Origin of the sequence: Pyrococcus yayanosii CH1, from assembly GCF_000215995.1 — an archaeon.
Classification (GTDB): Archaea; Methanobacteriota_B; Thermococci; order Thermococcales; family Thermococcaceae; genus Pyrococcus; species Pyrococcus yayanosii.
In genome coordinates this window covers 322,903-375,658 of the sequence record NC_015680.1, presented here as the reverse complement: position 1 = coordinate 375,658, position 52,756 = coordinate 322,903, and the positions used below count along the sequence as shown (strand labels likewise).

Sequence of the window (52,756 nt, the reverse complement as noted above, 5' to 3'; positions counted from 1 at the left end):
CGCCATCTTTCATCCACCCGAAAATGGAAGGAAAGAATAAAAGGCTTAGCCTTCAACCACAGACGCTGGAAACTCGAAGAAGTCGTATTTGGGCTGATACCTGAACTTCTCGGGGCATTCGGTGTATTTATCCCCGTCCTTCATGAAGCCGTACTTGATAATCCACTTGAAGACGTCTCCCTGCTGGTTCTTGAGAACCGGAACGGCCGGATAGAACAGGGGCCTTCCAAACTCGTCCTTCCCGTACTCGGCTATGGCCTTCTGACCCTCATCGCTGGTGAGCCACTGAGCTAAAAGCATCGCTCCCTCAAAGTCCTTGCCAGGTATCTTCTTCGGGTTTATAATGATTATGGCGTAGACGTTTATGAGCTCCTCCCCCTTGTCAACGAGGACATCCAGGTTTATCTTGCCTTCCTTCTGGTACTTGAGGTAGGTTCCTATGTCCGAGATGGTGTATGCCTTCCTCTCGCTCGTGTAGAGGAGCGTGTTGCCCATTCCTGAGCCCGTCGTTCCAAACCAGCTCTCGTTCTTCAGCTCATTGAAATCGAATCCAGCGTTCTTCCACAGGGCTATCTCCTTCGTGTTTGTTCCCGAGCCGTCGTCTCTTGAGACCCAGACGATTTTGTCGGGATGGGCCCTACCGTACTCGACGATCTTCTTGAGCGCCTCGGAAACGCTTAAACCTCTAATTCCAGCGGGGTCGTCCTTCGGGCCAACTATCACGAAGAAGTTGTACGCGAAGACCTTTCTGTTCACGCCGTAGCCCTCCTCCATGAATGCCTGTTCCTTTGGAAGTGCATGCACGAGTATGGCATCGCTGGCACCGCTTTTAGCATCGAGAATAGCCCCACCGGTTCCCTTGGGGATGAAGCGGAGCTCTATGTTGTACTTCTCCTTGAAAATTGGTGCAATCACATTCTCAAGGATTCCGGTATCGTAGAGGCTGGTGGTGGTTGAGATTGTCAGCACTTTGGGCTTCTCCGTCGCAGTTTGAGTCCCGTTGGTGCTCCCTATGCATCCGTAGGAAAGCCCGGCTAGGAGCAGGACAAGCAAAACAAGTGTGTTTGCCCCCTTATTCACAGCGATCACCGTTATCTGGATGAAGACAAAACTTATAAACGTTTTTTGCTGATTTTAAGTGATTTTGTTTAACAAAAATGCCCAGAGGCTCAATGATTATCAACTAAGAAAGCTGAACGAAAAGCTTTTATCGCCCTAGTCCAGCTCCCTTAAAAGTTTTTCCGGGAAGCTTTATTAATTCTCGGGGAGACCGGCCTCTGGTGGTGGGTGTGAGATTCAAGGAGCTCGACGAGAAGCTCAAGAAGGTTTACGCCAAAGTCAGGGGCCTTGACGATTACTATTGGAGCATCCAAGATGGAGAAGTCCGAGGCATCCACAAGAGGAGCGGGATGAGGGTCAGGATAAGGATAGCGGAGGGAAGAGAGCATGCCGACAAGATGAGCAGGGAGAAGGAGGTAGGCGTGATAGACCTCATAGTGATCCCGGGCAAGGGAACCTTCTATCTCAACAACGGGACGTTCATAATGTCCCTAAAGTTCTTAAGACCGACCCTTCAGGATGTTTCGGATCACATAGTCTGGAGCGGCTTCAAGGTAGTCGAGAAGGACGGGGCTCTCGTCCAGGAGGACTTCTACGAGTACCTCGGAGGCAGGCTCATAGAGCATCTGAAGAGAAACATGATAGGCGGTAGGGACTACGTCTTCTGGCAGTTTTACAGGTGTCCCTACTGCAACAAGTACGTGGATATAGAGAGCCTGCCGAGGCACATGAAAGCCCATGGAGAGGACGTAAAGGAGTGGAGCGAGGAGAAGTACGAGGTCCTCGAGATAAACTTTGCCGATGGTAAGGTTTACAACAAGTTTGGGAAGGAAGTTCCGATGGAGGAGTTCAGCGAGGAGGCGGTAGATTTCATAAAGGAAAGCTTCGAGGAGGAGTGATATGAGGGGCTTCTTCTTCCTGAACACGAAGGTCGTTCTCGGGAGGGAAAGCCTGTCGTATTTAGAGAAGGCCCTCAGAGGCAAGGAGAGGGTTCTCTTCTTATCGAGCAGGTCCATGAGAACCCACGGCTTCCTAAAGGAGGCGATGGACTACGCCGAAGAGGCGGGGGCCCTCGTCGAGGCAATAACGTCCGTTCCAGCCGAACCCACGATAGATGCAGTCGAGGAGCTACTTCCAAAGGTCAGGGAGTTTTCCCCCGACGCCCTCGTCGCGATAGGCGGGGGGAGCGTGATAGATGTCGCCAAAGCCGTGAAAGTGTTTTACGACGTTCCAGACGTGGAATTCGATAAAGTCGCCTTCTTCAGCCGGTTCCAGAGGCCTGAACCTCTCCCCAAGCTCAGGACACCGCTGATTGCCGTGCCCTCAACGAGCGGCGCTGGAAGCGAAGTCTCCGCGGCCACCGTGATCAAAAAGGACGGGATAAAGTACACCATCGTGAGCCCCGAGATAACGCCGGACGTCGCGATACTCGATCCAAGGCTCCCCGAGAAGATGCCTCCAGAAGTTGCCAAGAACTCGGGCCTCGACGTCCTTGTCCACGCTATTGAAGCCTACGTCTCCAAGGCGGCCACACCCTTCAGCGATGCCATGGCCATCAAGGCCGCATTGACGGTCTTTGAAAGCCTTGAGAGGAGCGTAAAAAGGGATACCGAGGCAAGGGAAGCCATGCACTACGCGGCCACGATGGCGGGCATCGCCTTCCTCAACGGGCGTCTTGGCCTTGTTCACGCCATGAGCCACAAGGCCGCATGGATGGGGCCCCACGGCCTTCTGAACGCTATATTGCTTCCTTACGTCATGGAGTTCAACATGGCGAGGGCGAGAGAGCTCTACGAGAGGCTCGCGAGGGAGCTGGGTCTTAGGGATGCGGGGGAGCTCCTGGAGAGGGTGCGTGAGCTGAACGAGGCCCTCAGCGTTCCAATGCTCAGCGAACTCGCTGAGGAAGATGTCTTTATGGAGAGGCTCGATGAGATGTCAAGAAAGGCCTATGAGGACCCGCTCGTTTCCTTCAACCCAGTTGAACCAAAGGTGGATGAGATTAGGGAGATATACCTCCGGGCCTTCCGTGGGGAGTGAAGCGATGGAACTTGACAGGGGGCTCGCGAAGCTTGGCGATGCTATTGTGAACTTCCTCTTTTCCCTCGCACTTACGGAATTCCTTGGGAGACCAACGGGAGACAGAGTCCCCAACGCCTCTCTCGCCATTGCCCTCGACCTAGCGGGTCTCTCCAAGGACCTCAAGAGGATGGACAAGCATGGAAAAGGGGACTATGCGGAGGCCCTCATCGCCAAGGCCTGGCTTAACGGCCTACTCAATGTGGAGGAGGCAGTAAGGATAATCCGGGAGAACCTGACCGAGGATGTGACCGACTTCTCGAAGAAAAAGGAGGCAATAGGAAGGGCCCTTGCCCCCCTCCTCAAACTCATTGCCGAAAGAATTACCTTCGCTCAAGCTTGAACCTTGGCTCCTCTATCCACTCCGACTTGCACCGGGGACAGCGAGACGGTACGTTTATTTCGGGCTTGAATAAGAAGCCACACTTTCTGCACTGGGCTGGCCTTACAAGGAGGGTCATTCTTTCCCTCTTAGCTATCCTCGATATAGCCTTCAGCTCCTCTATGATGGCCTTCCGAGCACCCTTGCCCTTTATCTCAAGAATCCTAGCCAGCTCACTTACGCTGTAGTCCCTCTCGAGCAGTAGCTCGATTATCCTTTCCCTTCTCGTCATTATAGGGCTCCCATTGAAATTTGGGATCAAAAATTTAAAAGGCTTTCACTTGAGCAGGAGGGACAGTTTCCTTAGGACATCCTGAGGAGTTTCGCCGAAAATTATTGCCATGGGCTCCTTACCCCAGTCCCCGAGGTGGTATATCAGATCCGGTCTCCTTCCAGCCCTCCTTATGGCAGTCTCGATGCCCCAGGGAATCGTGGCTCCTTCTCTAGCCTTGACCTCGGGAGGCTCCTCTCGCCTGTCGTAGAAGGACACGACAAGCCCAACCTTCTCCGCCTTCTCGACGAGGCCCTCGCTGTATCTTAAGTTCAGGGCGCTCCTGACCTCCGGATGGAAGTCCATAAATCTCAGGACGGCCCTTGCTAGGTGGTCGCTTGCCCCGAACTCAACGGGACCCACTGCCTTAACGGAGCGACCATAACGGACTATCCTGCCCTTCACGCCAGCCACGTCCTTTTTATCGCGGGCATAGGGCTTGGGTAAGGCGTAAACGAAGTTCGCGCCAACCTCCGGAATCAGGGCGACGGGGTTCATCCGCTCGAACTCCCTTACAGCCTTTTTGAGAGCCTCATAGACCCTCCACTTCTCGGCCGGAATCTCTAGCCAGGCGATAGGGTTAACAGGGCAGTGACCGTGTCCTATTCTATGGCCGGTTACTATGCCGAGGGTTATGAACTCCTTGGCGAGGGATATTGCCTCCTCGAGGGACAAGCCTTTGGCGAGGTTGGCCGTTATGGCGGCTGAAAAGGAGCAACCAGTTCCATGGGTGCATCCCTCGACTCTCGGTGCCCTGTACTCTCTGAAATGCCCCTGGTAGTAGAGCACATCAACAGCATCACCGCCTTCAATATGTCCCCCCTTGATTATCACGCCTTCAGCTCCAGTTTCCTCTGCTATGGCTCTCGCGGCCCTCCTAGCGTCCTCCAGGGTTCTGATAGTCATCCCACTCAGCTTCTCGGCCTCAAACCTGTTGGGTGTCACAAGGGTTGCTCGGGGGAAGAGTTCATCCACAAGCACCCCTATGGCGCCCTCCGTTAAGAGCGTTACACCTGTCTTCGATACCATCACGGGATCAACGACCAGTGGAAAGTCGTACCTCTTTAGGGTTCTCGCGACGGCCCTCACTATTTCCGCGTTACTCAGCATGCCGGTCTTGGCCGCGTCAACGCCTATGTCCTCGGCGACGGCCTCTATCTGCTTCACCACGACTTCAGGTGGAACCTCATGGACGGCGATTATGGAATTGGTATTCTGGGCCGTAACCGCTGTAACGGCGACAAGCCCGTGGACGCCGAAGGCAGAGAACGTCTTAAGGTCTGCCTCTACACCGGCACCTCCCCCGCTGTCGCTACCCGCTATCGTGAGTGCCGTCTTAACGTAAGGCCTCAAATCTCTCACCCTAGCGAGCATCTCCCGAGGGCCTTTTATACCCTTTCCCAGAAAATGCCCAAGGGTGCACACGATGAAGGTTAGGGTGAGGTATTTCGCTAGGTTTAGGGACTTGGCGGGCGTCGGAGAAGAAGATGTGGAGCTACCGGAGGGTGCCACCGTGAGGGACCTAATCGAGCTTATAAAAGATAGGCACCCGAGGTTCAAGGACGAGGTCTTCGGAGAGGGGCACGATGAGGATGCGGATGTGAACATCTCGGTGAACGGGAGGTACGTTGACTGGGATCAGGAACTCCACGATGGGGATGTCGTTGGGATATTCCCACCAGTCAGCGGCGGCTAGCACCTGCAGACTTTGACGTAAACCTCTCTATTCCTCGGTCCATCGAGCTCCACGAAGAGTATCCTCTGCCAGGTACCAAGGAGGAGCCTGCCCTCCTCCACGGGGACGGCAACGCTCGGACCAAGGAGAATACCTCTGAGGTGAGAATGGGCATTGTCGTCTATGCGGTCGTGCCTGTAGCCGGCACCTCTCGGGACTAGCCTCGATAGAAGCTCCTCCAGATCCCCAAGGAGACCCGGCTCGTTCTCGTTTATTATTACGGCTGTCGTCGTGTGCTTGGTGAATACGAGAGCGATGCCACTCCCAACGCCGCTCCTCTTAACGATGTCAGCCACTTTTCCCGTTATATCGATGATCTCGACCTCCCTCGAAGTTCTGAAAGATATCTTTTCCACCATCTCCATCACCCCAGATATTCCCTAAGGACTTCGTGGGCCTTCTGCAGATGCCTTTCGACCGGCGGCTTTTTACTCAAGGCGTATCGGGCGAGGACTATCTCCTCAAAGGCCTCAAGTATATTCGAATTGCAATCGGCCAGGAGCATCTCCTTAAGAAGTCTATAGAGCTCGTCGAGGGAATCCTCCAAGGGAGCATCTCCATCCATCAGCAGGTGCTCGAGGAGGCCAACGGCAAACTCAAGCCTCTCTCTCTTTCCTCCACTCCTTAGTCGGCTCAGCAATTCCATCCTTCTCACGCTCCTCGACGACTCTCACCAGTATCTCGGAGGCCAGCCTTGCGGCCAGATTCCTGTCCCTTATCTGAAGGACGACGTCAACGGCCTCGCTTATCCTTCCGACCTTTATGAGGTAGTGGGCGAGCCATCCGAGGGCAAGAGAGCGCAACCTCTCGTCCGTTATTTTGGAGATAACCTTAACGGCATCAGGCAATGCGCCCACCTTCAAATAGTAGGCGGTTGCCTTCGTAAGGATGTCCTGGGGTGGTTCTTTCTGAACTAAGGCATCCACCACGGGCTTGTACTCCCCGAGCGGCTCATCTAGAATGATATTCATGAGGTGCTTAAGGGCTGGGAGCATGTCCTCCGGGAGGGCGCTTACGTAGTCAATTAGAAGGGTCATATCCCTCTTGAAAAGCATTTCAAGTATCTCTTTCAACCTTTCTTCCCACTTGGGGCTGCCCCTGAGGAGTTGGATGGAGTATTCGGGATAGCCGTAGGCGGCGAAGATGAATGCCATGTCATCCCTTATGTCCTCTCCCAGCCTCTTGGCGATGTTGAGGGAGAGGATTATGAGCTTCTCGGCGTATTCTTTTCCAACCCTAGAGCGCCTCAGGTGAACGAGTATCTCCCGGAGAGCCTGCTTTAGCCAGTGCCTATTCCCTATTGTCTCAACGAGGTGTATGGCCTTTTCGTACTCGCCTACGGAGAGGAAAGCCTTTATAGTTTCCACTATGGCCATGGAACGGTAAGGCTCGTCAGTTACATGCTCCAGTATAAGCTGTATTTTCCTACGCCGATAGAGCCTATTCATCTTATCCCCCGACAGCTCCCTAAGGGCGCGTTTGAGAACCGCTAGGAGGGTCTCGTTCCGCGCCTTCTTATCCTCGATTTCAAGTGTGTAGAAGAGGGCTTCCTCCACCTCACCCAGGGCAAGGAGGTATTTGACAGCCTCTATCCTTAATGAATCCCTCAGGGGCTTGGGAAGAACCTTAGAGCTTTCCATGACCTCCCGAAACGCCTTCTTTGCCGATTTGAAGCCCGCGAGGCTCGTAGAGTACGCGAGGGCTAGGAGGGAACGCAGGAGGATGTAAGGATCGTCTATCCTTGCAAGCTCAGAAAGAGCGAGCCTAAAAGCCTTCTCGTACCGCGGGTCCTTAGACTTCGCGAGACTAACGCCTATCCTGCCGTAGGTGACGATTCTCAGATAGGGGTCAGGAATCGAGGAAACGGAGGCAAGGACTTCTTCGACGACCATTCACACCACCTGAATTTGAGCACCTTCTATTTAGCGTATCTGGATGGAAATTTAGATTTCGGGCCTAATTAAGATTTCGGCCTTTCCTCTAACCCTTTGAGTACCTTTTGAAGCCTTAAGATGCTTCCTCCGATGTTATCCTTGTCGAACTCAAGCCAAACAGCTTCCATATTCCCAAACCGATGCCTCAGCTCCGCGAATAGGCCCCCCTCCCCATTCACGAGCTTCAGACCTGCCCTCTCGATGATGTCCCCATATGTGACCAGCCTCTCCCCCTTCGAGAGGTAAAAGAAGTGCCTCACCTCTTCGATGGGGTATTCCTCCGGGTCGCTTGACGTACTCGTGAAGACACCGCAGGTGGGTGAGCCCTTAACGCCTACGAACACAACAGTCTCCGGTTTTTCCTCCGTCAAAACTCTCCCTATGAAGTCCGCAATGACTTCAACTTTCTCCCTTATCCCCAGGGCCTCGAGAACCTCCCTGCTCATAGGGGGCCTCGGCCATCCAAGGAGCTCGAACTCGGGACAGGGATATGCCAGAACGTGCCAGTCATCGCCAAATTCGGCTAGCAGCCTTCTTATTTCGGTGGCCGTCCTTAGCTCCTTCTCCTTTGGACCCCTGTAAACGTAGAAGGGGCTTAGTAGGCAGGGGGCGATTATGAGGAGCCTCATGGAAGCCGGTTGGGGAGGATGGTTATTAGCTTTTCGCTAACTCAAGTTCGAAGCCAAAGAAAGCGAAAGGTAGAAGAAAGGGGGAATCACTCCTTCTTCTTGAGCTTCTCGCAGTTCTTGACCCACTCCTCTAGGATGTCCTTGAGCTTGGGCTGGCCAATCTCTTCGAGCTCGTACTTGACCCTCACCGCTGGCTTGTTGAGGTTCATGAACCTGCGAAGGTCAACGGGCGTTCCCATGATGACGACGTCTGCATCTGCCCTGTTGATGGTCTCCTCGAGCTCCTTAATCTGCTTCTTGCCGTAGCCCATGGCGGGCAGGATGTTGCTGAGGTGCGGATACTTCTTGTAGGTCTCGATGATGGAGCCAACAGCGTAGGGCCTCGGGTCGATTATCTCCTTGGCACCGAACTTCTTGGCAGCGATGTAGCCGGCACCGTAGCTCATGCCGCCGTGGGTGAGGGTTGGGCCATCCTCAACCACCAAAACGCGCTTGCCCTTGATGAGCTCGGGGTTGTCAACGAATATCGGCGAGGCAGCCTCGATGACGATGGCGTTCGGGTTAATCTTCTCGATGTTCTCTCTGACCTTCTGGATGTCGTCCCTGTTAGCTGTGTCGACCTTGTTTATGATTATGACGTCCGCTGAGCGGAAGTTGGTCTCGCCCGGGTGGTACTTGAGCTCGTGGCCGGGCCTGTGTGGGTCTGTAACCACTATCCAGAGGTCGGGCTCGAAGAACGGGAAGTCGTTGTTTCCGCCGTCCCAGAGGATTATGTCAGCCTCCTTCTCAGCCTCGCGGAGAATCTTCTCGTAGTCGACTCCAGCGTAAACCACCATGCCCCTCTCGAGGTAGGGCTCGTATTCTTCCCTTTCCTCTATGGTGCACTCGTGCTTGTCGAGGTCCTCGAAGGTTGCAAATCTCTGAACGACCTGCTTTCTCAAATCACCGTAGGGCATCGGGTGCCTGACGGCGACGACCTTGAACCCCATCTCCTGGAGGAGTTGAGCAACTTTCCTGCTGGTCTGGCTCTTTCCACAGCCTGTTCTGACTGCCGTAACCGCTACAACAGGCTTCTTGCTCTTGAGCATGGTTGATTTGGGCCCTAAAAGCCAGAAGTCCGCTCCAGCTGAGTGAGCTCTACTTGCCAAGTGCATAACGTGCTCGTGGGAAACGTCGGAGTAAGCGAAGACGACTATGTCAACGTCCTTCTCCTTGATTATCTTCTCTAGGTCGTCCTCGGGCAGAATCGGGATTCCGTTCGGGTAGAGCTCGCCGGCGAGCTCCGCTGGATAAACCCTGCCCTCAATGTCAGGAATCTGGGTGGCCGTGAAAGCCACGACTTCGTAGTCGGGGTTGTTCCTGAAGAACACATTGAAGTTGTGGAAGTCCCTTCCAGCAGCCCCCAAAATCACGACCCTCTTCCTCTTCTTCTCGGCCATACTAACCACCTCGAAATATTTACTTCCGGCAAATTCCACTTCTCCCCAGCTCTTATAACCCTTATCGTTGCCTATGCCAAAGCTCTCACGTTTTGTTTTCAGCATCTAAAGGCCGCAACCGAAGTTCGTTCAGGAAGAAGCGTGGATTAAATTGCCGAGACAAACTTTTTATTATAGCGTTTCGATTGGCGTTTGAGTAGTCATGAGGCAGGACAGGATAGACGCTATGAGGTACGAAATAGTCGAGGGGCATATCGAAAGGACGCTAATCCGGTTAGCTTGGCCCCTCATAATCAACAACATGGTTCAGGTCTTATACAATCTCACGGACACCTTCTGGCTGGGTAAGCTTGGCAAAGAGCAGCTTTCGGCTCCGGGGACAGCTTGGCCTCTCGTATGGTTCATTATGAGCCTAGGAATGGGGTTTGCCACTGCGGGATTCGCCTTCGTGAGCCAGTACATAGGAGCCCAGGAGTACGAAAAGGCCAACAAGGCCGCTGGAGCCCTTTATTCTCTCATGCTTATATTTTCCATCGCCGTGGCGGTTATCGGCGTTCTTATAACTCCTTTCGCCATGAAGTTTATGAACGTGACCTCCGAGGTCTACCCTTACGCAGTTAACTACACGCGCGTGATATTCCTCGGTATTCCATTCTCCTTCACGTTATTCGCCTTCAATTTTCTCCTGAGAGCCGTTGGAGACACGAAAACGCCGGTAAAGATTAACATATTCACGGTCTTCCTTAACATAATCCTCGACCCGATATTTATATTCGGCTGGTTTGGCTTCCCAAAGCTTGGAGTCGTTGGCGCTGCCGTGGCCACAATGCTCTCTAACACCGTAGGCTCGCTTATAGGCGGCTACCTGCTCTTTACGGGAAAGGTCGGGATCCACATTACCTCCGAAACGCTCATGCCCGACATTGAGCTCTACTTTAAGATGTTCCGCGTTGGTCTTCCGGCGAGCGTAGGGGGTTCCACGGATGCCTTCGGCTTCGTCGTGCTCACGAGGATAATCTACACCTACGGGACGGTCGCCTTTGCCACGTACAGCATCACGAATAGGCTCACGAACTTCATGTTCGCCTTTGCCAATGGAATAAGCCAGGCTATGGGAACGATGATCGGCCAGAACGTCGGTGCAGAGAGGTACGAGAGAGCCAAGAAGATAGCGGAGAGAGCTATGCTCATCAACTTAATAATCCTCGGACTTGGCACGGCAATCATCGTCATCTTCCGCGCCCAGATATTCTCGTTCTTCATAAAGGATGAGGCCATACTCGCGGAGAGCGTCAAGGTTGTCCGTTACTTCTCAGCCTCCCTACCTTTCTTCGGGATATTCAGTGCCGTCACGAACGTCTTCCAGAGCTCTGGGCATACGAAGAAGAGTATGATACTTGGCATGCTCAGGCTGTGGGGCTTGAGAATACCCCTCAGCTACAGCCTTGGAAAGGTTATGGGAGACAGCACAGGCGTGTGGATTGGAATGGGACTGAGCAACGTCATCTCAGCCCTTATCGGTTTCGCGTGGTTCTTGAGGGGCAGTTGGATGAGGAGGATAGTGGAATGAAGAGTGATAAAATCCGGAGGATGCGCGAGGAGATAGTGAGCGGCCCCATAGAGAGAACGCTATTAAAGTTGGCCTATCCTCTAATAGCCAGCAACCTCGTCCAGGTTCTATACAACATGGCGGACACCTTCTGGCTTGGAAAACTGGGAAGAGAAGCCCTAGCAGCCCCTGGGACGACGTGGCCCGTGATAGGGACACTGATGCATTTTGGCACGGGCTTCGCTATGGCAGGTTTCGCCTTTGTTGGCCAGTACGTCGGGGCCGAGAAATACGAGAGGGCAAACCGGGCCGCCGGTGCCCTCTACTCCCTCATGCTAATCTTTTCGATGATGACGGCAATAATAAGCCTCCTGGTACTCCCTTACGCCCTCAGCTTTATGCGGGTTACTCCTAACGTCCTTCCCTACGCCAAGACGTACGCGACGATAATATTCATCGGCGTTCCTTTTTCCTTCACCTTTATGGCCTTCAATGCCCTCATGAGGGCAACGGGAGATACCAAGACGCCCGTGAAGATAAGCATGTTCACGGTCTTCCTTAACATAATCCTCGACCCGATATTCATATTCTCCCTCGGAATGGGAGTTGCGGGAGCGGCCCTTGCCACCGTCTTCTCCAACGCCGTTGGGGCCGTCATAGGGGCCTACCTAATGATGACAGGCAGGGTAGGTCTCAGGATAACGAGGGAGAACATGAGACCTGATTGGTCATTTTACGGGAGGATATTCAGGGTGGGCCTTCCCTCCAGCATAGGGGACTCCGCAAACTCATTCGGTTTCGTCGTGCTCACAAGGATAATCTACGGTTTTGGTGATGTCACGTACGCGGCTTATGTCATAACGACACGCCTCGTGAACTTCATAACAAGCATAGCAAGGGGCATAAGCATGGCAATGGGTGCCATGGTGGCCCAGAACGTCGGTGCAGAGAGGTACGAGAGGGCCAAGAAGATAGCAGAGAGGACTATGCTCATCAACTTCGGAATCGCCAGCTTTGCCGTTTTGACGATCGGCTTCTTCAGGGTGCCAATATTCAAGGTCTTTCTCGACGATCCGGCCGTGATAGCGGAGAGCGAGATTGTCCTAAAGTACTTCCTTATCTCGGTCCCCTTCTTCAACGGCATCTTCGTCGTTGTGAGGCGGGTCTTCAGTTCTGCGGGGCACACAAAGAAAAGTATGTTGCTTGGCATACTCCGACTCTGGGGCCTCAGGATTCCTCTGAGCTACGCATTCGGCTACATACCGGCGGTAACAATACTCGGTTTTACAATGCCCCTAGGCGAGCTTTTCGGGATGACGAGCAGAGGTGTCTTCTTTGGAATGGGTATGAGCAACTTCCTCGCGGCTCTAGTCGGATTGGCATGGTTCCTGCGTGGGAGCTGGATGAAGAGGATAATAGAGGAGGATTAAGTGGAATGAAGTCTCGAGAATTGGTGTGGTGGACCGGGCGGGATTTGAACCCGCGGCCTCCGCCTTGCGAGGGCGGCGCTCTCCCAGGCTGAGCTACCGGCCCACCCGTCATGTTATAGGGGTCTGCCCGGTTTTAAAAGCTTTTGGTCCGGAAGGCTTATTTAGATAACCTGCCAAGTAAAAAGGGTGATACACCCGTGATGGGAGTAGTGCTAGCAGGCCTTGGTATATTGGCAATAATAGTGTTCTTGGTTGCCCTCTTCATAGCGGGGCTCTTTATGTACCTGGGAGCCAAGCTGGCGGGAATAGAAAAGGCCAGTATAGGCAAGGGCATGTTGGCGGTCCTCGCCGGTAGCATCCTAGGGGTAATCGTTGGCTTTATATTCGGCATGATTCCGATTCTTGGAATGATACTAGGACCTCTCATGGCGTTTATAGCATACGTGTGGGTCGTGAAGGCCATCTTTAGCACCGGGTGGCTGAAGGCATTCATAGCAACCATACTAGCAATCGTGATAGAAATTGTGACATTCTTCTTGCTAGGGGCTCTCTTAGGAGCCGGCTTATGGGCATTAGCTTTTTAAAGAGGTTTCTTTTTCCAAATTTTTGGTGATTTGGATGGGTGCTCTAAAGGCATTTGGTGACGCTGTGAATTTTACCCTTAGAAATCCCAGGCTCGCGCTAATTCCCCTTTTGATAGCCCTAATCCTCGCACCTATGTCTGCCTACATTCAGAGGGATATCGAACCCTTTTCCCCGATGGAGCGCGGGAAGGAGATTGAGGGGATAATAATTGAGGAACACGGTGCCACCGGAGAGATGGGCTTAGAAAATCTTTGGCCTCTTCTCTTCCTTCTCCTCCTCTCCCTTCTCCTCAACTCCGCCGCCCAGTATTCGGTAATCTACGGAGCACTGAGGGCAGGGGAGGGTAAAGATGTCCCTCTCTCGGAGCTCTTCGTGAAGGGCTTGGAGCACATCGTTCAAGTGTTCGGAATAAACGTCCTAACGACCATCATTGTTGCCGCGGCGGCTATAGCTGCTGGCCTCCCCTTCCTGATGCTTGTGATTGGGGGTGCGTTCGTCAACTCCAACTCCCTCATGCTTGCCGGTGTCATCCTCCTGCTAATAGTGGAGGTTATTATCTTGCCCTTCCTCGTCGGAGCCAGCTCTATGACGGTCCCAGCCTACGTGGTCAAGGGCTCGTTCGGTAGCTTCATAGATGGCTTTGCTGTGGCCTGGAAGAACAAGCTTTCCTCGATGGGCTTTGGCGCCCTCCTTCTCATATTCATAATGGCCATTGTAATAGCCCCAGCTGCCATCGTCGCAATAATTCTTCTGGCCTCCCAGGGGCTTACCGCAAGGATCGTCGCCGCCCTTATTCAGGCACCGTTTCAGGCGGTTGCCCAGACCTTTGCCTCGGTGGCCGGTCTCTTCCTTTACCTGGAGCTGAAGGAGGAACTGGAAAGGGCTGACAACCTTTAAAACCCCCTTCCCCTCTAACCCCCCAACATGTATGAGCTCACTGAGGACCTGAAGCTCAGGAGGATAACAAAGTACGAGCTTGACGGGGTGGAAGAGAGAGAGGACCTGCTCGTAATACCACCGTCCTCCAAGGCAGGCCCCTGCGGCAATGCCTGCGTCTTCTGCTACCTCCTCCAGAACCCACCAGCAATGATATACCGCGTTGCAAGACACGACACGCTCAACGATCCCCACCTCGAGGCTCGGATAAGGTATGCGAGGGAGCACTACGACCTCTGGATTAGAGTTACTGACACGGCCGGCAACGTTCGCTTCGACGAGAGGAGGATAGAAAGCCTATACTCGGCTGGTCTTGACGAGATTCAGATATCCGTGCACACAACGAAAAAAGATGTTAGGATAAAGCTCATGAGGAACCGGCACGCCGGAAAGCTCATAGACCTACTCTCTACAGCTACGAAGCATTTCAGGGTTATAGCTGACATAATCCTGACGCCCGGCTACAACGTGGACGATATAGGAGAGATAATCGAGGATCTCGACGCTATGGGCGTTCACGAGGTTCGCCTATTTCCCGTCGGTGTAACGAAGTTCAATAGGGATGTCAGGCCACTAATGAGAGATGAGCTTCTCTACGTTAAGGAAACAGCCCTACAGAAGGATAAGGAGCTTGACATAGAGGTTGTCCTCCCACCAATATTCCTCGCACTTCTTGGAGAGTTCACAACCGGCCTTGAGCCCTTCGACGTTGAGCCCGAGTTCCCCACCTATGTTCTCACTGGAGAGCTGGCCTACCCTGAAATGAAGCGCCTCTTCCCGAAGCTTAGCGTCATCCCGGTTAAGAATGAGTTCTTCGGGGGCAACATAGGAACTGCGGGACTTTTGACTGGTGCGGACGTACTGAGAACCGTGAGAGAGCTTCCAGATGTTGATCTCGGCCTCCTACTCCTTCCTGAGCTGATGTTTTACGGTGAGATGACGCTCGACGGCTGGAGGAGGGACCAGCTGTTCACGAAGATACTCACGGAGAAGGGCTACATCGTGGAAACTGCGCTGGAGCCTCAAGATATTCCAAAAATACTTGAAAAACTGTGAATTCAGATAACTTTAGCCATCAGGGTTCTTTCTCCGCATCAACGCCACAGTACGGACAGAAATCGAGATACAGTGGCTTCATAGCACCGCAGTTTTCGCATTTTTCTTTCAGCCTTGTCCCGCAGTTGGGGCAGTAGAGATAGTCGTCCTTAACGGGGAATCCACAGCGGTAGCACCTGTTCTGCCATATCCTGCGCCTGTAAACCCTCTCAGGCCTGAAGTACTCCTTTCTAAGGTAGTAGAGTGCCACGGCTGAAGCCCCTGCTCCAAAGAGGCTCAGTCCTATCACCTGAACCGTGCTCCAGATCACTGAGAGGATCAGGTAGACGAGCAACAGCGAAGAGTATGCTATCAAAGATGTTGTATAAATGTTCCTACGCTTTCTGAAGAGCAGGAAAGAAGCTATGAAAATCGGCAGGGCGAAAAGAAGCTTCAGCGCCAGGACTTTGAGCCTATAAAGCTGATACTCTCGATTGTACTCCTCCCAGGCTCTTGCACTCAGCTCGTTTATACGCGCGTTGAGCTCCGCCAGCTGTTGGCTGACTTCCTCATAAGCGCTTTTAGCTGCCAGATACTTTGCGTATGCCCTTTCATAGTTTTCTTTTGCCTGAAGGTATTCCCGCTTTAGCACCTCAGTAGCGTTGCCGCTTTCTATGGCAAGGCGATATTCCTCGCGCTTGAATAGGTAGACCCTTTCCGCCTCAGTTAGATTATCCTTGAACTTTTGATACGTCCTCAATAGTTCCCGCTCAAGAACCATTAATCTGCTCTGGTTATCGCGGAGTTCATCTACACCGTATTTGGCCTCATAGTAGGAGTAGCTCGGTCTTGCAGGAATGCCATCAAGCTCACGGAGAAAGTTGATGCTCGCCAGAAGGAGGAACACAACAAATAGCGTTGCAAAGAGTTTTTCGGCTCGGGAATACTCACTTTCCATTTTGATTCATCAATTACAAATCTGCCATAAGATTATATAAGGGTTTGGAACGCCGAACCGCACGAATTCAAAGTTGAAGAAGGGGAATCAGGCCTTTTCTTCCTTTATGAGGACGGCGTTGACGACGCCATCCTGACCGGGCCTGGAGGTGACCCTTGCCTTCCCTATCTCGGTCTCGATTATGGCCCCTTTGGTGATTATATTCCTCCTCGCGAACTGCCTATTGGCAGGGTTCTCTATGACCCTCAGTATTTTAACCTTCCTACCCCTGCCGTTCTCATCGAAGACGTTAGCGTATGCAGCCGCGGTAAGGCGAACCTTCCTGTTTCCGCCGTAGGTCCTGATGATCTTCCTCTGGTCCTTCTCAGCGACCCTCGTGTTAGCGGGCTCCCTACCGAGCTCCCTCTTCCTCTTCTTCCTTGCAAGGATGATCCTACCACCAGAGGGCTTCTTGAGCGACCTTCCCTGCCAAATCGCCATTCTTCTCACCTCAATATTCTCTCAACCTACCCTCGGTTCAGGTGAGTGGCTTATAAGTTTTTTCATCGGGAGGGATTTAAAGGTTCTCGCCGAGATCCGGGAGGTGGGCCCCAATGGTCAAAAGGGATGAGGTAGTGACGTTCCTCGATGAGTACCTGAACATTGCTATCTACCCTGACAAGTCTAGGAACGGCCTTCAGGTCGAGGGGAAGGAAGAAATTGACACGATTGCCTTCGCTGTCGATGCTTGCCTTGACACGATAATGAAGGCAAGGACCTTCAAGGCGGACATGCTCATCGTCCACCACGGGCTCGTCTGGGGCGGGATAGACTACGTCCGCGGGCTTATCGCAAGGAGACTTAAAGCCCTCTTAAAGGCAGACATCAATCTCTATGTAGCTCATGTGCCACTCGACGCCCACTCAGAGGTCGGCAACAACGCCCAGCTTCTCAAGCTCCTCGGCCTTGAGCCGAAGGAGGCCTTCGGGGAATATAAGGGGATTAAAATAGGCTTCATCGGGGAGTTCAAGGACCCGAAGCCTCTGCCATTAATAGCCCAGATACTCGCCGAGAAGCTACCCGTCGATTACGTCAGAAGCTACGAGTTTGGTCTCCAAGAGATAAAAAGGGTCGGGGCCATAAGTGGGGCAGGTGGCTTCGCTCTTGAAGAGGCTGCAGAGAAGGTTGACCTCTTCATAACGGGCGAGTTCACCCACGCGGATTACAGGACGGCCGAGGACCTGCGTCTAAGCGTCATAGCCGCTGGCCACTACGCCACAGAGACCTTGGGCGTGAAAGCACTTATGCCCATCCTCAGGGAGCGCTTCGGTGTTAGAACGATCTTTATAGACAGCCCTACGGGCCTCTGAAAATGTGAAGAAGCTCATCCCAGTCCACGTTCAGCTCCAGTCCCTCGATTCCCGCAATCGTCCCGAAAAGCGTCAGGAAGAACACCACGACTATGAAACTTACCAGGAAGCCAAACTCGGCCGTCAGGGCCGTGACGAAGGCCTCCCTAAATCCCAGCCTCCAGAGCAAGAGGGCGATAAGGAGGAAGATCAGGCCTAAGAAGATGTCCAGGTAGAGGGTTATGAAAGTTCCCAAGATTGTCGCGGGAATTAGAAAACGAAGAGAGGGCCTGCGGTAAGTGAATACCTCCACAGAGGTCTTCAGGAACGTGTAGTAGAGGAGGAACGCCAGCGCTAAGAGGAACAGGTCAGCGGGCACCGGGCCCGTGGACGCTTGGACCGAGGGGTTCATCTTTGTCCCTCTCCCTACCCCTTATCTCGTCGAACTTGTAATCGGTGCGAAGGCCGAGGAGAATTTCAACCTCTGGCGGAGTGAGCACGGGCTTCCTCCAATTCTCAACGTCATCTATGGGGACTCTAGGACAGGCAACCACGACGTAGGCATCAAAGGAAAAGCCTTCCAGTTTCGAGTAACTTATCTCATCCATCGCGATTAGCATCGCTTCGCGGCCGTGCTCTCTGAGGAGCCTGACTATTCTACTCGCCTCCGCCAGCCGGAGCTGTCCTTTCTTCGTGCTCACCACCACGCCAAAGCGCCTCGCATCCATGGCCTTGGCTATCTGGGCCCAGCGCTTCCTTATGAACCTCTCCGCCATCTCGTCCATCCAGAGGGCGTCGCCGCTGTAAGGATTCACGGCAAGCACCCTTTTTCCGGTTGCGAGAGCCACTCCAAGCGGATGGAATGTTCCGGCTCCGATGAAGAGGATACCGTCCCCATCCAACCTCGCGGCCGAAAAGTTGCAGCCAAGAACTTGGCCAGGCCAACTCACCCGCGAGTCTCCCCGGCCGATGACAACCTTAAAGCCAGCCTTTTCCAAGAACGCCCTTGCCCTCCGAAGCTGGTGAATGTGCTGAGCCGTCGTTACAAGAATTATCCTGCGGCCGAGCTTCTTAATCTCTCTGAGGTTTCTCTCAAGGGCCAAAACGACGTCAACGCGGGCGAAGGCGGGGATGAATATCGTGGGAACCTCAAGGGAGAGCCGCATATAGGAATGGCCGAGATGTATGAGGGCATCGCAGCCGAGCCTCTTGGCCTCTGCGTCGGCTGGGTCGCAGGCTCCGTAGTTCACCTCACCGTGGAGGATGGCCTCTATGCCCTCTCTTTCCAAGAACTCGGCGAGCTCCTCAGCCTCTCTCCTCAGGCCCTCGGGTGACTGGATTAAAACGCGCCTCGCTCCAAGCCTCCTTAGATCGCTGAGTACCTCCTCGAAGGGAACCTCATGCAACATGCCCTTAGTTGCCGGTTCTGTTATTTAGCCTTTTTGCGACCTCAACGATTTCCTCAAAGGCCTCCCAGCTTGAATCAACGGCCCTCGGATGAACGCCGACGCGGAGACAGGGAAAAGCTTGGAGGTCGCTTCTGAAGAGAGCCACGAGAACGGGCTTCAAGAAGGAGGGTGTGTACCAGGTGTACTCCCTGTATGGGCAGAATTCCCCTCCCATGTACCGCTCGGTGAGGGGTGTTAGATTGAAAGCTCCGAGGGCCTCCAGGCAGCTGGAGGTATAATCATAGTCGTAGGGGGCGAAATAGTCGGAGGTTAAGTTAACGGCTCGCAGGACTTTGAGACCCTTTTCAACGGCCTCCAGGTCGCACTCGCCAGGCCTGTGCTCGTATCCGTGAAGAACAACCCTGTACTTTCCAAGCTTCGTCGCAAAGTCCCGATGTCGCCTCAGGTCAGCAACGCCACCATGATTAGGGATTACGAAAACTAACACGTCCAAGCCGTCGAGCTCGTTGAGTATCCTCTCCACCTCAGCTTTGTAGAGAGGGCTAACATCATGGGCCTCAAAATAGATCTTAACGGAGTGCGGTTCTCCAAGGGAGCTGCCGACGAAGAGGATTAAAACAAGGGGGAGGAGCCGGTTTAAGGCCATCCTCCCCATCCAGAAGCGCATTCAGCCGATAACCTCCGCAAAGGCGAAGCGCCTCTTCACGGAGTTTATGACTATCTCAACTTCCTCCCCAACCTTCGTGTTGGGCACGAACACCACGAAGCCCTTTATTCTGGCTATGCCATCTCCGCCTTTTCCTATGCTTTCAATCCTCACTCTGTAGCGTTCTCCAACCTTAACGGGGGCCTCAAACCTTTCCCTATCTCCAAATCTTCCACCATACATTTCCAACACATCCACAGACTTTCGACGCCCCGAGAAGGGCGTCTGGGAGACTTGGGGGAAGAGGTTATAAAGATTTTGGTGTTTGGAAAGTTGGAAAAAGCTCAGCCCCCTGAGACAACGGGAATTATCTCCACGAAGTCGCCGTCCCTTACGGGAGCATCCTCAAGGGCGACTTTGCCATTCACCTTAGCGATAGCGCTCTCAGTGTTAAAGCCCACTGCTTTAAGAACGTCCCTGACGAGCATTCCCTCCCTCCACTCGATCTCCCTCTCAATGCCCCTACCGATGACCTTAACGCGAATCATAGCATCACCCCCGATGAGGAGCTGAGCCCGGCACTGAGGATGATGAGGGCCACCACTCCCGAGGGGTCAACCGAAGAACGCCCCCATTCCCTCCATCTGCTCGTCGCTGAAGCTCCTAACCTTGAACTCTGGCATCTTCTCCTTCAGGGCTTCGTATTCTTGGGAGCTTATCTCCTTGACCTCACCGTCCTTCACGTGGAAGTAGAGGACTCCGCCGTCCCTGTAGGCAATGAGGAACTCGGATGCCTCGATCTCCGATGTCCTGACCAGTATGAGGTTACCGCCCGTGTAGGGCCTCTTGCACTTAAAGGGGACGCTCGCGGAGTTCAACATAGCGTCTCCAAGGGCCATATTAGCCTTGACGCCGTTTATCTCGGTCCAGAAGGGCTTCCCCTCGAAGTCCCCCTCCACAACGATGAGGAACCTCTCGCCGTCGAGCTCGATTACTGGTGCCCCCTTCTTCCTCAGTATGGTGAAGAGCTCCTTTATTGTTTCGGCGTTCCTCAGGCTCGCCACGAGGCCTTCGACTTTCATGCAATCACCGGATTCCCATGGAAGGGGACGTTAATAAAGTTGGCGGAGGAAGTCCTCGAAGATGGCCGCCCTGACAGCCGCCGCCGAAAACCGCTCAAAGAGCTCCTTCCTCACTAATTCGACAGTGTAGGCGTCCACCTCAAACTCAACGCCCTCGTATTTTACGGCCCAGAGGACTAAGCCTTCAGGTGGGGCCGGCGGGAGCTTCCTGCTTTCCTCAAACTCGCCACGGAGCATGGCCTCAACATCCCCCAATTCTAGTTTACCCTCGCCACAGAGCCTTACGGCGGTAACAATCCTTCTAACCATCTCCCAGAGGAAACTCTCCCCTTCAATTTCTACAACCACGATTGGACCCCGCTCCTCCACGGATGCCCGGAGTATTCTTCGGACAGGGTCCCTTCCGTCAAGCCTCGCAAAGGCAGAGAAGTCGTGCTCTCCAACAAAGAGGGCGGCACATTCCCTCATCGCCCCCACGTTGAGCCCCCACCCGACGAGATAGTACCTGTAAACCTTGGACTTTGCCCAGAAGCGGGGGTGAAAGTCCTTGGGAACCTTCGCCACGCCCAGCACCCAGACATCCTCCAGCCGAGCGTTGAGAACCCTTGGTTTTACTAGATGGGCCGCATCATCTGGCACAGTGAACGCCACGACGTTGCCAAAGGCACTCACACCCTTGTCCGTCCGAGAGGCCCCCTTGAAGTCCACGGGCTCGAGGCCCACCTCTTCCAGAACCCTCAGAAGCTCGCCCTCCACAGTCCTCAGGCTAGGCTGCCTCTGAAAGCCGTGAAACTGCGTCCCGTCGTAGGCTATCCTTAGGGCAACCTTCATGCTCGTACCTCGACCTAACCCTTAATAAGGAGCTCGGCCCTACATCCATTGGGTAGCGGATATGGTTATGGGAGGAACCGTGAGCAAGGTTGTTAGGTTCGACGACGAGGAGGAGTTCCTCGAAGAGATGAAGGCCACTATGGAGGTCCTCGACGAACTCAGCATGAAGTACGGGGGTGCGAGGGTTATAGAGGGCCTCATCCTCTGGGACTCGATAGCCGTTAGAGATGATGAGGACGTCAAGGTGTTCCGCATAGGGCAGTTCCAGTTCGTGAGAGGCGCGCTGAAGCTCGATATCGAGCCCCTCATGAAGCTTGAGAGGTTTATGGACGAAATGGAGAGCAAGCGGGACGAGCTGAGCGTGGAGGATATTCGATACTTCGTCGATATAATGAACGAGGCCCTGGGGGAGGAGCGGGTTTACTACGACGCCTACGACCTCGGTCTCGACAGGAACGAGGCATATATGATAATCAACCTGAGGGCTCTTCAGTACCTCGATCATGTCGTGGATGTCGAGGATAGGGAGGCCTTCGAGTGGGCCCTCAACACGCTAATGAAGTATCTGTGAGGTGGGTCTCATGGACGTGAAGAAGCTCCTCATCGAGGGCTATGGCTACGCCCCTGACCTCATCTATGAGGTAAGAAATGACCGCGTTTACGCGTACAAAGGATGTAAATTTGGAGAGAAGGGCCATCAGGGAGTTTACTTCGGGAAGATTGAGAAGGACGGGATAAGGCTGACGATAGAGGGCGCATTCCTCGTGGGTCCTAAGGCGACAAAAAACGTGATAGAGCTAGACGATAAGAGGGCTCTCGCATGGCTTAAAGGTGAAGATGTCCCCGTGAACGTCAAAGGACGAGCCTGGGTAATATTGAAGTGGAAGGACTACTGGCTCGGCGGCGGGAGGCTCGTGGACGGCGTCGTGAAGAACTACGTGCCGAAGGAAAGGAGGTTGGTGGATAAGTGAGTAAATTTCACATCTCAAGCACGTGCTTCTCGAGGACGTAGCAGTGGAAGGTCCCCTCTAAAACCTTCTCCCCCTCCCTCCTGAAGACTTCCACCCAGACAATCTTCTTCCGACCAAGGTCCTCAACAACCTTGGCTTCTGCCACGAGCTCGTCCCCTACCTTCACCGGCCTCGTGAACCTAACCTCCGCCTTTCCAAGCACCACCGTGGGTTCATTAACGGCGAGCATGGCGGCGTAATCGGCGAGGCCGAATGTGAAACCTCCGTGAACGAGGCCCTTCTCATCAACTTTCATATCCTCTCTCGTCTTCAGCCTGACCCTTGCATAGCCCGGCTTAAGTTCAAGGGGCTCCCCAACGAACTCCCTCGACGTGAGCAGGTGTGTCCTCTGCTCCATACCATCACCATAGAAAGTTGGGGGGCAACCTTATTATCCCTTCGCCTCAACCCCTTTAGGGATGCAAATGTTCAGGGGGCTCGCTATAATATTCGGGTTTCTATTCCTCGGCCAGCTCCTCGAGGAAACTTTCAACCTCATGGCGCCGGGCAGCGTCATCGGGATGCTCTTCCTCCTCCTCGCCCTGCTAACCGGCCTCGTGAAGCTCGAGCACGTTGAAAGAGAAGCCGAGTTCCTCGTGAGGAACATGAGCATCATGTTCATACCCCCGGGCGTCGGGATAATCGCTTACGCAGGCCTGCTGAAGGGCAACATCGTTCCCGTATCCCTAGCACTCGTCGGAAGCTTTCTCCTGACGCTGTCCCTGACGGGGAAGCTTGTGGAGCTCGTGCGGGGTGGTGGCAATGCCTGAGACCTTCGGCATCTTCGCAACCCTGCTTTTATACTGGTTATTCTCGGGGCTATACGCGAGGAAGAGGAGCCCCCTTCTGAACCCTGTCCTACTCTCAATAGCGGCCATAGCAACCTTCCTCTGGATCTCTGGCATCCCTTACGAGGACTACATGGCATCGGCAAGGTTCCTTAGCTTCCTGCTCGGACCGGCCGTCGTAAGCCTAGCGGTGCCGGTTTACAAGCAGAGGCGCATCATAGCTGAATACGGAAAGGAAATAGCCGTTGGCATCGCCTTTGGCTGCCTGACGGCATTCTTCAGCGTTTACCTGATTGCGAAGGGGCTGGGGGCCGGTGAAGATATTCTAAGGAGCTTAGCTCCAAAAAGCGTCACGACCGCGATAGCCGTCGGAGTTAGCGAGAAGATAGGAGGCATCCCAGCACTGACCGCCGTCTTCGTTATTCTCACCGGGATTATGGGCAACGCCTTCGGCGTCGAGCTTATGAAATTCCTCCGCATCCGGGACAGGGTCGCGAGGGGTCTCGCGATGGGGGTTACCTCACACGGCCTTGGAACGGCCAGGATAATCCTCGATGACGAACTCTCGGGAGCTGTGAGCGGGCTGGCGATGGCCCTTAACGGTGTCCTAACGGCGGTTATTCTTCCCTACCTCCTGAGGTTACTCAACCTTTAAATATCTGCCCCATATATTAAGGCTGGGTGTGGGCCGGTGGTCCCGCTGAAAAGGATAGATAAGATAAGGTGGGAGATACCGAAGTTCGACAGGAGAATGCGTGTTCCGGGGAGGGTTTATGCTGACGAGGTTCTGCTCCAGAAGATGAAGCAGGATAGGACACTTGAGCAGGCCGCCAACGTTGCAATGCTTCCGGGCATCTACAAGTACTCCATAGTCATGCCCGACGGCCACCAGGGCTACGGCTTCCCAATAGGTGGCGTTGCGGCCTTTGACGTAAACGAGGGTGTTATAAGCCCCGGAGGAATCGGCTACGACATAAACTGCGGCGTCAGGCTCATAAGAACCAACCTTACCGAGAAGGATGTCAGGCCAAGGATTAAGGAGCTCGTCGACACGCTTTTCAAGAACGTTCCGAGCGGTCTCGGCAGCCAGGGCCGCGTCAGGCTACACTGGACCCAGCTTGACGATGTTCTTGCCGATGGAGCCAAGTGGGCAGTCGACAACGGTTACGGATGGGAGAGGGACCTGGAAAGGCTTGAGGAAGGCGGCAGAATGGAAGGAGCAGATCCGAACGCAGTGAGCCAGAGGGCAAAGCAGAGAGGTGCTCCTCAGCTCGGTTCTCTCGGCTCTGGAAACCACTTCCTCGAGGTTCAGGTCGTTGATAAGGTTTTCGACCCCGAAATAGCCAAGGCCTATGGACTCTTCGAGGGACAGGTCGTTGTCATGGTTCACACAGGATCAAGAGGTTTGGGCCACCAGGTGGCGAGCGACTACCTCAGAATAATGGAGAGGGCCGTGAGGAAATACGGTCTTCCCTGGCCCGACCGCGAGCTTGTGAGCGTTCCCTTCCAGAGCGAAGAAGGTCAGAAGTACTTCAGCGCCATGAAGGCTGCTGCCAACTTCGCCTGGGCCAACAGGCAGATGATAACACACTGGGTCAGGGAGAGCTTCCAGGAGGTCTTCAGGCAGGATCCCGAGGACATGGGAATGGAGATCGTTTACGACGTGGCCCACAACATAGGTAAGGTCGAGGAGCACGTCGTTAATGGGAAGAAAGTCAGGGTCATCGTCCACAGGAAGGGAGCCACGAGAGCCTTCCCGCCCGGCCATGAGGCCGTGCCGAAGGTATACCGCCACGTCGGCCAGCCCGTCCTCATCCCGGGAAGCATGGGAACGGCCAGCTACGTCCTAGCGGGAACGGAGGGTGCCATGGAGGAGACCTTCGGTTCCACCTGCCACGGTGCCGGGAGGGTGCTGAGCAGGAAGGCTGCCACGAGGCAGTACCGCGGCGACAGGATAAGGCAGGAGCTTCTCCAGAGGGGAATCTACGTCAGAGCTGCTAGTATGCGTGTGGTCGCCGAAGAAGCCCCGGGAGCCTACAAGAACGTGGACAACGTCGTCAAAGTTGTCAGCGAGGCCGGAATAGCGAAGCTCGTCGCCAGGATGAGGCCCATAGGCGTCGCGAAGGGATGACTTCAACTTTGCTTCTATTTCATTTTACCTTCATTTCTAGGCGGTCGCTAACCGTTATAAGGGAGGAGCAGAATTAAACTCGGTGATTCCCATGCTGAAGTATAGGCCCGAGGAGCTTACGAAGCTGCCGAGGAGCGTGGAGTACAAGGCGGGCACGGTCTACATCATCGATCAGACGAAACTACCGGCGGAGTTTAAAATTATTGCCCTAAGGACCGTTGAGGAAGTTGCTGAGGCCATAAAGACTATGAAGGTGCGCGGTGCTCCTGCCATCGGAGCGACGGCCGCCTTCGGCCTGGCCCTCTATGCAGAGACCTCGAAGGCAAAGACCAAGGAAGATTTCTTCGCCGGTTTCTACAAGGCCTACGAGACCCTCAAGAACACGAGACCCACCGCTGTGAACCTCTTTTGGGCCCTCAACAGGGTTAAGGAGCTCGCTGAGGAGCACCGGGAGGATTCACTCGACGAGATCAAACGCCTGATTGTCGAGGAGGCTCAGAGGATTGCCGATGAGGATGTAGAGGCGAACCTCAGGATGGGTCACTACGGTGCGGAAGTTCTGCCCGAGGGCAACGTTCTAACGCACTGCAACGCCGGTAGCTTGGCAACCGTCCACCTCGGCACGGTGGGGGCTGTCCTTAGGGTGATGCACAAGGAGGGGACGCTAAAACTCCTCTGGGTGGACGAAACGAGGCCGGTACTACAAGGAGCGAGGCTTTCGGCCTGGGAGTACAGCTATGACGGAATACCGCTCAAGCTCATAGCTGACAACGCAGCCGCCTTCGTAATGCAGCAGGGGAAGGTCGACGCGATAATCGTTGGAGCAGACAGGATAGTGGCCAACGGAGACTTCGCCAACAAGATAGGAACCTACATGCTAGCAGTTCTCGCGAGGGAGCACGGAATACCCTTCTTCACGGTGGCACCTCTCTCGACGATTGATATGAGCCTGAAGAGTGGTAAAGATATTCCGATAGAGGAGCGCTCACCCGAGGAGGTCCTAAGGTGCGGGGGCTGTAGGGTGGCACCAGATGTAGACGTCTACAACCCTGCCTTCGATGTAACCCCGCACAAATACCTCACGGGAATAATAACGGACAGGGGTGTAGTTTGGCCACCATTCAAAAGGAACCTCAAAAAGTTATTTGGGGAAATTTATTGACTAATTTCAATTATTTCCCAAATATTTTCCCTCTCTAGGGACAAATTTTTAAGGCGGGCTTCTCTACCCACTAGGGGGAGAGATATGGAAAAGGAGGAAGCAAACGAAGTATTGGAAGTGTTCAAAATAACCCCCGAGCCCGGCACGGTCGTCTCGATAATCCATGATACGTATTCCGCGGGGTGGCAAATATTCTTTGGTATCATAGCCGAACTTCTCGAGAAGGGCTATTTCCCCGTGATATCCAACTACAACCTTCCCCTCCCAAACCTTTTCAAACGTGCATCTGCCGTGGGCCTCAACATGCGGCGGGAGCTGGAGAACGACAAAATGGCCATAATCGACGTTTTCGGCTCCAAATACGGCCTAACTTACGACTTCAAGAATACTTACTACCTCCAGGGAGTTGACCCAGACACCCTAAACCCGAAGATCTCCATGATTTACGATATGCTAAGACCAAAGATGAAGGGAAAGGAACTCATAAGGGCCGTGTACACCCTTGGCGGTGCCGCGATGATGCTTGGGGAAGAAGAAGTGCTGAAACTCCTTAGCATTACCGTGGCCCAGAGGATAATACAATTCCCCAATTCAATTCTCCTTATGCTCATGAACAGAGACGTGCTTTCGAAGAGGTTCATAGCTTGGGTTTCAGAGATGAGCGACTACGTCATAGTGACAAGGTCGGAGTTGACAAGCGAGGGCATAATGGAAAGGCTCTACGTCGTCAAGAGCCCCAGCGAGGGATTTATGCCCTCTGCATACAGACTGCACATAGCCGAGGAGAAGACAAAGGAAAGAATAAGGGTGGAGAGGCTCAGCCCCTGAACTTAGGGCGCATGCTGAGGAGAAGGGGTAAGGGCCTTGGCTTGTATGGGAATCCCTCTGTCTGGCTCTTTATCTCCCTTATCAGCTCTTCTATCCGGGTCTCGTACTGCTTGCCGTCGCTTCTCCTCCTGACCGTTATCGTGCCGTTCTCCTTCTCCCTTTGACCCACAACAACTATGTAGGGTATCCACTCCTTCTCGGCCTTTCTTATCTTCTTGTTGAGCCTGTCGTCCTCGTCGTCAACGTCCACCCTTATCTTGGCACCCTCGAGCTTCCCGGCAATGTAAAGGGCGTAGTCAAGGTACTCCCCGCTGACGGGGATGACGCGGACCTGTATCGGACTGAGCCAGAGCGGGAACATAGGCTTCTTACCCTGAGCCATAAGGCGAGCCTGCTTCTCCAATATAGCATACATCACGCGCTCGATTGCACCGCTCGGCGAGCAGTGGAGGATTAGCGGGTGCTTCTCCTCACCATTCTCGCCATAATAGGTTATGCCGAACCTCTCGGCGTTCTCAACGTCAATCTGGACCGTGGAAAGGGCGGCGGCCTTGTCGAGGTTGTCGACGAAGTTGAACTCGAACTTGAGGATGAAGTAGAAGAACCTCTGCTTCCACATCTCGACGAGGACAGGCTTGCCGATTATCTTGACGAGCTCTACTATGAAGTTCCTGTTCTCCTTCCAGAAGTCCTCTGTGAAGCGTATGGCCACTTCATAGTCCTCCGGTGTAAGCCCAACGCCTTCAAGGACCTCCATGCTGAGCTTGAACTGCTTCTTGAACTCCTCCTTCGCTTGCTCTATGTCTTTAGCTAAGGTGTGCATATCGGGCATCGTAAAAGCCCTGAGCCTTCTAAGACCTGAAAGCTCTCCCCTCTTCTCTCTCCTAAAGGAGTAGCGGGTGAGCTCGTACATCCTGAGTGGTAGGTTCCGATAGCTTATGATTGCATCCTTCTTTATAAGGAACTGACCGAAGCAGGCCGCGAAGCGGAGGAAATACTTCTTGTCGCCACTGAGAACTATATACTGCCTTGCCGGGAAGCGGTTGAGGTATTTCTCTAAGGCTGGATGCTCAAAGTCGTACATAATCGGGGTCTCGACTTCCATAGCCCCGTACTCTATTACCTTCTCCGTGACGTACTGCTCCAGCAGGGACTTAATGAGCCTTCCCTTTGGGTAGTAACGGAGGTTTCCGGGGTCGCTTCCGGGTTCATAGTCCACAAGCTCCTGCTCAAGCATCAGCCTTACGTGCGGCGGCTCCCTTTCCGCAATCCTGTTCTTGGCTATCTCGTAGTTCACGAACTTCCTAAGGTTCTCGTGGCCGGTGAAGTCGAACTTGTCCACCTCTATGAGCTCCCCTTCTGGCGTGAGGATGTACCAGTAGCTGACGAGCTCCGTCTCCTCCTTCTTCAAAGCCTCAGGAACCTCTTCTTCTACAATCCCCTCTGGCACTATCGTCCTGCTGAGCTCGGCGAGGGGGTGACCCTTACAGGAGAGCTTGAAGGCCTTGTAATAGCCAAAGGGAGCCCTGCCCACGTTGTAGCCCGCGTTCCTGAGACCTTCCTCAACCTTTTTAAGAACCTCTAGGGCCACCGAAGGTTTCGCCAGCTCGCTACTGAGGTGGGCAAATGGGTAAACGAAGACGTTCTTGGTTTTGACCTGCTCCGCAACTTCGACTATCTCCTTAACGGCCCTAGCAACAACTTCTTCAGGATTCTTCTCGTCCACCTTCTCAACGCTTATGAAGGCTACGAGAACCTCTTCCATCCGACCCTTTTTCATTTCTTCGGGTATCGGCTCGGGCTCCTTTAGGGCCTTGTCCTTTACCTCGTACTCTATGTAGTCGCTGTGGATGAGGAGAACCCTCATGTTACCACCCCTCCAACTTTGACCGCGACCGCTTATAAGTGGTGCGGTTCCCATAAGATTTTTAAACGCCCCTCCCGAAGTGCTCTTAGCCTCCGCCTCGATTTCTTGAAAACGATGGGGGTGAGGGAATGAAGGCACCAATTTGCGAGGTCTGTCTTAAAACGGACGGGATTCTTTGTCCTGCTGACGAGAAGAAGCTCCAGGATGGTGTCATAACTGAACTGGACGTTAAAATCTCGCGCATGCTTTATAAGCTCCTCGGGGATGCTGACGTTGAGTTCAGGAAAGCCGTTGAAGCCGGTGACCTCGTGGTGCTCATAGTGGGCGAAGGCGATGTCCCCGTCGTCATAGGCAAAGGTGGAAAGAACATAAAGCTTCTCATGAGGGAACTTGGCAAGAGGGTCCGCGTTATCGAGGGCAGAGAAATTAAGGGCACCGACGACGTCAAAAAGCTTGCCACCGACCTGCTCTATCCAGCCGGCGTCTTTGGAGTGAATATAGTCTACAAGCCCGGAGGCGGCCAGTACTACAAGGTCCTCGTGCTCGGAAGGGACAAGAACAAGCTCCCTGAGAAGGCAGAGGTCCTGGAGAACATACTCACGCAGATAACCGGCATGGAGACCAAGATAGCTTTTCTTTGAACCTTTAAATTTAAAAGCATCTAGGCTCTTCTTTTCGGGGGGTTAATCATGTTGAGGACCCACTATTCAAACGAGATTACTGAAGAGCTCAACGGTCAGAGGGTTAAGGTCGCCGGCTGGGTTCACGAGATCAAGGACCTTGGTGGGATAAAGTTCCTCTGGATACGGGACAGGGAGGGCATAGTCCAAGTCACGGCCCCGAAGAAGAAGGTGAGCGAAGAAGTCTTCAAGCTCATCCCGAGGCTCGGGAGCGAGGATGTTGTGGCTGTCAAAGGCATCGTCAACTTCACGCCGAAGGCAAAGCTGGGCTTTGAGATACTCCCCGAGGAGATAATAGTTTTGAACAAGGCTGAGAAGCCCCTTCCACTTGACCCCACGGGCAAAGTCAAGGCCGAGCTCGACACGAGGCTAGACAACCGCTTCATGGACGTGAGAAGGCCCGAGGTCATGGCGATATTCAAGATACGCTCCAGTGTATTCAAAGCTGTGAGGGACTTCTTCCAGAAGGAGGGCTTCATTGAGATACACACGCCCAAGATAATCGCCACGGCCACGGAGGGAGGAACGGAGCTGTTCCCCATGAAGTACTTCGAGAGGGACGCCTTTCTGGCTCAATCTCCCCAGCTCTACAAGCAGATGATGATGGCAACCGGCCTCGACCGCGTTTACGAGATAGCGCCCATATTCAGGGCCGAGGAGCACAACACAACGAGGCACCTGAACGAGGCCTGGAGCATAGATGCAGAGGTTGCCTTCATCGAGAGTGAGGAGGATGTTATGGAGCTCCTCGAGGGGCTTGTGGCCTATACAATCGACTACGTGAGGGAGAACAACGAGAGGGAGCTGAAGACCCTTGGCTTCGAGCTTGAGGCTCCGAAGAGACCCTTCCCGCGTCTCACCTATGACAGGGCCCTTGAAATACTGATGGACCTCGGCAAGGAGATACCGTGGGGAGAGGACATAGACACCGAGGGCGAGAAGCTCCTAGGGAAGTACATGATTGAGACAGAAGAAGCTCCGCTCTACTTTATATGCAGATATCCGACCGAGGCCAAGCCCTTCTATATAATGAAGTACGAGGACAGGCCCGAGATCTGTAAGGCCTTTGATCTTGAGTACAGAGGAGTTGAGATAGCATCGGGAGGACAGAGAGAACACAGGGCTGACAAACTCGTCGAGCAGATAAAGGAGAAGGAGCTCAACCCGGAGAGCTTTGAGTTCTACCTCAGGGCCTTCCGCTACGGTATGCCACCCCATGGAGGCTTCGGGCTCGGTGCCGAGAGGCTCATAATGAGGATGCTGAATATAGGGAATATAAGGGAGGTAATCCTCTTCCCGAGGGACAGGAGGAGGCTCGTGCCATAGTCAGGAGATCTCGGTGGCGAGCCTCGACATCGCCCACGTCTTGACGTCTTCGTCAAGGATTTCTTTTATTATTCGCAGGGCCTCTTCTATCCTTCCCCTCTTTGCGAGGACGAGGGCCACTTCGGCCTTCACCTTCGAGGCCGCCGAGATGTCCTTTATCAGGGAGGCAACCTCCAGGGCATCCTCAAACTTCTCGACTTCCAGAAGGTCGAAGGCGAGGCTCATCAGGAATTTAGCCACCGAATCGCCATTAAGGGAGAAAATCGCCTCCTCGGCCTTCTTGAGGGCATCTCGGTAATCAAGGCCTCTCTTCGCCATCTCAACGGCTATCTTGGCGAGACTCTTCGCCCTCATAGAGCGGTCAGGAATCGTGGAGGCAACCTGAATCGCCGTCTCAAAATTGCCCCTCTCGATTAGCTTCAGCACCATCTCGTAGAGGCCCCGGGATTGGTACCACTCCTGCAACGGTCACACCCTAACAATTTCGGCATATAAGGATTTAAGGATTAGGGTAAAAATCCGGTGGGGAGTTGAGATGGGGTTGTTGGACAGATTGTTTGGGAGGAAGATTGAACGTATCCAGATAGCCTCACGGGAACCCATCGGGAGCTTTCGCGTTGAGGACGTCTTCAGGGTCATGGGGAGGCATGTCCTTGTCGGTGAGGTCCTCGGGGGAGTCATATATCCCGGCTACAAGGTGAAGGGTGAAGGTGTGGCCGAAATATATAAAATTCAGATGGAGAGGAGGGAGGTAGAATTCGCAATTTCAGGCGACAGGGTTGCCCTAATCTTGGAGGGAAGCCTAAAGGCAAGAAAGGGAGATGTACTTGAGGTGTACCGGGCATGATAATTCTGGACAACCACTTTCACGTCGATCCGTTCAAGGGGCTCTTCCTCGAGGCGGTTAAGCAGTTTCATCGCGCTGGAGGCACTCACTTGGTAGTCGTGTATAAAACGGCCCACGACTACGGCTTTCCCGGCCTTAAGGCAGAGGACTTCATCAAGGCAATGGATTTCCACGTTGAACTCGTGGAGAGGATAAACAAGGAGACACCTGTTAAGGCCTACGCCGTCGTCGGTGTGCATCCGGCCGAGTTCGTATACTTGGCAGAGCAGAAGGGCCTCGAATATGCCAAGGGTGAAGTCATGAAAGCCCTCGAATACGCCCAAAAGCTGTGCCTTGAAGGAAAGGCTATAGCGATAGGCGAGATTGGCAGACCGCACTTTGATGTTCCTTCTGAAGTGTGGGAGGCTAGCATCGAGCTCATGAAGTATGGAATGACCCTCGCGAAAGAAGCTGATTGCGCCGTGCAATTGCATACCGAGAGCTTCGATGAGGCGAAGTTCAGGGAGCTTGGCGAAATCGTGAGGGAGGTTGGCATAAAGCCCTACCGCGTTGTTAAACACTTCTCGCCACCGCTGGTTAGAGTGGCCGAGGAGGTAGGTGTCTTCCCGAGCATCATAGCGAGCCGGAAGAACATCGAGGAGGCCATAAGGCAGGGAAACCGCTTCATGATGGAGACAGATTACATAGACGACAAGCGCCGTCCTGGAGCAGTTCTCGGTCCGAAGACAGTTCCCCGGAAAACGAAGGCGTTCTTGCAGAGTGGCCTCTTCAGGGAAGAGGACGTTTACAAGATTCACGTGGAAAATCCGGAGAAGGTGTACGGAGTTGAAATGACCGAGTAGCCCCCGGAAAGGGGAAATATTAGTCGGAGCATCACCGCTTCTTCTTCCCGAACTTTAGCCTCGCCGTCAAGAGCTTCTCCGTCCTGAAGAACCTTGCCGTCACGTAGAGCATTGCCGCCGAGACAAAGGCTAAGTAGGCAACGCTGACGTAGAGATGGCCGTAGTCCCCCAGGAGCATGGCCCTTGAGGCAAGCACTGGGTGGCTGAAGGGAATCGCCAGCAGGGCGTATTTGATTATTGCGGGAAGTGCTTCGACATCGGTAACCATGAATATGAACGTTGGAAAGAGCAGGGGCATCATGACTGCGCTCACGAGCGTCCCGGCGCTCCTGATGTCCTCGGCGAATATCCCGAGTAGCATCGCAAGGGAGAGGGCGAAGGTTATTGCAAGGAATATTGTCAGGGCGAAGAGGGCCATGCCAAGGGGTGTTACGTGTAGGCCCAGCTCCTCCAAGCTGATATTGGACTGGGAGAAGGTTCCAAGGTAACGCTTCATGCCAATCATATAGGCTATCGCCGCAATGAGACCCATGACACCCGTTCCCATCATCTTGCCCGCCACTATGGCCGTTCTCGACACCGGCAGGGTCAAGAGTGTCTCAAGGGTCTTATTCTCCTTCTCGCTCGCCATTGTTCCAGCGGCCATTTGGGACACGAGCGTGAGCATTATGAATATTACAAGCGGTATCGAGAAAGCCTGCGAGGCAAGCACGTTTGCCACGACGGAGGGAGGCATATCTATTATTTTACCCCTCAGCACGGAGTATCCCCTAACCTCTATGGGATGGAGAACCGCCTCTGGGTTTCCAAAGTTCTTAAGCTTCAGCTTGGACAGCTCCTCCCCAAGGACGTTAACTACGGCGTTTATCCTTCCTTCACTCACGCTCTCCCTCATCCCGAGACTCATCCCTCCGAATATGCCGTAGACCTCGACGACGGCCTTCTCGTTGGCCTCAATGCTCTCTGAGAAGTTGGCGGGAATGATCACGAGAACGTTCTGGTCCCCATTTATAGCTTCCTGTAGAGCCTCGTCAACGCTCGACGCGTTTATCTGAACGACCGTCACGTTCGGAGCGGCAATGAGGGCTTTTATCAGCAGAGCTCCATAAGGCCCCTCGTCGAAGTTAGCTATGACGACCTTCGTTTCCTCCTGAGCCTGCTCCATGCCAAGCTGGACAACCTGCCCGAGTGCCGGGTACAGAATGAGAGGAACGATGATTATTCCGAATATCAGGCCCCTGTCCCTCAGCATATGCTTTAGCTCCTTCATGAATATTACCCAGAAGTCGCTCATGCCCTTCCCTCCACGGCCTTCATGAAAACCTCCTCAAGGTTCTGGGCATTGTAGCGCTCCTTCAGCTCCCTTGGAGTGCCCACCTCGATTATCTGGCCGTTGCTTATCATGGCAACCCTGTCGCAGAGGAACTCGACCTCCAGCATGTTATGGCTCGAGATAAGGAAGGTTACACCCTCGCGGGCGAAGGCCTTTATGGTCTTCCTGACCTCGTATGCATTCATTATATCGAGGCCGCTCGTGGGCTCATCGAGGATCGCCAACTTTGGTTTTACCATAAGGGCCCTCGCGAGCAGAAGCTTCCTCGTCATCCCCTTGGAATACGTGGAGACTTTGTCCCCAAGCCTGTCTCCGAGGCCGCTAAGCCTAATCCCAAGTTCCAGCATCTCCTTGGCTCTCCTTTTGTCCTTAGCGTAGAGCCTCGCCATGAACTGGAGATATTCGAGGCCTGTGAGGTTCTTATACGCACCCGCTTCCTCGGGCAGATAGCTTATAAGCTTCCTGACCTCCTCAGCTTCCTCCACAACGTCATAACCTGCTATTGTTACCTTCCCGGCCGTTGGTCTGAGCAGTGTGGCCAGTATCCTGAGCGTCGTACTCTTCCCAGCCCCATTAGGTCCTATGAGCCCAAATATCTCTCCCTCATGGACTTCGAAGCTTATCCCCTTAAGAGCCTTGACCTTTCCGTAGTCTTTCTCGAGGTTCAGAACCTCAACCATGGGCATTTTCAGCCCTCCCAACTTTGTAAACGAGCAGTCCAAGGGTGGCTAGAGTAACCCCTAAAAGGAACAGCTCCATTATCCCAGCGTAGCTCCCGATGATGGCAACGCCAAGGCCACTCGAAACTCCGAGCCAGCCATTCAATTCGTGATGGTTTTTAAAGCCATGGCTAAGCCCCATAAGCAACGCTCCCATCATCACAAGGCCGAGCTCAAGGATTAGAAGGGGTGTGTTTACCCCCGTGCAGACATCTCCGCTTGGCACTTCCATACACGCCAGTCGTTCAATGGGTGGCTTTGCTATGCCAAGGCCTGTGCCGAGGAGATAAACCATCAGTCCGGCCAATTTCTTACTCATCTTCATCACCCTCGTAAATGAATACATCCTCGATTTTAACCCCAAAGAACCTTGCAATCTTGAAGGCCAGTCTCAGCGATGGGTCGTATTTACCCTTTTCAATCGCTATTATCGTCTGCCTCGTCACGCCAAGGGCTTTAGCGAGTTCTTCCTGAGTCAATCCTCTTGCTTCTCTAAGCTCCCTTAGGCGGTTTTTCAATTTACATCACCCTGCTATAATAAGCTCTAAACGCCATGTGAAGGAGCATCACAGCTACGAGCAAAGCCTCTGCCAGAATAAATGCATCTCTGAGCGCCGGATTTTTCTGCTGGGCTACCGAGAGGTATATCACAGCAAATGCCAATCCAATCATAAACACTTGAAGGGTTCTTCTTGCTGAAATCTCTTCGATTCTCAGAGTTCTTTCGTCTTCAAGCACATAGCCTCTTCTCTTCATTGAAGCATAGTAGAGATTGAGCATGATACCTCCAACCAAAAAGACGGAAAATGCAAGGGGTAAGTTACCGTTGCTGACGGCGTAGCCCATCAAATAGCCCATTGTCAATATCACAAGCATTGCAGGGATGAGTGTTTTCTTTTTCTCATCACTTTTTGAAAGTTGGAGCAGGATTAACGTTGTTATTATAGCCAAGAAAGCCCATATGATGAAATTAACTATTGCCTCATTCATTCACATCACCTTCGAATAGTACACAAACCCCAGAATGTATCCGATACTCACCACTATTACCGCAGCTGTAAATCCTAACACGAACATTTTGTCGGTTTTATTAAGGTAGTTGAGAGTTTGTACTAGCAAGTTTACGAAAAGGAGGAGCATAACCGCCCATATGTGACTCTTTGCATTTATCGTCCTGAACCTCTCGTCCCTGTTCTCGAATCTCAGAACTAAATAAACGTAACCAAGAATTGCCAATATCCCCAATACGCCAACAACTTTCATCATGGTGCTCCCTCCATGTAAAGCTTCCTTTACGTAAAGTTCACTTTACATCATTTATAAGTTTTATGCCAATATCTGTCCATTTCACCCAAAGGACACAGAATCATAGAGGCAAAAGTGCGGGCAAATGCTTTAATTCCTGCCTTCTAAGCAAGGAACCTGAAGAAACGTTTTGAAATCTGTGAGTCCAACAAGTTCCTAATATACAGGTGACCATCTACTCGCAATCAGGTGAGAACCCATGAAGATGAGTATGAAAACACTGCTGGTGCTCTTCATAGGGGCACTGATACCTCTAAGCACTGCATGGGGGGCAACCAACACAACCGCAGTGAGCAACGTCTCGGTGGTCAACGCCACGAACGTGACCAGCACCACCCCCGTTAACATGACCAACGTCACCAATACAACGAACACGAGCGCTGTTCAGGCGTACAATCTGCTCCTGATACTGGACAAGGTCGCCAACTATAGCGAGAGCCTGATGGCCGAGCTCAATGCGAGCAACGTCACAATATCCAACTACACCCTCGAGCTCTACTCCCAGGCTGAAGCAATGCATACCAAGGCGTGGAAGCTTTACAATGCCGGCAACTACAGCGAGAGCATAAACGCCTCCATAAATGCCCTCTACCTCTACAAGGAGGTCATAGAGGAGCTCACCGACCACTACAAAGAACACATTGAGGAACAGTACGAGTACTACGAGTACTATGAACTCATAATGGACGCCAAGGAGGAACTTCAGAGGGCCAGTGAGTACTTCCCGTACGTGGAGAAAGTTATCGCGGAGGCTAAGGCAGAGGGGCTCAACGTCACCTACGTCATGGAGCTTTACAACGAAACTAAAGCGGCTTATATGGTCGTCGCCCAGGATCTTGCCAGTGGCAACGTCACAACGCTCAAGACAGACCTTGAGTATGCGGAAGAGCTAATGGACAAGCTTGAGGATGCCGTTGAGGAACTCCAGGAGCAGATAGTCAGCGCAAAGGCTGATGAGATAAGCCAAGCCTTCATGGAGAAGCTCCAGGAGCAGATGAAGCTCATGAATGAATTGCTTGCCATGCTCCAGAACTCCACGATAAACGCCACTTACCTACAAGAGAACCTCATGGAGCTCCAGACGATGTACGAGCAGTTCAACGCCCTCGTTGAGAGCGGCCAGTACGAGGAGGCCCTTGACATGCTCCACGACATCAACGAAGAGCTCCACGACATCGTTGAGGAAGTTAAGGAGTTGCAAGAGGAATACTATGAAAAAGAACACGATGAATACGAACAGGATCACGAGGATGATCACGACGAACATATAGAGGAAAATGAGAGCGAGCACGAGGACGATCATGGGGAACATGACGAAAAATACGCCGAGGAGGAGAGCGAAGACGACCAGAATGAGAGCTATGAAGAACAAAGCGACAATGATTATGGCAACAATGGAAACTACGAAGAGCAGGAGTCTCATGATGACGATAACGGCCAGTATGAGGACTCTGAGGATAACAACGGAGACGGGAAACACAACGGTGAAGACGAATTGGAGGATGAGGAGTGAACATCTTTTTAAGTATCTTTTTCTTGGTTTTAAGAATATTTTTTAAGGGGAATTTCTTAACTTCAGGAGGTGCTGGAATGAAGAGCAAAGCAGCAATACTGCTGGCAATTGCACTCATGATTCTGCCTTTCATAAGCGGGCAGTACTCCGTCGAGTCTCTAAGCCTTACAGTCTATTCCGACGGGTACGTTAAGGTATCCGAGGTCATTATCCCAGAAAACTACACGGTCAGCTTTTCCATATCACTTCTCGCCACCAACGTTGAAGGGCTGACCGTTATCGATGAGAATGGGAATCCTCTACCGTACAAAATAAACGGTTCCATTCTTACCGTATACTTCGAAAACGCCATCCCAATTAAAATAACTTATTATACTCCCGATCTTACATCAAAGAAAGGGGCAATATGGAGTGTCCATTTCACTTCAGAAATACCAGTTAAAATCACGTTTCCAGATAACGCTGTTATAGTCGACCTTACAGATATACCCCTTAAGATAGATGGAAACTCGATTCTCATGCCCCCTGGAAATCAGACGGTTTCCTATGTCCTTGAATACAGACCAGCAAGAACTGAGGCTCCCGCATCGGGAACAGCCACCGAATCCTTCAACTCAACGGCACCATCAAGCTTAGGCTCTTCATCTCAGAGTTCAAGCACTTCCAGCGAAAGCTCCACGAATTGGGCGATGGTTGGTATATTGACCCTTCTCGCCATTGCTGCTGGGAGCTTTGTCTACATGAGACGAGGGAGTAAAGAAAAAGTCGTCGGCATTAGCAGGGAGGACTTTGAGAAACTTCTCAAGAAGTACGAGCTAACAAAGGACGAAGAAAAAGTTCTGCTCTACTTGTTTGACAGGGGCGGAAAAGCGAGGCAAGCGGAGGTCAGGGAGATGCTTGGGATTCCTAAGACGACCGCCTGGAGAATGTTCAACCGCCTTGAGAAGCAGGGGCTGGTGAGGGTTTACAAGAAAAGGAGGGAAAACTGGGTGGAGCTTAAGCTTTGAAGCAGTTTACCCTCCTCAGAAACTTAAAAAGTGTAGTTTGCCTCGGCCGGACGTCTTCGCTGGGAACCTCAACATCCACACTCTCCAGCTCGTCCACTCTAGCTTTCATTATTTCAGGAGGAAGCTTTATTTCTCCATACTTGCCGCCTCCGCCCGGAATCACTATGAGCTTTCCCTTCCTGTAGGCCCAAATTGCCTTGGCAACGTCCTCATGAACGTCCGCTAGGGCCTCTATGGGGATGTCAACGAGGACCTGAATCTCACTCCCGAACTCCTTCAGGAAACGCTCCCACACAATTTTCACGGCCTTCGTCTCGACACCCTTTCCCAGGGCCATGGCTATTATCTCGGCGAGCGGGGCGAGCTTGAGGTAGGGGGGCCTGTCCTTGGGCCTCTCCTCCGTGTCGGCGAGTTCGAGTATCCTGTCGCGGACACCTTTCTTTATCCTTCCTCCACAGCGAGGACACCTCCACTTCAGGGCTCTCGCCTCGTCGAGCGAGTATTTCGTGTAGCACCGGGAGCATGCCGTTAAGTGATACTTCCCCAGTCGGGGATCAAGACCGGCATTAAGGACGATTCTCCTTCCTCCACGCCCGAGAATTGCCTTTCTAACCTCCTCAAAGGTGGCCTCTTGAATTTCAAAGCGGTTGAACTCCCTGCCGAGCCTGTGAGGCATTGGGGAGTGGGCGTCGGAGTTTGAGAGGTAAGGGAGCTTGTGGTGGGCCTTTATCCTGTCGGCCATCTCGCTGTCCGCCGAGAGGCCCAGCTCTAGGAAGTGAATTTTTGCATCGCCGTAGGCTTCCTTCAAGCTATTATATTCCTTGTAGAGGCTCGTCCAGGGTGTGAAGGCGTGAGCTGGCCCTATTAGGACGTCAAGCTCCCCTGCAAGCTCTGCTATCTCCTCCGCGGAGAGGTTTACATGCGGTCTTCCCTCGCTCTCGATGTTCCCGATCCGGGTTCTCATCTCTCTAACCGCCTCGATATTCGGGAATACGAGGAGGTGATGGACTCTCTTTTCGTCCTCGATCTCAGCCGTGAGAAGGAAACGGACGCCCTTCACCTCGTAGGTGCCCTCATCAACCTCTTTCCCATATTTGAGAAGCTCCTTCTCCCACTTCGGGTTCAGGATATCCCCAGTGCCCACTATACCAAGACCCTTGAGCCTTGCGTTCTCGGCTATAACGGGGAAGACCATCGTCCTCGAGACCGCCTTAGAATAGTGGGAATGAATGTGAAGATCGGCGTCGACGAGCATTAAACCACCCAAAAGGAAAGGGTCAGAGGTAGCCCCTGTCCTCCTCCTCGTGAGGCCTCGGAAGCTGCTGTTCCAGCATGGCCCTCTGCATCTCCTCGACCTTCCTCAGAATCTCCTCCGTCTCCTTGGCCCTCTCCTCAAGGGCCGTCATGTCAATCTCGAGGCCGAGTATCTTAGTAACGGCCGAGAGGACGGACTTGGCGGCCTTAGCGTCCACTATGTAACCGAGGCTCTCCCCTAGCAGGCTTATGCCGTACATCCCGCGGAGCTTCCCTATGCCGAGCAGCAGTCCAGCGGCGCCGACTATCGCACCGCCCTCGTCCTCCCTCCATATGATCTCGACGCTACATCCCTCAAGCTTGGCCTTGTAGTAGTCTATGAGGTCCTCGTGCGTTACCGCTGCCAGCACTCTTGGCTCTCCTTGCAGTTCGGGCACTTGGTAGCCCCCCATAGTTATAATCTCCCTCGTGCCAAACTCGGCCACGAAGTCGAGCATCTTGCTGACGACCTCAAAGTGACCGTAGCTGTCCGTTGGGGGAACCTGGGTGTCACCCGTGATGATTATCAGGTCCCTGTGCTCGTCATCGGGGCTCTTCCAGTAGTAGAACTCGTTCTTCATGAGCTCAACGGTGGAGTTCTTCCTTATGAGGACCTGGTGCATGAAGTGGGGCGAGTATAGCTCAGCGAACTTCTTGGCATTGAGTTCTTGGATGAGATGCTCGGCCGCCAGCTTTCCGACGAGCCCTATGCCGGGCAGACCTTCGATGAATATGGGATCATATATGTCGGGCCTCTCGTAAACGACTATTGTCGTCTCCCTCATGCTCCTTCCTCCTTGCGCCTTATACCGAGAATCTCCCTCTTGAGCCTCCTCCTATACTCGCCGTAGGGATCTTCCGGTGAAAAGCGGGGCGGATGAGCCACCTTTGTCTTCGCTCCGCAAACGGGGCAGACATCCTTTAGTGTGTAGCGGCCGCATTCCGGGCACTTCCTTATTCGGAACCTCATCTTACTTCTTCCTCCTCTTAACCTTCCTAATCCTCTTCTCCTTCCGCAGGAGGGTGGCTTCACCGCCGGCCTGCTTTATAACGCGCAGAATTTCTTCGGCAATGTCTTCCAGGACCTCCTCTGCCTTATAGTAGTCAGGGGCGGTGATGTCTATTCTATAACGGGGCGCACCCTGATAAGTGAATTTCACTTCTATGTCCTTCTCCTTGTTCACCCTGTCCCTGGCCTTTATCAAGGCTTCCCTGATTATTTCTATGCCATTGGGCTTGGGAACCGTTATCTCGAACTCAGCGTCGATGGTTACGGTGGGCACTTCCACGTAGTTCTCGACTATCTCCTTGAGGACGGGAAGCCACTCGTCGGGGATGAGCCCCTTGAGGACCTCTATACCCTCCTTGGCGGCCTCCTCGAAGGCCGCATAAACCTCTCCGTACTCCTCCTCGAGGGGAACCCAGACCTCCCTCCAGGCCGTCTCGAAATCCTTACCGAGCTTCCCGGCGGCCATCTTGAGCAGGTTCTCGGCCTTCTGGGCCCTCTTAAATTCCTGAAGCTTGGCCTTCCTCTGCTGCTGGGTGACCCTCCTGAGGCTCAGGTCTATGTGGCCCTTCTCGGGGTCGACGCGGATAACCTTGGCGACTACCTTCTGTCCCTCCCTGAGGTAGTCCCTGATGTTCTTCACCCAGGTCGAGGCGACTTCGCTTATGTGCATGAAACCTTCCTTTCCGGGGTACTCGTCAAGCTCGAGGAAAGCACCGTAATGGTGAACCCTCTTGACCGTGGCGACTACGAACTCTCCCTCTTCAGGGAACTCCCTTGCCCTCCTCGGCATCTCCATCAACCTCCAAACTCCCTTCACGGTCATCCTTTTAAAGTTGTGCCTTCAAAGGTGTAGGGATGATAATAGTCAAGAAGGCCGCGGAAGTATTGGGGAAAGTTGAGCTCTGCAACCACTGCCTCGGCAGGCTCTTCGCGAAGCTTGGAAAGGGTAGCAACGAGGAGAGAGGAAAGGCGATAAGGTTCGTCCTGAACATGGAGAGGGCCGCGAGCGAACTACCCTTGCTGAAGGAGCCAAAGAGGTGTGAGCTATGTGGAGGTGTCTTCGAGAGGCTTGAGGAATACGCGAACCGTTGTCTCAATGCCGTTGAGAGGGAGGGAATTGAGTTTGACACGTTTCTCGTGGGCTCAAGGTTCCCAAAGGAAGTACTTGAGAAGGAGGAAGAAATCTGGAAAAGGTTCGGTATCGAATGGGGAGAACCGATAAACAGGGAGTTCAACAGGGAGCTTGGAAAGCTCCTCGAGGGGCTCCTCGGCAAGAAAGTTAACAGGGAGAGACCCGATGTAGTATTCATCGTCGAGCCTGCCTCTGGACGGGTGGAGCTCCAGGTGAACCCCATTTACGTTTACGGTCGCTACCGAAAGCTCGTTCGAGGAATTCCGCAGACGCCCTTACCCGGTTTCAGGGACAGCGTGGCGTCGATAATCTGCAGGGCCTTCTCAAGGGCCTTCGGGGGAAAGTGTGTCTTCAAGGGCGCGGGAAGGGAAGACGTTGATGTGAGAATGCTTGGCAGGGGCCGACCCTTCATCGTGGAAATTAAGAGACCTAAGAGGAGGAAGGCTAACTTAGAGAAAATCGCGGAGGATATCGCGGCAAGCGGGAAGGTCGAGGTTCTTGAGATGAAGTTCGTGGGGCCGAAGGAAGCCGAGAAAGTCCTGACGGAGAGACACAGGAAGCTCTATGAGGCCCTCATCTTTGTGAGGGAAGGTGTAATGCCCGAGGAGGTTAGGAAGGTAGTCGAGACTCTCAGAGGGGCGGAGATAAGGCAGAGAACTCCCCGAAGGGTTCTCAACAGCCGGAGCGATACTGTGAGAGTTAGGAGGGTTTACGAGGCCTGGGGCGAGCCCATAGATGAGACCCACTTCCGCTTGCGGCTCCTGACGGATGGGGGTCTCTACATAAAGGAGCTGATATCGGGGGACGGGGGGAGGACGAGGCCATCTGTTGCGGAGATCCTCGGTAAGGACGCTTGGTGCGAGCTTCTCGACGTCCTTGACGTGCTGGATGGAGGTGATGAAATTGCTGAAGGAGATAATTGGGAGGTTCAAGGATGAGCTTGTCGTCATCGAGGAGCCGGTTAGCAGGGAGCTTGAAATAACGAAGTTCCTCCTCAGGTACAGGGACAGGCCAATCCTCTTCAGGGACGTTGAAGGCTGGGAGGTCGTGGGCAACCTCTGGTCGACGAGGGAGAGGATAGCGAGGTTCCTCAACACTGACAGAAGGGGGCTTCTCTTCCTGCTCACCGATGCAATAGAAAATCCCAGGACCTATAGGGTAGTAGAGGATGCTCCGTTCCTGAAGAACGTGGAGAAGGCCGACCTGGAGGCCTTGCCCGTGCCAAAGTTCTACTCGAAAGATGGGGGCAGGTACTTCACGTCAGCAATGGTGATTGCCAAGAGGGATGACTTTGTGAACGTCTCATTCCACAGGATGATGGTGCTCGATAGCGAAAGGGCCGCGATAAGGCTAGTTCCCAGGCACCTCTACGCCATGTGGAAGGAGAAAGCGGAAATGGGAGAGGAGCTTGACGTCAGGATAGTCGTGGGCAATCCGGTGCACCTCCTCCTGGCAGGGGCGACAAGCGTAGCCTACGGGGTGAGCGAGCTGGAAATAGCGTCCGCGATAAGCGAGATTGCCTTTGGAAAGCCGCTGGAAGTGGTTGACGTCGGGGGTATTCCCGTGCCCGTAGAGAGCGAGTTCGTCTTCGAGGCTAGAATTCTACCTGAGCTGACGGACGAGGGACCCTTCGTGGACATAACGGGAACTTACGACCATGTAAGGAAACAACCCATCGTGGTCTTCGAGAGGATGTATCACGTGGACGATCCGATATTCCACGTTCTCCTCCCAGGTGGCTACGAGCACTACATGCTCATGGGCCTCCCGAAGGAGCCCCAGATATACGCGAGCGTCAAGCGCGTTGTGCCGAAGGTTCATGGAGTAAGGCTGACTGAAGGGGGATGCATGTGGCTTCATGCCGTCGTCAGTATAACCAAGCAGCATGAAGGGGACGGAAAGAATGCCATCCTGGCGGCCTTCGCTGGCCACCCGTCCCTCAAGCGCGTGATAGTAGTGGATGAGGATGTTGACATATACGACGACCGCGAAGTTGAGTGGGCAATAGCGACAAGATTCCAGCCCGATAGGGACCTAATCATAGTTCCCAATGCCCGCGGGAGTTCCCTTGACCCGTCTGGGGAGGACGGCCTCACGGCCAAGTGGGGGATAGACGCAACGAAGCCCCTCAAGGGAAAGGAGAAGTTCGAGAGGGCGAGTCTCTAACTCAGGGTGGGCGTCCCTCATCACCCTATCAGGAGTCCAACTACTCATCATCGACCACGAGCTCAACGACTGCAACCGTCTCCGGATCCTTTAGCTTTTCCACAAGGTCCCTCTTCAAATCTTTTGCGGCCTTGTTCGCCCTTATCGCTAGGGTTCTGCCGTCCAGATAGTCACTCTTCCTTACGACTATTGAAACGTCACTCTCAAGGCTCAGCCCGGGATGACCCCAGGCTACTACCTCCTCCTCTAGCTCGTCAACCCGGATTATTATTCTTACCCTCTTCCCGGCCCTAAGGGCCCTCTTGAAGTCCTCTGAAAGGTCTTTAAGAGCCTTGTCGGCGGAGACGCAGATTATGCAGTCTCCCCTCGGAGTCAGGAAGTCTTCCTTCGTTATCTCGAAGGTGGAGCGGTGCGTGGCCCTGACGTTGGGATGACCACGGCACCTGATGACTTCCCTCACCATTTTATCCTGAACTCCCTCCTGGTCCTGGCCTCTATCTGAGCGAGTATCCTCTTCAGCTGGGCATCCGTGAGGGGCTCCCTTATCTGGCCGGTCTGGTAGAGCTGGACTAGTATGAGCTCGACCTGCCTAGCAAGTTCTGGCCTCACCAGCTTTACCCTTGCGAGCCTCTCCCTCGCCTCTGGCGTGAGTATCTTCCTCAGGATGGCCTGTATTTGGGCCTCTATGAGAGCCTGCTGTCTCGCCTCTTCCTCCCGAGCCCTCTGCTGTTCAAGGTACTTTCTCTGAAGCTCAAGGAGCTTCCTCTTCCTGATCTCCTCGATGTCCTCTGCCATGAGCATCACCCCTGAGGAGCTCTTTAGCAATCCTTATAACGCTATCCCCGGTTAGTGGTCCTTCATGATTTCCCGGAGGACGCTCGTAGCGTAAACACCCTTGGGCAGGAAGAACCTGAAGAGGACACTTCTCTCCTCAATCTTATAGGCAAAGTGGAGGGGCTTTATGAGGAGCTCCCTCCTCCCGCCCGGCTCTCTTAGAGGCTTCGGAAGTCTTTTGAAGGCTTCGAGGCTTATACCCTCCCCCTCAAGGATTTCGGTCTCAAGACGGCCAGGAAGACCGCGGGCCCGGCGCATCAAGAGTCCAAATATCGGGCCGGTTACCATAGCTTCTCCAGCCTTTATCTTCTCGTTCACGAAGTCCACGTTTGTCTCGGTAACCCTGTACGTCCTAGACCTCAGGGGGATGCCTCCCTTCACCTGAACAACTATATCGCCGGGTATGGCCTCCGCAAGGGACATCCCTTCCTCAATGCGCCTGCTCAGGTAAAGGTTGAAGAGATACGCTTGATAGGCATGGATGAATATCCTCGCGATAGGTCTCGGGAGGACGAGGAAGGCCTTCTTCCAGCTGCCTGTCTCCCTGTACCGGTAAAGCATGGCCCTTTCGTAGCGGAGGAACTTGGGAAACTCCTCCAACGCCCTCTCAACGTCACCCGTCTCCCAAAAGTTCCTCCTAGCTTCATCCCCCTCCATGTCCCCTTCGGCGTAGCCGAGGAAGAGCCTTGCGGCGCTCTCGAAGTCCCCCAGGAGAAGGAGCTTCCCGACGAGATGATTTACAACCCTCCTTTCCCCAAACCGCTGGGGGCCGAAGTAGTTGGGAAAGCCGCCCTTCTCCTTCAGCTCCCCTATAATCTCCGGAAGATTCTCGGGTCTCTCAGGACCCCTAACCCGGATTAGGAAGCGGTTACCAAGGAGCATTCCAAGCTTGAGCCTTCTGCCCTTGCCGACAAACCTCAGCTCAACGCCCTTCATCTTGATTGAGTTGACTCTCTCCTTGAGCTCAGGCCTGCAGATGCTTATGTACTGGTATGTGACGGCGTGCCTGTCCTTCGTTCCCGCAAAGCCTATCTCCGAGTAGTGGATACCAAGCCTCTTCGCAATTTCCTTAATTGCCGCCATCGTCTCCCAGTTCCGCTTCTTGAGGAGGAAGAGAAGGCAGGGGCCTCTAAAGGCTGCCTTTGGTAGTACCTCCCTAACGATGAAGTCCTCAGGATAGACCTTTATTCTCCCACCTATTCCAGGAGTCTCGCTAAGATGCCTGAACCTTCTGAAGAGCTCCCTGAAGTCCATCGGAGCACCTCACAGTAACTTGAGGTGGCCGGTTACCTTGTCTACGAGCTCCTCCGGGGCCGGTCCTATCGCCAAGCAAGTAACCGTTCCGGGCGGAATCTCCGTCAGACCGGCGTCCCTTATCAGGGCTGTTGGAAGGCCAAGCTTTTCAGCCTGTGCTTTAAGCTGGAACAGTTCTTCTTCGTTCTCCACCTTGACCACGACCTTCTTCTGCCCCTCTCTGAACCATGCCTCAAACCACTCCCTCCTCTTCCTATATGCCTCAAAGGCCGCCGTGACGGCCCCGTGGGCCACTTGCACCGCCAGCTTACCTTTGCTTATCTTCAGGTCTTTCCTAACGACCATGACCTGCTTGTAGTAGAACATGACTCCCCTTGCCCCCTATTCACTCGCATGGAACGAGTAGAACTGGCAACCTGCACTCCCGGATAATTCTTTCAGCCGTGCTCCCGAGGAGTAACTCCCTCAGGACGCTCCTTCCCCTCTTCCCTATAACTACAACGGTGGCGTTCTTTGTAAGGGCCAACCCAATTATGCCGCGAGAGGCTATGCCGGCCAGGACCTCGACCTCCGTTTTCCACGGGAGTTCCCTTGCGTATTCTTTTAGCTTCCTCTCAGCCTCCCTTATGTTCTCCTCAAGCTTCTCGACCTTACCATAGTCAACCACGTGGGCCAGAATTACCTCCTCAACCTCGGGCAACTCCTTGACGACTTCAATAACTCTGGCCGAGCACTCGGAGAAGTCCAAAGCCACGAGGGGCCTCTTGAAAATCGTGGAGCAATCCTGAAGGGCCTTAAGGGTTCCATCCTCGACCTCGTACCTAAGGAGGAGAACGGGCCTATGGGTGGCTCTCACGAGGTTTGAGGCTGTACTCCCGAGGAACATCTGTCTCAGGATGTTCTCGCCCTTGGATGGGACCACAACAAGGTCAACGTCCTTCTCCTTCGCGACCTCTGCGATTTCAAGGGAGGGTATACCTATCCTGACGATGGTTTCGACCGTTATTCCCTTCTCCCTCAGAGCTTCAGCCAGTTTCTTAAGCTCCTCCTCCGCAACATCGGACATTTGGAAGGCTTCCATCTCGGCAAGGGTTATGTCCACGACGTGGAGCAGTATGAGCTCGGCGCCGGTCGCGATGCTGGGAACGCACTCGAGAAGGGCCTTCCTTGAAACCTCAGAGAAGTCTGTAGGATATAGTATCCGCTTAAACATGGCCTTACACCGAAAAGAAGTTTGGAAAAAATCCCCTATATAAGGACTTCCCAAAGGAGAAGTGAGAAGGGCTCAGCGCGAAGACTCGGCGATACGCTCTATCTCCAGCTTCTTGCTGTAGGCGTAGCTCTTGGGGTCCTTGTTGGCGGCGAGGATTATCTCTTCGGCGAGAGCCTCCGCATAGCTCATCTTGGTCCGATAGCACTTGGCACTGGCGCCAAGGGCGATGTTCCTGAGGGCAACGTCAAGGCGCCTGAGCGGGGATATGTCAACGGCCACGTGGTACCTTATTCCACCGAACATGACGCTCGTCGTGTCCTCCCTCGGGGCGGCGTTCTCTATGGCCCAGATGAGAACCTGGATCGGGTTCTTTCCTGTCCTCTGCTCGATTATCTTGAAGGCCTCCTTAACAACCTCGTAGGCCTTCATCTTCTTGCTCATCAGGGAGCGGTGCTCCCTGCGCATGAAGTGACCCGCGACCTTATAATGGCTACCGCCGCTACGCATGACCTTGTTGATGAGCCTTTCAACGATGTGGACGTTGGCCTTACCAAAGTGCTTCTTTGCATGCCTTCCATGGGTGTGCGGGAGGAGGCGAGGCTCAAGGTTTATGTAGGGCTTGAGGGAGGGGTCTCTAACCTCGACGTCCTCGACGCTCCAGCGCCCCATGACCTTAATCTCCTTGGGGATGAAGAACCTCTCTGTGAGCGGCTTGGCCATGGCAGATCACCTCCTCGGCTTCTCCTTCCTGCCCTTGACGAGCTCCTTGAGGCTAACGCGGTTGACCTTGACGACCTTGTAGCGGATTCCAGGGATGTCACCCATTGAACCGCCCTTAGGACCACCGATGCCCTCTATGATAACTTCGTCGTGCTCATCGATGTAGTTGATGGCACCGTCACCGGGACAGAAGGCGGTGACAACCTTACCGTTCTTGATGAGCTGGACACGGACGGCCTTACGCATTCCTGAGTTGGGCTGCTTGGCCTCGACGGCTATCTTCTCTAGCACTATTCCCCTGGCCTGCGGAGCACCTTCAAGCGGGTCGCTCTTCTCCTTGAGGCGAAGGACCCTCCTCTTGTACCTTATGTCACTCCAGCGGAACTTCTTCCTCTTGAGCTTGAGCTTCCTGCCTGCGAACTCACCATTAGGAGCCTTCTTTCCAGGCATTAGCATCACCTTACCTTCAGATTATTATCACGTCATGAATACCATGGTGTCTCTCCATAAGCTCCCTAACGATGTTTATGTTGTGACCACCCCTCCCGATTGCCCTCGGCTTATCCCTCGGGCTGACATCAAGGAGGGCGACCTTTTTGCCGTCTCTCTTCTCAGTGATGTGGACTTTTTTAACCTTTACGCCCATCGTTTTATAAATGTTCTTAATGAACTCCTCAGGGTTCTCGGAGTGCTCGACGAGGTCGATTTCCTTTCCTATCATCCCTTCGATTCTCCTCACGTTAATGCCCCTCTTGCCGAGGGCTAGCCCCATCTCCCCCTTCTTAATGACGTAGATGAGCCTGTTTCTCTCGCTATCTATAAGACAGTCAAGCACCGTTGCCCCCGTGAAGCTCTCGAAGAGGGCTATGTACTTTATCTGCTCCGTGTTGAGCTTCAGCGGCATCCCCTGCTCACCTCACTTCTTGGCGAGGGCTAGTATGTTGCTCTCTCCGGGATCAACGATGGCAAGGGAGGCCACGACGAAGGGCTTGCCCAGGAGGGTTCCAAGCTCGACGCTGGTTCCCTCGAACTCGTAGACTGGAATGTCGCTGAGCTTGGCGTAGTAGTAGATATCGTCCTTTATCTCTTTGGGAGCGTTCCTGGCAACTATAATGAGCTTTGCACCCCCAGTCTTGGCGAGCCTGATTGTTTCATTTGAACCGAGGACAATCTTGCCTGTCTCCATGGCCTTCCTCAGCTCGAACGCAAGATCCATACATCACACCTCCTCCTCTTTCTGCGGCCTCAGTGGTAGCTTCATGGCGAGCCTAACAATGCCCGTCCCGACGGGAACGGGCTGACCGATGAGCACGTTCTCAATCACGCCATTGAGATTGTCAATCTCACCCCTCTCGGCGGCCTCAAAGAGGTGCTGGGTCGTTATCTCGAAGGCCGCCCTTGCAAGGACGCTCTCCTTCTCACCAACGACACCGTGCCTGCCTATGGGCCTCACGATGCCGTCGAGGGTCATGATGTCGGCCACGAGCATGATGTGCCTTATATCAACTTCAAGACCCTGCTCCCTCATCGTGTTGACGATCTCCTCAATTATGGCGTTTCTTGCCGCTTCGATGCCGAGCACCTCAGCGATCTCGTGGATGTTGTTCGTCCTCGTCCTGGTCGGGTCAACGCCGGGAACCTTCAGGACCTGCTTGAAGTTTGAGCCTTCCGTGTAAATGACGTACTCGTCGCCCTCCTTCCTCACTATGGTCTTTCCGACGCCTGACAGACCCTTAAGGCGGTGCTTTTTAACCTTTTCGGCAAGCCTTCTGAGGTCAGAGATTTTCTCAGCTTTCTTGGGGCGAACAATCAATGTATAACCTTCCACTTCAAACTCGGCGCTCTTGAAAGAACCCTGAAGCTTCTTGAGAATCCTCTCCATGCTCAGGCCGCTCTTCTCGAGCCTCTCGGGGTCTATCTCGACGATGAACTCCATGTTTATGAGGTCTATGGTAGTTGAGCGGGCAAGGTTCTCGACGGTTGTTCCCTCAATTCTCCTCGCGACTTCCTCCGCCTTAGCCCTGTCGTGTCGGTGCTCCTCGTCAAGGTACACTGTCATCATAGGAGTTGAGGGGTTCTTCCTCGCGTCCACTATCTCTATTATCCTCGGCAGACCTAGAGTGACGTTTATCTCGGCGACACCGGCGTAGTGGAAGGTGTTGAGGGTCATCTGCGTCGAGGGCTCGCCGATGGACTGAGCGGCAACCGTTCCAACGGCCTCCCCAGGTTCCACAAGGGCCCTCTCGTACTCGCGGACGACCTCTTCTATTATGGCCTCGATTTCGGCCTTCTTCAGCTTGTACTTCTCATTGTACTTCACGAGCTTCTGGTAGAGCTCTTCCTTAACGCTCTTGGGCAGGAGGGAACCTTTCTTCTCTACCAAAGATTTGATTGTGGAGGGGGAAACCACGGGGATCACCTCACGCCTTCCCGTTCACTCTCATCTTGAAGAGGGTTCTCATAATTATCCTGTCCACGTCAACCGTCTTTCCACCCCAGCTCTTCATAGGATCAATACCATCCTCGCCATAGCGGAACTGAACGATGACGCCGTTTGGATCCCTGACGGTTCCATCGTAGTCCACCTTAAGGTCTTGGAGAGCATTTATCAGACGGCGCTGCATGTAACCGCTTTGGGCTGTTCTGACTGCGGTATCAACGAGGCCTTCCCTACCACCCATGGCGTGGAAGAAGTACTCCTGCGGGGTAAGTCCGCTCTTGTAGGAGTTGACGACGAAACCCCTAGCCCTAGCTCCCAAATCGCCAGGCTTGAAGTGAGTCAAAACCCTTCCGCGGTAGCCACGGTAGAGGCGCTTGCCACGGATGGACTGCTGGCCAAGCAGGGCCGCCATCTGAGTTATGTTAAGTATCTTACCCCTCGCACCCGTCTTGGCCATGATGACCGTGTGGTTGTCCATACCGAGATACCTCTCAGCGACGCTACCGGCGTTGTCACGGGCCTCGGCAAGTACGGCCATTATCTTGCTTTCTAGCGTTTCTTCAATGGTCTTACCGGGTAGTGGCTCAAGCTCTCCCCTTCTGTAGGCCTCTATGAGCCTCTCAACTCTCTCCTCGGCCTCGCGGATTATCTCCTTTATCCTATCTATAGCCTCCTGCGGAAGGTCCTCATCGTCTATCGCGGTTGTGAAACCCTTGTGGGTAATGACCCATATGGCAAGCTTGGTAACCTGGTCAAGGAACTGCCTGGCCCTTTCAACGCCGTACTCCCTTACTATGAGGTCGAGGATTATGCCGTCCTCCCTTCCGTAGGCCTTCTTGTCTATGGCACCGCTCAGAAGCTTTCCGTTCTGGATGTAAACAAAGCCGTCGTAGGCTAGCTTTCTGACCTCCTCTGGGTCGGGCATCAGCTTCTCCTCTATGAGCTTCTCCAGAGCTTCACAGCGCTCAGGCTCGTCGCAAAGCTTGTTCCTATACCAAACGGTCAGGTCATCCGGAAGGAGAAGGGAGAATATTGTCTTTCCACTCCAAAGAGGCTTTCCGTTCTCGTACTTGTCGGGCTCAGGTAGTTCCTTCACGTCAACGCCAGCAAACATTAACATCTGCTCTACCTCTTCCCTCGTGAAGTAGGCCCCCTCGCGCGTCAGCAGGTAGCCGCCAGAGATGTGATCTTGTATACCACCAATTATCGGGCCACCGTACCTCGGCGATATGATGTGATTCTGAACCTCCATGAGTATCCTGGCCTCGGCCTGAGCCTCCTCCGTCTGCGGCACGTGCAAGTTCATCTCGTCACCATCGAAGTCGGCGTTGTAAGGCGGGCAAACGGCAAGGTTGAGCCTAAACGTCTTGTAGGGCATGACCCTAACTCTATGGGCCATTATGCTCATCCTGTGGAGAGATGGTTGTCGGTTGAACAGCACTATGTCGCCGTCAAGAAGGTGCCTCTCGACCGTCCAGCCTATGTCGAGCCTCTCGGCAAGGAGCTCCCTGTTACTGTCCATAATTCTTATCCTTCTTCCCTCAGGGTCAATGACATAATTGGCTCCTGGATACTTCTCGGGCCCGTTGAGGACCATCTTCCTGAGTTTCTCGATGTTGAACTCCGTGACCTTCTCGGGAACGGTGAGCTCCATCGCTATCTCTATCGGCACGCCGACCTCGTTAATGCTTATCATCGGGTCAGGGCTGATGACGGTTCTCGCTGAGAAGTTAACACGCTTACCGCTGAGGTTGCCCCTAAAGCGTCCCTCCTTACCCTTAAGCCTCTGGGCAAGGGTCTTGAGGGTTCTTCCGCTCTTGTGCTTGGCCGGCGGAATGCCGGAGGTCTCGTTGTTTATGTAGGTGGTGACGTGGTACTGAAGGAGATCCCAGAGGTCTTCGATGATGAGTTGTGGTGCACCGGCCTCGATGTTCTGCTTGAGCCTATTGTTTATTCTTATTATGTCGACAAGCTTATGGGTGAGGTCGTCCTCGGCCCTAATGCCAGTCTCGAGGGTTATAGA

At 53.6% G+C, this 52,756-nt stretch carries 67 protein-coding genes and 1 tRNA gene (2 of these 68 running past the window's edge); 25 read left to right on the top strand and 43 right to left on the bottom strand.

The window, feature by feature from the left end:
• Positions 1-6, bottom strand: partial view of an ABC transporter permease gene (locus tag PYCH_RS02240; protein ID WP_013905203.1) — the 5' end (the start) only. Its footprint begins 702 nt before the window's first position; only the first 6 of its 708 coding nucleotides appear in the window; it begins with the start codon at positions 4-6; its stop codon lies off the left edge, out of view.
• A gap of 39 nt (positions 7-45) precedes the next feature.
• A complete protein-coding gene (locus PYCH_RS02235) occupies positions 46-1,089 on the bottom strand; it encodes a substrate-binding domain-containing protein (protein WP_237698681.1) in 1,044 nt (347 codons plus the stop codon).
• Between the two features lie 200 nt (positions 1,090-1,289).
• On the opposite strand from PYCH_RS02235, the gene PYCH_RS02230 reads away from it, so the two are divergent.
• The 3 genes from PYCH_RS02230 to PYCH_RS02220 are packed head-to-tail and all read left to right on the top strand — an operon-like array spanning position 1,290 to position 3,478.
• Complete coding sequence (locus tag PYCH_RS02230; RefSeq protein ID WP_048058163.1) at positions 1,290-1,958, top strand: TBP-interacting protein; 669 nt, start codon at positions 1,290-1,292, stop codon at positions 1,956-1,958.
• Position 1,959: 1 nt separating this feature from the next.
• Complete coding sequence (locus tag PYCH_RS02225) at positions 1,960-3,096, top strand: iron-containing alcohol dehydrogenase (RefSeq protein WP_013905200.1); 1,137 nt, start codon at positions 1,960-1,962, stop codon at positions 3,094-3,096.
• A gap of 4 nt (positions 3,097-3,100) precedes the next feature.
• The gene (locus PYCH_RS02220; protein WP_013905199.1) at positions 3,101-3,478 is read left to right on the top strand and encodes a ribonuclease III family protein; all 378 of its coding nucleotides are present in this window, start codon (positions 3,101-3,103) and stop codon (positions 3,476-3,478) included.
• Here the strand turns inward: PYCH_RS02220 and PYCH_RS02215 are convergent.
• Positions 3,459-3,752, bottom strand: a complete 294-nt coding sequence (locus PYCH_RS02215) for a transcriptional regulator (RefSeq protein ID WP_048058345.1) — start codon at positions 3,750-3,752, stop codon at positions 3,459-3,461. The two genes, PYCH_RS02220 and PYCH_RS02215, sit on opposite strands and share 20 nt — an antisense overlap.
• 42 nt (positions 3,753-3,794) lie before the next feature.
• A complete protein-coding gene (locus tag PYCH_RS02210) occupies positions 3,795-5,162 on the bottom strand; it encodes a bifunctional hydroxymethylpyrimidine kinase/phosphomethylpyrimidine kinase (protein ID WP_048058162.1) in 1,368 nt (455 codons plus the stop codon).
• A 52-nt stretch (positions 5,163-5,214) separates the two neighbouring features.
• Between PYCH_RS02210 and PYCH_RS02205 the strand changes: the two genes are divergently transcribed.
• Complete coding sequence (locus PYCH_RS02205; protein WP_013905196.1) at positions 5,215-5,484, top strand: ubiquitin-like small modifier protein 1; 270 nt, start codon at positions 5,215-5,217, stop codon at positions 5,482-5,484.
• Here the strand turns inward: PYCH_RS02205 and PYCH_RS02200 are convergent.
• The 5 genes from PYCH_RS02200 to PYCH_RS02180 all read right to left on the bottom strand — a co-directional run bounded on the left by PYCH_RS02200 (position 5,481) and on the right by PYCH_RS02180 (position 9,525).
• Entirely contained in the window at positions 5,481-5,882 is a 402-nt protein-coding gene (locus PYCH_RS02200; RefSeq protein WP_013905195.1) for a secondary thiamine-phosphate synthase enzyme YjbQ, read from the bottom strand. The genes PYCH_RS02205 and PYCH_RS02200 overlap by 4 nt on opposite strands.
• Before the next feature lie 5 nt (positions 5,883-5,887).
• Positions 5,888-6,178: a hypothetical protein gene (locus PYCH_RS02195; protein ID WP_148236181.1), complete on the bottom strand. Its 291-nt coding sequence runs from the start codon at positions 6,176-6,178 to the stop codon at positions 5,888-5,890.
• Positions 6,120-7,415: a hypothetical protein gene (locus PYCH_RS02190; RefSeq protein WP_013905193.1), complete on the bottom strand. Its 1,296-nt coding sequence runs from the start codon at positions 7,413-7,415 to the stop codon at positions 6,120-6,122. The genes PYCH_RS02195 and PYCH_RS02190 overlap by 59 nt, the downstream gene beginning before the upstream one ends.
• A 68-nt stretch (positions 7,416-7,483) precedes the next feature.
• Positions 7,484-8,086, bottom strand: coding sequence for a hypothetical protein (locus PYCH_RS02185; RefSeq protein ID WP_013905192.1), 603 nt, complete (start codon positions 8,084-8,086; stop codon positions 7,484-7,486).
• 86 nt (positions 8,087-8,172) lie between these two features.
• The gene (locus PYCH_RS02180; protein WP_048058161.1) at positions 8,173-9,525 is read right to left on the bottom strand and encodes a cyclic 2,3-diphosphoglycerate synthase; all 1,353 of its coding nucleotides are present in this window, start codon (positions 9,523-9,525) and stop codon (positions 8,173-8,175) included.
• Positions 9,526-9,727: 202 nt separating this feature from the next.
• Here PYCH_RS02180 and PYCH_RS02175 point away from each other — a divergent pair, with 202 nt between their 5' ends.
• Entirely contained in the window at positions 9,728-11,095 is a 1,368-nt protein-coding gene (locus PYCH_RS02175; protein ID WP_013905190.1) for an MATE family efflux transporter, read from the top strand.
• Positions 11,092-12,504 carry an MATE family efflux transporter gene (locus PYCH_RS02170; protein ID WP_013905189.1) on the top strand — a complete coding sequence of 471 codons (1,413 nt, stop codon included), beginning with the start codon at positions 11,092-11,094 and terminating at the stop codon, positions 12,502-12,504. Before PYCH_RS02175 ends, PYCH_RS02170 begins: the two co-directional genes overlap by 4 nt.
• Before the next feature lie 26 nt (positions 12,505-12,530).
• On the opposite strand, the gene PYCH_RS02165 is transcribed toward PYCH_RS02170, so the two are convergent.
• Positions 12,531-12,607 (bottom strand) — tRNA-Ala (locus tag PYCH_RS02165).
• A gap of 97 nt (positions 12,608-12,704) precedes the next feature.
• Here PYCH_RS02165 and PYCH_RS02160 point away from each other — a divergent pair.
• The 3 genes from PYCH_RS02160 to PYCH_RS02150 are packed head-to-tail and all read left to right on the top strand — an operon-like array spanning position 12,705 to position 15,081.
• Positions 12,705-13,088, top strand: coding sequence for a hypothetical protein (locus tag PYCH_RS02160; protein ID WP_048058160.1), 384 nt, complete (start codon positions 12,705-12,707; stop codon positions 13,086-13,088).
• A gap of 25 nt (positions 13,089-13,113) precedes the next feature.
• Positions 13,114-13,986, top strand: a complete 873-nt coding sequence (locus tag PYCH_RS02155) for a hypothetical protein (protein ID WP_148236180.1) — start codon at positions 13,114-13,116, stop codon at positions 13,984-13,986.
• Positions 13,987-14,013: 27 nt separating this feature from the next.
• Positions 14,014-15,081 (top strand): DUF512 domain-containing protein, encoded by a 1,068-nt coding sequence (locus PYCH_RS02150; protein ID WP_013905186.1) that lies wholly within the window; start codon positions 14,014-14,016, stop codon positions 15,079-15,081.
• A 19-nt stretch (positions 15,082-15,100) separates the two neighbouring features.
• On the opposite strand, the gene PYCH_RS02145 is transcribed toward PYCH_RS02150, so the two are convergent.
• Both PYCH_RS02145 and PYCH_RS02140 read right to left on the bottom strand, forming a co-directional pair.
• The gene (locus PYCH_RS02145) at positions 15,101-16,018 is read right to left on the bottom strand and encodes a double zinc ribbon domain-containing protein (RefSeq protein WP_013905185.1); all 918 of its coding nucleotides are present in this window, start codon (positions 16,016-16,018) and stop codon (positions 15,101-15,103) included.
• Positions 16,019-16,105: 87 nt separating this feature from the next.
• Complete coding sequence (locus tag PYCH_RS02140; RefSeq protein ID WP_013905184.1) at positions 16,106-16,498, bottom strand: 30S ribosomal protein S8e; 393 nt, start codon at positions 16,496-16,498, stop codon at positions 16,106-16,108.
• A gap of 113 nt (positions 16,499-16,611) precedes the next feature.
• Here PYCH_RS02140 and PYCH_RS02135 point away from each other — a divergent pair, with 113 nt between their 5' ends.
• Complete coding sequence (locus PYCH_RS02135; RefSeq protein WP_013905183.1) at positions 16,612-17,367, top strand: Nif3-like dinuclear metal center hexameric protein; 756 nt, start codon at positions 16,612-16,614, stop codon at positions 17,365-17,367.
• Here the strand turns inward: PYCH_RS02135 and PYCH_RS02130 are convergent.
• From PYCH_RS02130 to truA, 7 genes are all read right to left on the bottom strand, one after another.
• Positions 17,354-17,758 (bottom strand): hypothetical protein, encoded by a 405-nt coding sequence (locus PYCH_RS02130; protein ID WP_013905182.1) that lies wholly within the window; start codon positions 17,756-17,758, stop codon positions 17,354-17,356. The genes PYCH_RS02135 and PYCH_RS02130 overlap by 14 nt on opposite strands.
• Positions 17,715-18,755, bottom strand: coding sequence for a diphthamide biosynthesis enzyme Dph2 (gene dph2, locus PYCH_RS02125; protein ID WP_013905181.1), 1,041 nt, complete (start codon positions 18,753-18,755; stop codon positions 17,715-17,717). The genes PYCH_RS02130 and dph2 overlap by 44 nt, the downstream gene beginning before the upstream one ends.
• A gap of 4 nt (positions 18,756-18,759) precedes the next feature.
• The gene (locus PYCH_RS02120; RefSeq protein WP_013905180.1) at positions 18,760-19,422 is read right to left on the bottom strand and encodes a DUF2334 domain-containing protein; all 663 of its coding nucleotides are present in this window, start codon (positions 19,420-19,422) and stop codon (positions 18,760-18,762) included.
• Positions 19,423-19,644: a TRAM domain-containing protein gene (locus PYCH_RS02115; RefSeq protein ID WP_013905179.1), complete on the bottom strand. Its 222-nt coding sequence runs from the start codon at positions 19,642-19,644 to the stop codon at positions 19,423-19,425.
• A gap of 101 nt (positions 19,645-19,745) precedes the next feature.
• Complete coding sequence (locus tag PYCH_RS02110; protein ID WP_013905178.1) at positions 19,746-19,949, bottom strand: MoaD/ThiS family protein; 204 nt, start codon at positions 19,947-19,949, stop codon at positions 19,746-19,748.
• A gap of 66 nt (positions 19,950-20,015) precedes the next feature.
• Positions 20,016-20,483, bottom strand: coding sequence for a hypothetical protein (locus tag PYCH_RS02105; RefSeq protein ID WP_013905177.1), 468 nt, complete (start codon positions 20,481-20,483; stop codon positions 20,016-20,018).
• A 30-nt stretch (positions 20,484-20,513) separates the two neighbouring features.
• The gene (truA, locus tag PYCH_RS02100) at positions 20,514-21,314 is read right to left on the bottom strand and encodes a tRNA pseudouridine(38-40) synthase TruA (RefSeq protein ID WP_013905176.1); all 801 of its coding nucleotides are present in this window, start codon (positions 21,312-21,314) and stop codon (positions 20,514-20,516) included.
• 67 nt (positions 21,315-21,381) lie between these two features.
• Here truA and PYCH_RS02095 point away from each other — a divergent pair, with 67 nt between their 5' ends.
• A complete protein-coding gene (locus PYCH_RS02095) occupies positions 21,382-21,885 on the top strand; it encodes a hypothetical protein (protein ID WP_048058344.1) in 504 nt (167 codons plus the stop codon).
• 10 nt (positions 21,886-21,895) lie between these two features.
• Complete coding sequence (locus tag PYCH_RS02090; RefSeq protein WP_013905174.1) at positions 21,896-22,285, top strand: methyltransferase RsmF C-terminal domain-like protein; 390 nt, start codon at positions 21,896-21,898, stop codon at positions 22,283-22,285.
• A gap of 7 nt (positions 22,286-22,292) precedes the next feature.
• Here the strand turns inward: PYCH_RS02090 and PYCH_RS02085 are convergent, their stop codons facing one another.
• Positions 22,293-22,682, bottom strand: coding sequence for a PaaI family thioesterase (locus tag PYCH_RS02085; RefSeq protein WP_013905173.1), 390 nt, complete (start codon positions 22,680-22,682; stop codon positions 22,293-22,295).
• Between the two features lie 67 nt (positions 22,683-22,749).
• On the opposite strand from PYCH_RS02085, the gene PYCH_RS02080 reads away from it, so the two are divergent.
• The 5 genes from PYCH_RS02080 to PYCH_RS02060 all read left to right on the top strand — a co-directional run bounded on the left by PYCH_RS02080 (position 22,750) and on the right by PYCH_RS02060 (position 27,233).
• A complete protein-coding gene (locus tag PYCH_RS02080; protein ID WP_013905172.1) occupies positions 22,750-23,094 on the top strand; it encodes a CidA/LrgA family protein in 345 nt (114 codons plus the stop codon).
• Positions 23,087-23,767, top strand: coding sequence for a CidB/LrgB family autolysis modulator (locus tag PYCH_RS02075; RefSeq protein ID WP_013905171.1), 681 nt, complete (start codon positions 23,087-23,089; stop codon positions 23,765-23,767). The genes PYCH_RS02080 and PYCH_RS02075 overlap by 8 nt, the downstream gene beginning before the upstream one ends.
• 36 nt (positions 23,768-23,803) lie before the next feature.
• Entirely contained in the window at positions 23,804-25,243 is a 1,440-nt protein-coding gene (locus PYCH_RS02070; RefSeq protein WP_013905170.1) for an RtcB family protein, read from the top strand.
• 91 nt (positions 25,244-25,334) lie between these two features.
• Entirely contained in the window at positions 25,335-26,405 is a 1,071-nt protein-coding gene (gene mtnA, locus PYCH_RS02065) for an S-methyl-5-thioribose-1-phosphate isomerase (RefSeq protein WP_013905169.1), read from the top strand.
• Positions 26,406-26,489: 84 nt separating this feature from the next.
• Entirely contained in the window at positions 26,490-27,233 is a 744-nt protein-coding gene (locus tag PYCH_RS02060) for a hypothetical protein (RefSeq protein WP_013905168.1), read from the top strand.
• Here the strand turns inward: PYCH_RS02060 and PYCH_RS02055 are convergent.
• On the bottom strand, positions 27,223-29,100 hold the full coding sequence (locus PYCH_RS02055; protein WP_013905167.1) for a threonine--tRNA ligase: 1,878 nt from the start codon (positions 29,098-29,100) through the stop codon (positions 27,223-27,225). The two genes, PYCH_RS02060 and PYCH_RS02055, sit on opposite strands and share 11 nt — an antisense overlap.
• A gap of 128 nt (positions 29,101-29,228) precedes the next feature.
• On the opposite strand from PYCH_RS02055, the gene PYCH_RS02050 reads away from it, so the two are divergent.
• Together PYCH_RS02050 and aspS are read left to right on the top strand one after the other, a co-directional pair.
• Positions 29,229-29,741, top strand: a complete 513-nt coding sequence (locus PYCH_RS02050; protein ID WP_013905166.1) for a KH domain-containing protein — start codon at positions 29,229-29,231, stop codon at positions 29,739-29,741.
• A 48-nt stretch (positions 29,742-29,789) separates the two neighbouring features.
• Positions 29,790-31,106, top strand: coding sequence for an aspartate--tRNA(Asn) ligase (aspS, locus tag PYCH_RS02045; protein ID WP_013905165.1), 1,317 nt, complete (start codon positions 29,790-29,792; stop codon positions 31,104-31,106).
• On the opposite strand, the gene PYCH_RS02040 is transcribed toward aspS, so the two are convergent.
• Positions 31,107-31,571, bottom strand: a complete 465-nt coding sequence (locus PYCH_RS02040; protein ID WP_013905164.1) for a hypothetical protein — start codon at positions 31,569-31,571, stop codon at positions 31,107-31,109.
• 70 nt (positions 31,572-31,641) lie between these two features.
• Between PYCH_RS02040 and pbp11 the strand changes: the two genes are divergently transcribed.
• Both pbp11 and PYCH_RS02030 read left to right on the top strand, forming a co-directional pair.
• On the top strand, positions 31,642-31,953 hold the full coding sequence (gene pbp11, locus PYCH_RS02035; protein WP_013905163.1) for a tRNA-binding protein Pbp11: 312 nt from the start codon (positions 31,642-31,644) through the stop codon (positions 31,951-31,953).
• Complete coding sequence (locus tag PYCH_RS02030) at positions 31,950-32,795, top strand: TatD family hydrolase (protein WP_013905162.1); 846 nt, start codon at positions 31,950-31,952, stop codon at positions 32,793-32,795. Before pbp11 ends, PYCH_RS02030 begins: the two co-directional genes overlap by 4 nt.
• Before the next feature lie 31 nt (positions 32,796-32,826).
• Here PYCH_RS02030 and PYCH_RS02025 read toward each other — a convergent pair whose 3' ends face one another.
• The 6 genes from PYCH_RS02025 to PYCH_RS02000 are packed head-to-tail and all read right to left on the bottom strand — an operon-like array spanning position 32,827 to position 36,113.
• Entirely contained in the window at positions 32,827-34,089 is a 1,263-nt protein-coding gene (locus tag PYCH_RS02025; protein WP_013905161.1) for an ABC transporter permease, read from the bottom strand.
• On the bottom strand, positions 34,086-34,814 hold the full coding sequence (locus PYCH_RS02020; protein ID WP_013905160.1) for an ABC transporter ATP-binding protein: 729 nt from the start codon (positions 34,812-34,814) through the stop codon (positions 34,086-34,088). The genes PYCH_RS02025 and PYCH_RS02020 overlap by 4 nt, the downstream gene beginning before the upstream one ends.
• Complete coding sequence (locus tag PYCH_RS02015; protein WP_048058158.1) at positions 34,801-35,172, bottom strand: hypothetical protein; 372 nt, start codon at positions 35,170-35,172, stop codon at positions 34,801-34,803. Before PYCH_RS02015 ends, PYCH_RS02020 begins: the two co-directional genes overlap by 14 nt.
• A complete protein-coding gene (locus PYCH_RS02010) occupies positions 35,159-35,365 on the bottom strand; it encodes a helix-turn-helix transcriptional regulator (RefSeq protein WP_013905158.1) in 207 nt (68 codons plus the stop codon). The genes PYCH_RS02015 and PYCH_RS02010 overlap by 14 nt, the downstream gene beginning before the upstream one ends.
• Position 35,366: 1 nt before the next feature.
• On the bottom strand, positions 35,367-35,837 hold the full coding sequence (locus PYCH_RS02005; protein ID WP_013905157.1) for a DUF2178 domain-containing protein: 471 nt from the start codon (positions 35,835-35,837) through the stop codon (positions 35,367-35,369).
• Positions 35,838-36,113 carry a hypothetical protein gene (locus tag PYCH_RS02000; protein WP_013905156.1) on the bottom strand — a complete coding sequence of 92 codons (276 nt, stop codon included), beginning with the start codon at positions 36,111-36,113 and terminating at the stop codon, positions 35,838-35,840.
• 238 nt (positions 36,114-36,351) lie between these two features.
• On the opposite strand from PYCH_RS02000, the gene PYCH_RS01995 reads away from it, so the two are divergent.
• Both PYCH_RS01995 and PYCH_RS01990 read left to right on the top strand, forming a co-directional pair.
• Positions 36,352-37,665, top strand: a complete 1,314-nt coding sequence (locus tag PYCH_RS01995) for a hypothetical protein (RefSeq protein WP_013905155.1) — start codon at positions 36,352-36,354, stop codon at positions 37,663-37,665.
• 77 nt (positions 37,666-37,742) lie between these two features.
• The gene (locus PYCH_RS01990; RefSeq protein ID WP_048058157.1) at positions 37,743-38,672 is read left to right on the top strand and encodes a helix-turn-helix transcriptional regulator; all 930 of its coding nucleotides are present in this window, start codon (positions 37,743-37,745) and stop codon (positions 38,670-38,672) included.
• Here PYCH_RS01990 and PYCH_RS01985 read toward each other — a convergent pair.
• The 4 genes from PYCH_RS01985 to PYCH_RS01970 are packed head-to-tail and all read right to left on the bottom strand — an operon-like array spanning position 38,662 to position 41,764.
• Positions 38,662-39,927: a TIGR00375 family protein gene (locus PYCH_RS01985; protein ID WP_013905153.1), complete on the bottom strand. Its 1,266-nt coding sequence runs from the start codon at positions 39,925-39,927 to the stop codon at positions 38,662-38,664. The genes PYCH_RS01990 and PYCH_RS01985 overlap by 11 nt on opposite strands.
• A gap of 22 nt (positions 39,928-39,949) precedes the next feature.
• Complete coding sequence (locus tag PYCH_RS01980) at positions 39,950-40,750, bottom strand: proteasome assembly chaperone family protein (protein WP_013905152.1); 801 nt, start codon at positions 40,748-40,750, stop codon at positions 39,950-39,952.
• Positions 40,747-40,935, bottom strand: coding sequence for an RNA-protein complex protein Nop10 (locus PYCH_RS01975; RefSeq protein WP_013905151.1), 189 nt, complete (start codon positions 40,933-40,935; stop codon positions 40,747-40,749). Before PYCH_RS01975 ends, PYCH_RS01980 begins: the two co-directional genes overlap by 4 nt.
• A 1-nt stretch (position 40,936) precedes the next feature.
• The gene (locus PYCH_RS01970) at positions 40,937-41,764 is read right to left on the bottom strand and encodes a translation initiation factor IF-2 subunit alpha (RefSeq protein WP_048058343.1); all 828 of its coding nucleotides are present in this window, start codon (positions 41,762-41,764) and stop codon (positions 40,937-40,939) included.
• A gap of 68 nt (positions 41,765-41,832) precedes the next feature.
• Here PYCH_RS01970 and PYCH_RS01965 point away from each other — a divergent pair, with 68 nt between their 5' ends.
• Positions 41,833-43,044, top strand: a complete 1,212-nt coding sequence (locus PYCH_RS01965) for a tRNA pseudouridine(54/55) synthase Pus10 (RefSeq protein WP_048058342.1) — start codon at positions 41,833-41,835, stop codon at positions 43,042-43,044.
• On the top strand, positions 43,010-44,272 hold the full coding sequence (locus tag PYCH_RS01960; RefSeq protein ID WP_013905148.1) for a UbiD family decarboxylase: 1,263 nt from the start codon (positions 43,010-43,012) through the stop codon (positions 44,270-44,272). Before PYCH_RS01965 ends, PYCH_RS01960 begins: the two co-directional genes overlap by 35 nt.
• Before the next feature lie 40 nt (positions 44,273-44,312).
• Here PYCH_RS01960 and PYCH_RS01955 read toward each other — a convergent pair whose 3' ends face one another.
• The 11 genes from PYCH_RS01955 to PYCH_RS01905 form a co-directional block, all read right to left on the bottom strand.
• Complete coding sequence (locus PYCH_RS01955) at positions 44,313-44,735, bottom strand: DUF371 domain-containing protein (protein ID WP_013905147.1); 423 nt, start codon at positions 44,733-44,735, stop codon at positions 44,313-44,315.
• Positions 44,729-45,067 carry a DNA-binding protein gene (locus PYCH_RS01950; protein WP_013905146.1) on the bottom strand — a complete coding sequence of 113 codons (339 nt, stop codon included), beginning with the start codon at positions 45,065-45,067 and terminating at the stop codon, positions 44,729-44,731. Before PYCH_RS01950 ends, PYCH_RS01955 begins: the two co-directional genes overlap by 7 nt.
• Positions 45,068-45,118: 51 nt before the next feature.
• A complete protein-coding gene (gene truD, locus PYCH_RS01945; protein ID WP_013905145.1) occupies positions 45,119-46,360 on the bottom strand; it encodes a tRNA pseudouridine(13) synthase TruD in 1,242 nt (413 codons plus the stop codon).
• 9 nt (positions 46,361-46,369) lie between these two features.
• Positions 46,370-46,726, bottom strand: coding sequence for a peptidyl-tRNA hydrolase Pth2 (pth2, locus tag PYCH_RS01940; protein ID WP_013905144.1), 357 nt, complete (start codon positions 46,724-46,726; stop codon positions 46,370-46,372).
• A gap of 19 nt (positions 46,727-46,745) precedes the next feature.
• Positions 46,746-47,573, bottom strand: a complete 828-nt coding sequence (locus tag PYCH_RS01935; protein WP_013905143.1) for a universal stress protein — start codon at positions 47,571-47,573, stop codon at positions 46,746-46,748.
• A 72-nt stretch (positions 47,574-47,645) separates the two neighbouring features.
• Positions 47,646-48,293: a 30S ribosomal protein S7 gene (gene rpsG / locus PYCH_RS01930; protein ID WP_013905142.1), complete on the bottom strand. Its 648-nt coding sequence runs from the start codon at positions 48,291-48,293 to the stop codon at positions 47,646-47,648.
• Between the two features lie 6 nt (positions 48,294-48,299).
• Positions 48,300-48,743, bottom strand: coding sequence for a 30S ribosomal protein S12 (locus PYCH_RS01925; RefSeq protein WP_013905141.1), 444 nt, complete (start codon positions 48,741-48,743; stop codon positions 48,300-48,302).
• Between the two features lie 16 nt (positions 48,744-48,759).
• Positions 48,760-49,197, bottom strand: a complete 438-nt coding sequence (locus PYCH_RS01920; protein WP_013905140.1) for a NusA-like transcription termination signal-binding factor — start codon at positions 49,195-49,197, stop codon at positions 48,760-48,762.
• A 12-nt stretch (positions 49,198-49,209) separates the two neighbouring features.
• The gene (locus tag PYCH_RS01915) at positions 49,210-49,509 is read right to left on the bottom strand and encodes a 50S ribosomal protein L30e (protein WP_013905139.1); all 300 of its coding nucleotides are present in this window, start codon (positions 49,507-49,509) and stop codon (positions 49,210-49,212) included.
• A gap of 3 nt (positions 49,510-49,512) precedes the next feature.
• Positions 49,513-50,703, bottom strand: coding sequence for a DNA-directed RNA polymerase subunit A'' (gene rpoA2, locus PYCH_RS01910; protein ID WP_013905138.1), 1,191 nt, complete (start codon positions 50,701-50,703; stop codon positions 49,513-49,515).
• Between the two features lie 10 nt (positions 50,704-50,713).
• Positions 50,714-52,756 carry the 3' portion of a DNA-directed RNA polymerase subunit A' gene (locus tag PYCH_RS01905; protein ID WP_013905137.1) on the bottom strand. Its footprint extends 681 nt past the window's final position, so only the last 2,043 of its 2,724 coding nucleotides appear in the window; its start codon lies beyond the right edge, outside the window; its stop codon occupies positions 50,714-50,716.

What these genes read in the sequence shown, in the direction of transcription:
- PYCH_RS02145 (WP_013905185.1), bottom strand. Translation starts at nt 16,018, where the DNA reads ATGGAAAGTGAGTATTCCCGAGCCGAAAAACTCTTTGCAACGCTATTT.
- PYCH_RS01925 (WP_013905141.1), bottom strand. Translation starts at nt 48,743, where the DNA reads ATGCCTGGAAAGAAGGCTCCTAATGGTGAGTTCGCAGGCAGGAAGCTC.
- PYCH_RS01950 (WP_013905146.1), bottom strand. Translation starts at nt 45,067, where the DNA reads ATGGCAGAGGACATCGAGGAGATCAGGAAGAGGAAGCTCCTTGAGCTT.
- PYCH_RS02140 (WP_013905184.1), bottom strand. Translation starts at nt 16,498, where the DNA reads ATGGCGATTTGGCAGGGAAGGTCGCTCAAGAAGCCCTCTGGTGGTAGG.
- PYCH_RS02150 (WP_013905186.1), top strand. Translation starts at nt 14,014, where the DNA reads ATGTATGAGCTCACTGAGGACCTGAAGCTCAGGAGGATAACAAAGTAC.
- aspS (WP_013905165.1), top strand. Translation starts at nt 29,790, where the DNA reads ATGTTGAGGACCCACTATTCAAACGAGATTACTGAAGAGCTCAACGGT.
- PYCH_RS02020 (WP_013905160.1), bottom strand. Translation starts at nt 34,814, where the DNA reads ATGCCCATGGTTGAGGTTCTGAACCTCGAGAAAGACTACGGAAAGGTC.
- PYCH_RS01920 (WP_013905140.1), bottom strand. Translation starts at nt 49,197, where the DNA reads ATGCCGCTGAAGCTCAACACGGAGCAGATAAAGTACATAGCCCTCTTC.
- dph2 (WP_013905181.1), bottom strand. Translation starts at nt 18,755, where the DNA reads ATGTTGCATGAGGTTCCCTTCGAGGAGGTACTCAGCGATCTAAGGAGG.
- PYCH_RS02180 (WP_048058161.1), bottom strand. Translation starts at nt 9,525, where the DNA reads ATGGCCGAGAAGAAGAGGAAGAGGGTCGTGATTTTGGGGGCTGCTGGA.
- PYCH_RS02135 (WP_013905183.1), top strand. Translation starts at nt 16,612, where the DNA reads ATGGTCAAAAGGGATGAGGTAGTGACGTTCCTCGATGAGTACCTGAAC.
- PYCH_RS02160 (WP_048058160.1), top strand. Translation starts at nt 12,705, where the DNA reads ATGGGAGTAGTGCTAGCAGGCCTTGGTATATTGGCAATAATAGTGTTC.
- PYCH_RS02015 (WP_048058158.1), bottom strand. Translation starts at nt 35,172, where the DNA reads ATGAAGATGAGTAAGAAATTGGCCGGACTGATGGTTTATCTCCTCGGC.
- PYCH_RS02090 (WP_013905174.1), top strand. Translation starts at nt 21,896, where the DNA reads ATGGACGTGAAGAAGCTCCTCATCGAGGGCTATGGCTACGCCCCTGAC.
- PYCH_RS02175 (WP_013905190.1), top strand. Translation starts at nt 9,728, where the DNA reads ATGAGGCAGGACAGGATAGACGCTATGAGGTACGAAATAGTCGAGGGG.
- PYCH_RS02170 (WP_013905189.1), top strand. Translation starts at nt 11,092, where the DNA reads ATGAAGAGTGATAAAATCCGGAGGATGCGCGAGGAGATAGTGAGCGGC.
- PYCH_RS02190 (WP_013905193.1), bottom strand. Translation starts at nt 7,415, where the DNA reads ATGGTCGTCGAAGAAGTCCTTGCCTCCGTTTCCTCGATTCCTGACCCC.
- PYCH_RS02050 (WP_013905166.1), top strand. Translation starts at nt 29,229, where the DNA reads ATGAAGGCACCAATTTGCGAGGTCTGTCTTAAAACGGACGGGATTCTT.
- PYCH_RS01970 (WP_048058343.1), bottom strand. Translation starts at nt 41,764, where the DNA reads ATGCCGAGGAGGGCAAGGGAGTTCCCTGAAGAGGGAGAGTTCGTAGTC.
- PYCH_RS01915 (WP_013905139.1), bottom strand. Translation starts at nt 49,509, where the DNA reads ATGGATCTTGCGTTCGAGCTGAGGAAGGCCATGGAGACAGGCAAGATT.
- pbp11 (WP_013905163.1), top strand. Translation starts at nt 31,642, where the DNA reads ATGGGGTTGTTGGACAGATTGTTTGGGAGGAAGATTGAACGTATCCAG.
- PYCH_RS01975 (WP_013905151.1), bottom strand. Translation starts at nt 40,935, where the DNA reads ATGAGGTTCCGAATAAGGAAGTGCCCGGAATGCGGCCGCTACACACTA.
- PYCH_RS02085 (WP_013905173.1), bottom strand. Translation starts at nt 22,682, where the DNA reads ATGGAGCAGAGGACACACCTGCTCACGTCGAGGGAGTTCGTTGGGGAG.
- PYCH_RS02115 (WP_013905179.1), bottom strand. Translation starts at nt 19,644, where the DNA reads ATGTATGGTGGAAGATTTGGAGATAGGGAAAGGTTTGAGGCCCCCGTT.
- PYCH_RS01980 (WP_013905152.1), bottom strand. Translation starts at nt 40,750, where the DNA reads ATGAGGGAGACGACAATAGTCGTTTACGAGAGGCCCGACATATATGAT.
- PYCH_RS02210 (WP_048058162.1), bottom strand. Translation starts at nt 5,162, where the DNA reads ATGCTCGCTAGGGTGAGAGATTTGAGGCCTTACGTTAAGACGGCACTC.
- PYCH_RS02185 (WP_013905192.1), bottom strand. Translation starts at nt 8,086, where the DNA reads ATGAGGCTCCTCATAATCGCCCCCTGCCTACTAAGCCCCTTCTACGTT.
- PYCH_RS02060 (WP_013905168.1), top strand. Translation starts at nt 26,490, where the DNA reads ATGGAAAAGGAGGAAGCAAACGAAGTATTGGAAGTGTTCAAAATAACC.
- PYCH_RS02225 (WP_013905200.1), top strand. Translation starts at nt 1,960, where the DNA reads ATGAGGGGCTTCTTCTTCCTGAACACGAAGGTCGTTCTCGGGAGGGAA.
- PYCH_RS02025 (WP_013905161.1), bottom strand. Translation starts at nt 34,089, where the DNA reads ATGAGCGACTTCTGGGTAATATTCATGAAGGAGCTAAAGCATATGCTG.
- PYCH_RS02030 (WP_013905162.1), top strand. Translation starts at nt 31,950, where the DNA reads ATGATAATTCTGGACAACCACTTTCACGTCGATCCGTTCAAGGGGCTC.
- truD (WP_013905145.1), bottom strand. Translation starts at nt 46,360, where the DNA reads ATGGACTTCAGGGAGCTCTTCAGAAGGTTCAGGCATCTTAGCGAGACT.
- PYCH_RS02120 (WP_013905180.1), bottom strand. Translation starts at nt 19,422, where the DNA reads ATGCGCTTCTGGATGGGGAGGATGGCCTTAAACCGGCTCCTCCCCCTT.
- PYCH_RS01955 (WP_013905147.1), bottom strand. Translation starts at nt 44,735, where the DNA reads ATGGTGAGGGAAGTCATCAGGTGCCGTGGTCATCCCAACGTCAGGGCC.
- PYCH_RS02110 (WP_013905178.1), bottom strand. Translation starts at nt 19,949, where the DNA reads ATGATTCGCGTTAAGGTCATCGGTAGGGGCATTGAGAGGGAGATCGAG.
- PYCH_RS02080 (WP_013905172.1), top strand. Translation starts at nt 22,750, where the DNA reads ATGTTCAGGGGGCTCGCTATAATATTCGGGTTTCTATTCCTCGGCCAG.
- mtnA (WP_013905169.1), top strand. Translation starts at nt 25,335, where the DNA reads ATGCTGAAGTATAGGCCCGAGGAGCTTACGAAGCTGCCGAGGAGCGTG.
- PYCH_RS01995 (WP_013905155.1), top strand. Translation starts at nt 36,352, where the DNA reads ATGAAGATGAGTATGAAAACACTGCTGGTGCTCTTCATAGGGGCACTG.
- PYCH_RS02000 (WP_013905156.1), bottom strand. Translation starts at nt 36,113, where the DNA reads ATGATGAAAGTTGTTGGCGTATTGGGGATATTGGCAATTCTTGGTTAC.
- rpsG (WP_013905142.1), bottom strand. Translation starts at nt 48,293, where the DNA reads ATGGCCAAGCCGCTCACAGAGAGGTTCTTCATCCCCAAGGAGATTAAG.
- PYCH_RS02205 (WP_013905196.1), top strand. Translation starts at nt 5,215, where the DNA reads ATGAAGGTTAGGGTGAGGTATTTCGCTAGGTTTAGGGACTTGGCGGGC.
- PYCH_RS02220 (WP_013905199.1), top strand. Translation starts at nt 3,101, where the DNA reads ATGGAACTTGACAGGGGGCTCGCGAAGCTTGGCGATGCTATTGTGAAC.
- PYCH_RS02055 (WP_013905167.1), bottom strand. Translation starts at nt 29,100, where the DNA reads ATGAGGGTTCTCCTCATCCACAGCGACTACATAGAGTACGAGGTAAAG.
- PYCH_RS02105 (WP_013905177.1), bottom strand. Translation starts at nt 20,483, where the DNA reads ATGAAAGTCGAAGGCCTCGTGGCGAGCCTGAGGAACGCCGAAACAATA.
- PYCH_RS01985 (WP_013905153.1), bottom strand. Translation starts at nt 39,927, where the DNA reads ATGCTCGTCGACGCCGATCTTCACATTCATTCCCACTATTCTAAGGCG.
- PYCH_RS01990 (WP_048058157.1), top strand. Translation starts at nt 37,743, where the DNA reads ATGAAGAGCAAAGCAGCAATACTGCTGGCAATTGCACTCATGATTCTG.
- pth2 (WP_013905144.1), bottom strand. Translation starts at nt 46,726, where the DNA reads ATGTTCTACTACAAGCAGGTCATGGTCGTTAGGAAAGACCTGAAGATA.
- truA (WP_013905176.1), bottom strand. Translation starts at nt 21,314, where the DNA reads ATGAAGGTTGCCCTAAGGATAGCCTACGACGGGACGCAGTTTCACGGC.
- PYCH_RS02130 (WP_013905182.1), bottom strand. Translation starts at nt 17,758, where the DNA reads ATGAACCCCTCGGTCCAAGCGTCCACGGGCCCGGTGCCCGCTGACCTG.
- PYCH_RS01935 (WP_013905143.1), bottom strand. Translation starts at nt 47,573, where the DNA reads ATGTTTAAGCGGATACTATATCCTACAGACTTCTCTGAGGTTTCAAGG.
- PYCH_RS02200 (WP_013905195.1), bottom strand. Translation starts at nt 5,882, where the DNA reads ATGGTGGAAAAGATATCTTTCAGAACTTCGAGGGAGGTCGAGATCATC.
- PYCH_RS02005 (WP_013905157.1), bottom strand. Translation starts at nt 35,837, where the DNA reads ATGAATGAGGCAATAGTTAATTTCATCATATGGGCTTTCTTGGCTATA.
- PYCH_RS02095 (WP_048058344.1), top strand. Translation starts at nt 21,382, where the DNA reads ATGGGAGGAACCGTGAGCAAGGTTGTTAGGTTCGACGACGAGGAGGAG.
- PYCH_RS02075 (WP_013905171.1), top strand. Translation starts at nt 23,087, where the DNA reads ATGCCTGAGACCTTCGGCATCTTCGCAACCCTGCTTTTATACTGGTTA.